This window comes from Nostoc sp., from assembly GCF_035638895.1.
Lineage (GTDB): Bacteria > Cyanobacteriota > Cyanobacteriia > Cyanobacteriales > Nostocaceae > Nostoc.
In genome coordinates this window covers 1-40,790 of sequence record NZ_DASQZC010000316.1, presented here as the reverse complement: position 1 = coordinate 40,790, position 40,790 = coordinate 1, and the positions used below count along the sequence as shown (strand labels likewise).

Below are 40,790 nucleotides of genomic sequence, written 5' to 3'. Positions count from 1 at the left end.
TTGCGCGTTGGTCTGCAACAACAAGGGATGCCCGAACCCCAGATTATAGTTATCTTTGGCGCTTCTGGTGATCTCACCTGGCGCAAACTAGTGCCAGCACTTTACAAATTGCGGCGAGAACGGCGGATACCGCCAGAAACTACTATTGTTGGCGTAGCGCGTCGAGAATGGAGCCATGAATACTTCCGTGAACAAATGCAGAAGGGCATGGAAGAGGCACATCCTGATGTCGATTTAGGGGAACTTTGGCAAGACTTCTCTCAAGGTCTGTTTTACAGTCCTGGGGATATAGACAACCCCGAAAGCTACAAGAAACTGAAAACCTTATTGAGTGAATTAGACGAAAAACGGGGCACGCGAGGTAATCGCATGTTCTACCTCTCCGTTGCCCCCTCATTCTTTCCCGAAGCGATTAAGCAGCTAGGAAGCGGCGGGATGCTAGAAGATCCTTACAAACATCGTCTAGTAGTTGAAAAACCCTTTGGTCGGGACTTGGCTTCTGCCCAAAGTCTTAACCAAGTGGTACAGAAATATTGCAAAGAAAACCAAGTATACCGCATTGACCACTATTTAGGTAAAGAAACAGTCCAGAATTTGCTGGTGTTTCGCTTTGCCAATGCGATTTTTGAACCCTTGTGGAATCGTCAATTTGTTGACCACGTACAAATTACCGTGGCAGAAACCGTGGGTGTGGAAGACCGGGCTGGTTACTATGAAAGCGCCGGCGCACTGCGGGATATGTTGCAAAATCACCTCATGCAACTTTACTGCTTAACGGCAATGGAAGCACCTAATGCAATGGATGCCGATAGCATCCGTACAGAAAAAGTGAAGGTACTCCAAGCTACTCGTTTAGCTGATGTTCACAATCTGTCGCGGTCAGCAGTCCGTGGTCAATACAGTGCTGGCTGGATGAAAGGTCAAGCAGTGCCAGGGTATCGGACAGAACCAGGCGTTGACCCCAACTCCACCACACCCACTTATGTAGCGATGAAGTTTTTGGTGGATAACTGGCGCTGGAAAGGTGTTCCTTTCTACTTGCGTACCGGAAAGCGGATGCCGAAAAAAGTGAGTGAGATTGCCATTCACTTCCGCGAAGTTCCATCTCGGATGTTCCAATCTGCCGCCCAACAGACAAACGCCAACATTTTGACGATGCGGATTCAGCCAAATGAAGGTATTTCCCTGCGTTTTGATGTCAAAATGCCGGGGGCAGAATTCCGCACCCGTTCCGTTGATATGGACTTTAGTTATGGTTCCTTTGGCATCCAAGCAACATCCGATGCCTACGATCGCCTATTCCTTGATTGTATGATGGGCGATCAAACATTGTTCACACGGGCGGATGAAGTAGAAGCAGCTTGGCAAGTAGTAACACCAGCCCTTTCCGTTTGGGATGCACCCGCCGATCCTAATAATATTCCCCAGTACGAAGCCGGTACTTGGGAACCAGAACAAGCAGAACTCTTAATTAACCAGGATGGCCGTCGCTGGCGCAGACTGTAAATATTAGTCATTAGTCATTAGTCATTAGTCACTAGTAAAAAAAATGACAAATGACAAATGACAAATGACAAAATCCAAATGACAAAATCCAAAATCCAAAATCTCCTATGGCTCTCCAAGCTTCTACAATTTTCTCACTCCAGGCACCGAAAGATATTTCGCTTAACGAAATAGATGCCGAACTCAATCAAATTTGGCAAAGTTACGGTATTACTGGCGAGGACGGTGGACTTCCCAGTGCTACTAGGGCAACTACATTTACTTTAGTGGTCTACGAACCAGAAGAAACTCAGTATTTGTTAGCTGCTTTGGGATTTTACAACGGCCCAATTGATGGGATTTTAGGGCCACAGATGGTGGCAGCATTGCGGGAATTCCAAAAAAAACATAGTTTGCCACAAACTGGAACAGGAACACAAGAAACTCTGACTATATTACGAGAAGAATTTGCTAAAGGTCAGCGAAGCGGGACTGGAGCTGAACATCCTGCTGCTGGGTTAAGTGGCGGTAGCCCCAGAATTGCCGATGAAATCGCTCTCCGCAACCCCTGCCGCATCATTGCGCTATTTCCCATTGCTGGCGAAGATGAAGGGGTTAAGGCTCAAGTTTCTGCCTATTGCCCCATTCAAAAGCAATCGTCAAGCACACTTATCTGCTGCGAATACATCACTCTCAGTGGAACTGCTGCTGCTTTAGAACGCATCGGTGGTATGATTCCGGCATTGTTGATTGGCGGCTTGCCAAAGTTTCTCTGGTGGAAGGCAACACCAGACCCTAACAACGGTCTATTCAAGCGCCTAGCAGCAGTCTGCAATAATGTGATTGTAGATTCTTGCAACTTTAATGAGCCAGAAAGCGATTTACTGCGCCTACAAGAGTTAGTAGAAACAGGTGTACCTTTAGCTGATTTAAACTGGCGTCGCCTCGCATCATGGCAGGAATTGACAGCTGAGGCTTACGACTCACCCAACCGTCGCGCCGCCCTCAAAGAAATTGACCGCGTTACGATTGATTACGAAAAAGGCAATCCCGCTCAAGCTTTGCTGTTTTTGAGTTGGCTGGCAAGTCGGTTGCAATGGCAGCCAGTTTCTTATGAAAAGGAAAGCGGTGATTATGACATCACTCGCATCCGTTTTATTGCTCAAGAGCAGCGACAAGTAGAAGCCGAGTTAGCAGGAGTTCCGGTTGCTGATGTGGGCGATATTGTTGGTGACTTGATTGCCCTGCGCCTCAGTTCGACAAATCCCCAGGCAGACTGTGGTACAGTTATCTGCTCAGAAACTGGTGGTTGTATGCGAATGGAAACCCACGGTGGCGCTCAATCTGCCGGTCTGTTTCAACAGGTAACTTCACTTTCGGAACAAAAAGCGGAAGCTTTGCTGAGTCAGCAGGTGCAACGCTGGGGCCGCGAGTCGCTTTTTGAAGAAAGTCTAGGAGTGACAGCAAATATTTTCAAATTGGCTCATTAATTCAGGTCTAACCCCCCTACCTCCCTTCCCGACCCAGGAAGGGAGGAATTTTTATTGAAAAGATACGTCGTATTGACCTCCACGCTCAAGTGCCTGTTTGTAAGCAGGTCGTGCATGAATACGCAGGGTAAATTCTTTGAGCTTTGGTCGGGTCTCCACCTCTTCGGGGAGCATAGCGACTACTTCCAAGGGAAAGCTCATTTGGATATCGGCGGCGGTAAATTCCTCGCCCGCAAACCACGTATTTTTACGCAGTTCACTTTCTACGTAATCAAAGTGAAGTTTGATCTGGGGCGCGACGAATCCGCTTACCACGCTGCTCTCGCCTGCACCAAAATTGTTCAATATCAGCCGCATTACTAAAGGTGGCATTGCAGAGCCTTCGGCGTAATGCAGCCAATACTTATAGCGCAGATGCTCCGGTGTATCGGATGGCGGAACTAGGCGACCATTGCCGTAGCGATCAATTAGATATTCGACGATCGCGCCCGACTCAGCAACCGTGACGTCTGCATCTGTGATCACTGGTGATTTGCCAAGCGGATGAACTTGGCGCAGTGACTCTGGTGCTAGCATCGTTTTTGCATCGCGTTCATAGAATTTGATCTCGTATTCGATACCTAATTCCTCAAGCAGCCACAGCACACGCTGCGATCGCGAGTTGTTAAGATGATGCACAACTATCATAAAACGTTCCTTTTCTGGTAGCTTATTGCTATCTGAGTCTTGGCTAATCTCAAACTATATTATTAGACAAATTTTTTCAGCTTAACTCCCCTAATTGGTTGGTTTTCTTATTTCTAATTGGTATAAGTTTGAGTTAGTTGGTTTTAGAAACTGGTGCATCTGCTTTTGCAAAAAGCGACGATAGACACACAGCCAATAGTCAATAATAGTTGCTGCATACTAATTTGTTTTATTTATGGCTTTAGTTATTGCTGGGGAACGTAGTGGGGTGGGTAAGACAACAGTCACGCTCACTCTTTTAGCATCTTTGTGCCGTCGCGATCGCCTGGTGCAATCTTTCAAGGTAGGCCCAGACTACATTGATCCGATGTTTCATCAACACGTAACTGGTCGTCCTTGTCGGAATTTAGACCCAGTGCTGACTTCTGAAGCCTACGTTCAGCAATGTTTTGCCCGTCATAGCCAACTGAGTGAATATGCCCTAGTCGAAGGGGTGATGGGGTTATTTGATGGAGTGAAGGGGAGTAGGGAATGGGGAGTGGGGAGTGGGGATGAGGGAGCAGGGGAAGCAGGGGGAGAAGAATTATTGATTAATGACCAATGTCCAACAGATTTTGCAAGTACGGCACACATTGCGCGGCTTTTAGATTTACCTGTGGTGTTGGTGATTGATTGTAGTCGTTTATCTGGTTCTGTAGCTGCGATCGCTCACGGTTATCGATCTTTTGATCCCCGAATTAAAATAGCTGGGGTAGTATTAAATCGCGTGGGGAGCGATCGCCATCTATCTCTACTGAAAGATTCTCTCGAACCCTTACAATTACCGGTTCTCGGCGTACTGCGGCGTCAAGATAACATCACAATTCCGGATCGCCATTTGGGTTTAGTACCCACAGCAGAACTTCCCGAACTCAACGCTTTAATTAATCGTCTTGCTGATTTAGGAGATACTTGCTTTGATTGGCAACACTTATTACCTTTATTAAAATCAGAACCTCTGCCTCATGCCTCTCATCTTCCTCATCTTCCCTCATCCCCAGTCAGAATTGCAGTAGCCCGCGATCGCGCTTTTAATTTCTACTATCAAGACAATCTTGATTTGCTGCAACAACTTGGCGCAGAACTGGTTTTCTGGAGTCCCTTAGAAGATGCTGCAATACCAAAAGATGTGCAGGGAATGTATTTTGGTGGAGGTTTCCCAGAAGTTTTTGCCCAGGAATTAGCAGAAAATACTAGCGTTCGTGATGCAGTGAAAACAGCAATTCTTCAAGGAATGCCTGCGATCGCTGAATGCGGAGGATTAATGTATTTATGTGAGCAAATTATCGATTTTGAGGGTAAATCTTGGTCAATGGCGGGAGTTTTACCAACATCTGCTGTAATGGGTGGGCGTTTAACTTTAGGCTATCGTCGGGCAGTAGCTTTGCAAGATAATTTGTTAGTCAAGGCAGGTACAACTGTTTACGGACATGAGTTTCATCGTTCCCATTTAACTTTAAATCCTACTCAGCCCTTATTTGAAACTTCTCGCTACGACTGTGAGGAAAATATGGGATGCGAGGGATGGGGTTTGCCTGCAAATGTTCATGCTTCTTATGTGCATTCGCACTGGGGAGAAAGTAGAGAAATTCCCCAGCAGTTTCTTCAAGAATGTCGAAAACTAGCATCTATAGAAACGTGGAAATAAGCATAAAACCCAGTAGGGTGAATTAAAAACTATCAGAGAATTAACTCCGTAAAGAGGTGACACTTAGATCGTCATTCAACTTGCGAATCAGACGGGATAACTCACGAATGATATTCACCGCAATTTCGGGAGTTTCTTCGATCGCATCATACAGCTGCTCTTGGGTCAGTTCTAAAAATTCACAAGGTTCTAAAGTCGTTGCGCTGGCGGAACGAGGTTGAGTATCAAATACTGCCATCTCACCAAAGTATTTTCCCTGTTCCACCTCTGCTAACTGTTTATTGCCGATGTGTACTTTAACTCGGCCTGACACAACAATATAGAGCGATCGCCCTTCTTCTCCCTGACGAAAAATCGTGTAATTAGCTGGAAATGACAATTCGTTCATTACTGAAGTGAGCCGCACAATAAAATCATCCCGCAATTCCTTAAAAATTGGGACTCGCCGGACAAATAATAAACGGTCAACACTGGTTAGCATAATTACAAGTTAAATATTAAACATTACTGTAAATTTTAAAACTGAAGCCACGCGATTAGTCATATTAACTGATGTTGAACGCTAGCCGTCAAGAATATTTTAAACTTTACCGACAGAAAACCACTTACCATCTCTTCAATAGGAGCGGTGCCTACGGCGGTAAACTATGCAGAGAAACTTCTCAAACTCAGTATTTAGGTATTCTCTCGTTCCCATGCTCTGTGGGTCATTAGGGCTGCTGCTTCGGGTAAGACATTGAATCAGAGCCTCAATAAATGCATTCCAGGAACGAGAACACAAGGTAAACATAATCGTTAAGTTATGAATCACTTTTATTTATCGTTTTAAAAAACAAGAGTATTTGCTCTTATTAGGGTGAAAGCCATAATATTGACTTCATGAACTCCCAAGGTACCTTGCTGAGAAAAAAATCACCAATCTGATTAGAGGCAATAGCTTCTAAAAACTGGAGAAATGGCGATCGGTGGTCGTTAGGTAGAACAGTCACAAAATCTCCTGAACTGCCTTGACATCCGGGAGCAGAGAAGGACTAAGACAAACAGCATTGAATTATCGTGAGCAACAATTATGAGTTGGCTAATTAGTACATTAATTATTGGAATCTCTGTCGCTTTTGCAACCACCTTTGACGACAATTTATATTTGACAGCTTTCTTCGGAAAAGTAAATCGCAGCTTTCGTCCTAAGCATATTGTGATCGGTGAATTTCTTGGATTCACTACCTTAGTATGTGCTAGTCTTCCTGGATTCTTTGGCGGTCTGATTGTTCCCAGCACCTGGATTGGGTTACTAGGTTTGCTTCCCATCGCCATTGGTATCAGTAATTTCATGAGTCGAGAAGAGGAAGGCGAGACAGTGCAAGCTGTGTCAGTTGACTTAACCTCTCCTGTAAAATCTGGACGGCAGAAGAAATCACTATTAGCAACCATCCGAGATCCGCAAACCTATCGCGTTTCCGCAGTGACTATTGCCAATGGAGGAAACAACATTGGGATCTATGTACCGTTGTTTGCCAGTAGCAATCTTCCAAGTTTGGGTGTAATTCTGTGTGTTTGCTACTTTACTGTTGGGGCGTGGTGCTTACTGTCTTACAACCTGACTCGTAATCCTCTCATGGCTCCCGTTTTAACTCGCTATGGTCGGAAAATCTTTCCCTTTGTCTTAATCTACTTGGGACTCTCTATCTTAATTAAAAGTGAAACATATCGGCTTTTACCCAGTCTGGCAATGCTTTCTCATTAAGCATGAGGCGATGTCTACGACGGGCGTAGCTGCGGCACCCGATCTGAAAACTCAAAATTATTGATGGGTGCTATTTCCCAGATGTAACCAAAAAAGTTAGCGATCGCTTTCCATCTAAAAAGATTTTTTAATCACTTGAATTTATCAATTGCAATCACAATAATATTTGATTTTATCAATCAAGTTATCTAAAGTAAGAATAAAGCACATTATTGATGGCTCTTATAAAAGCAAGCACACCACTACGAATCAAATCATCATAGGAAGGAACTAATGAATCAATCAAATTCTAAAAAATTAACTCGGTGGATCGTAACAGCAGCATTTCTGTTACTTATAGCAGGATTTTCGCTCTTTGACCAGCAAGCAGTTAAAGCTCAAACACTAACACCATCTATACCTACGCAATCTGAACTCGCTCCAGTAATATCTCCGGTTATATCCCCAATAGTGTCTGTAGCAGAAAACGTTAGACGTTTATTACAAACCAATGAATGTGCCGGATGTAATCTAACTGGAGCAATGCTAAAGGACGCAAATCTGCAAGCGGCAAACTTGGAAGGTGCTAACTTACAAGATGCAGACTTAGAAAGGGCTAACTTACAGCAAACAAACTTACAAGGGGCAAATTTTCAAGGAGCAGATTTAGGCAAGGTAAACCTTTTGGGAGCAAACCTTGTGGGAGCAAACCTATTTGATGCAGACCTAGAGAAAGCCAACCTGCTGGGAGCAAATCTGCAAACGGCTAACCTACAGGGCGCAGACTTGGAAAAGGCAAATCTCACAAATGCAAACATCCAAGGGGTTAACCTGATGGGGGTTGATTTGGAAGATGCAATCAGACCAGAAGGATTCGTTGTTCAGTAATTAAACTGAAGTTCTTCGTGCAAATGTATTAATAAACATCAAAAGCCTGATTCAGTAATGAATACAGGCTTATTTTTTAATCAGATCGTGTCCGCTTAATTACTTATTAAACCCGAATTTTCTAGGTTGTTTGATTTACTTCCAACCAGTTAAGTAAATCCTCAATGGCTGTAAAATCCAATAAAGCCTCGCCAAGTGCTTCTAATTGCTCTAGGGAAAGAGTTTCAATGCGCCCCCGAACCTGTTGTGGTAACTCTCCTAGCCGTTTTTGTAGTAGCCGTAGCACAAGTGTTTGTCCTTGTTCCTGTTTTCCCCGGCTCGTAACCAATGCGCTCGCCTGTGGTAATGTAGCTCATCAGTTGATTAGTATACCATCTAGTAATCCTAAATCATTTGTGAACAAAAAGATCCCCGACTTCTCCTAGAAGTCGGGGATCTGAGGCTGGCAATTCTCATCAAGAAAATACCAGTCGAACTCAGGTTTTTAAAAGTTTGTACCCATGTAATTGTCGGAACTTGCGATCGCCACAATAGTAGATAAAGGAACTTCAGCAAAATACTGTTGCTGAAATTGTTCTTCTCTGACAGCAGCTAAAAATCGTTCCACTGCTGTCTGTGCCAAGTTTTCTGCACTATCGCTTGAATGCCAGGTGATTTGCAGATAACGGTCTTGTCGTTTGAGTGTAAACCCTAAATATTTTAAAGCTTTGATGCCTACAAGTAAGGTTTGGTCAGTGATGCCGATTTTCTCTAAAAGTTGGACGCGGGTAACTAATTGATTTGTGCGACTAAGATATTTGGCAATTCCTACAAGAGTCAGCCAAATTTGATTGGGTGGTTGCAGGTTGGGTTTAGGCCAAGCGATCGCTAATTGTTGCGAACTATTTATCGTTAAACATCGCCGCAACCATGCACGTAAATCATCCCAGTTTGTAGGACAATCTTCAAGCAAGAGTGGGGGAGTCGGTAGAGACGCGATTAATCGCCTCTCTACTTGGGAGTGGGGAGTAGTTAAATTACGCCAGTCTAAGATGAGTGGTAAATTCCGAGTGTTGAGTGCTGAGTTTACACTGGGACGCACGGCAATTAATCTGATTTCATAACGTTTTTTGAAGGTGTTGTAGTCTAATTCTGCTATGCAATCACACCTTCCTATGGGCAATTCATCTTTGTAGTGTCCCCACCATATACCAGGAAAAGCACTTCTGCTGGAATCATCCCGAATATCAAACTCGGTTTTAATGTACTGTACCTTTTTCCCTTGCCAATCCTGCTGATTGCGATGCCAAGAATTTTCAAACCAGCAATTTTGAATTAGCAATTTCGGAACAGGATTACCCATTCCACAAGGTTCTAGCAGTTTCAGTTCCAAAAATAACTCTTTCCCCAAGTCTGCGACTGTTACCGTCAAGTCTGCTTGCACGCTTGGCGTTAGGGTTGTACTACCTAAAGATTGCCGCAACTGCTGATTAATCGCTGCTGTAAATAAAGGAATATTCTCCACCAACAAACTCAAACCTGCTGCAAAGGGATGTCCCCCAAAACGATGTAACAAATGTGCTTGGTCTTTTACCAGTTGGTATAAATCGACTGAATTTACCGAACGGGCGGAACCCCTTGCTAAGGAAGTAGGGGCGGAATCTTCTTCGCCACTCCCTACTCCCAATTCCCCACTCCCTTCCGTACTTAACAAAATAGTCGGGCGGCCTGTTTCTTGTGCTACTTGTCCTGCAACTAAGCCCAAGACACCCGCAGGCCATTGGGCATCTTCTAGGACGATGACGCTGGTGGTTGATAAGTCTAATTGAGTAAGTTTTTGTGCTACTTGCGCTTGCACATCTTTTTGCAGAGATTTGCGGCGGGTGTTTGCGAGTTCTGTAACTTCGGCTAGTTCGTTACAACGTTTAGCATCCCTACTAGTTAATAATTCAACGCAAAAACTGGCATCGCCTTGGATGCGGCTGACGGCGTTAATTCTTGGCCCCAAACCAAAGGAAATATCTGTGGGGCGATCGCCACTTTTTTGGCACAATTCTAATAATCGCCCCACCCCCGGACGCCGACGCGCTGCTGCTGGCTGTTGAAAATCTGTTTGCAGTCGTTGAATTCCCATCTGTGCTAAATAGCGACAATCTCCACTTAACTGCACTAAGTCGGCAATTAATCCTACTGCTACTAAATCTAATAAATCCTCTAACGGATTTTTTGCAATATTAGGCAGACTTTGATATAGCGCTTCCACTAACTTATAAGCTACCGCGACCCCAGAAAGATTGAACAGCTGATGTTCTTTGGGCAAATAACGAGGATTAATAATTGCTGCGACGGGTGGGCGTTCGGCAGGTAAGGTGTGATGGTCTGTAACTATTACATCTATGCCTAGTTGTTTGGCGTAAATAATTTCCTCAATGTTTGTGCTGCCTGTGTCGCAAGTAACAATTAATTTACAACCTTGTTTTGCTAGGTTATCAATCCCTTGATTATTGAGTCCGTGAGATTCTTTCAGGCGATTGGGAATATAGTAAATTAACTGAGTATTTTGTGTAAAAAGTTGCCCCAATCCATCCCAAAGTACAGATGTAGCGGTAATCCCATCAGCATCAAAGTCTCCCCAAATGGCAATTTTTTCTTTGATGTTATATGCTTGTTGCAACCGGGCGATCGCTAAGTGCATTTCTTGCCCAAACTCAAAGGGACTCGCTGGCTGATAAGCTTTGTGGTTAATAAAAGCTGTTAATTGTTGATGATCTTTAATTCCCCGTTGCCACAACAATTGTGCTGCATATATTCCACTTGATGCGGGTGTATACTGTTTCACCGCTTGGATAAACCACTCTGGGGGTTGTTCGGTTGCTGCTATAGTCCACTGCTGTTGTTCTGGCATAGTTAAATCGGAGATTGATCCTCGGTTGTTTGAGATTCACCTGCTAGGGGATTGAGAACTAGTTCATTGGCGACGCTATCGGCTTTACGGGCGCGAATTGCTGGACGCGAGCGCTTGTAACCGGCTCTTTCAGCTTTTTGGTGTTCGTAATTCGCGGACATAAATGGCTTCAGTTTCGTCAAAGGTTGACATAAATTTAGAAGTTGTAATTTCTTTACATACATGATTTTGGAATTTTAGCGATATTAACAAAACATTTATTTTGTCAGCTAACACCACTATGTTAAATTTTGGTGGCAAGGAATTTTAAAAAATGTCAATGGAGAATAAAGCATTTGTCTTTGATTACGATGCCTTTGTTCAAAAATTACCTGAATTTGAGAAAAAGCACTGATTTTTAACCAAAGTAACGAATTGATTAGTTTTATCGAATGCGAATCAAATCAAAGTGATACTTCTTGAATGCTGTCAAGATTTGGCAATGAATCTTTCACTGCTTCTTCAGTTGTTTGTGTGCGTAGTTTACCGCCGTAGGCATCGCACCGTTTGGCAAATTGACAATAATCACAGGTTTTGCTACCTTCTACCACTTGAGGAAACTGCTGGTTAATTTGGTAATTTTCCAGCCAAATAGTTAACTGGTTTAACAGTTGATTAAGTTTCTTTGCTATTTGTGTATGTTCAACAGTATTGTAATTAAATTTAATATTTTGTGGTTTTCCCTCAGATTGGACAAACCAGTAAGTCATAGAAATATTTTCTGGCAAATAGTCGCTAGTTTCTGCCAATACATACAGATAAAGCCGTGTTTGCCAGTTGGATTCTAACTTGCGTTTATTGGGTGGTTTAGGATAAGTTTTCCAGTCGAGAATTTGCGCTTGTTGGTTATCTGCAATCAATAAATCATAGACAACCGTCAGCAAATAATCCTGAACTTGCAGAGTTCGGTAGTGTTCACTCTCACGGAAAGTTTGATTATCAGATGCAGGCGTTAAAATTTCTGGGGCTGCATCAGCAAAAGCTAGCATCCAGCTTTGCAGTTTAGCATCTGCTTGCAGGAAACTATCAATTGGCAGACCCATTTCTTGCTGCTGCATTAGCAAGTGAAAGCGACTACCCAAAGTTTGCCGTTCTTCTTGTTCTGGATTTGAGGGCGAATTTAGTTGTTCTAGGTAAGTATGTTGGAATTTACGCGGACAAACTTCTAGTAAGTTTAGTTGTCCTTGAGACAGTCGCAGTAGTTGAGTGGGAGTTGACAGCATTCTTCTATTTTAGAAGCGATCGCTGGGGTTACAGGGTTAACGGCAAAGCACTTAGTGACGCTAAAAGCTTTTGGGGCGGTGGAAGATGGAGAGCAAAAATAAAAGGTAAAAGAATGAATTTTGCCTTTTTACTCAATCCTTTTACCTTTTTATGTACCTGATGCTTATTTTATATTAGCTCTTGCGTCCTTCACTGCGGCAAAGAAAAATAATCCTGTGAGTGGAACGCTCAATGCCAGGATAATCACAGTGGCTGTGAAACCAAAATCTGGTCGTCCGTAACTGAGTTCAAAAATCGAACCAACAGCCGCGATCGCACTTACACAAGAACCACCCAAGAATAAACCGCTTTTTGGAGTTAAATACACTACTAGCCCCCTATTTTATTGGTTTCACCGCTTGATACGAGAAGCCATTCTTAGATAGCTCCTGGGCTAAAGTCAAGGAGTTTTCCACACGGTCTACAAATACCACGCCGTTAAGGTGATCCATCTCGTGCTGAATGCAGCGTCCTAAAAGGTCATTAGCCTTTAATGTCCGGAGACGACCGTATTCGTCTTTGTAGGCAATTTCTACGACTTCAGGGCGCTTTACGTCTAGATATACGTTGGGAATACTCAAGCATCCTTCTTGGGCTACCGAGATGTCGCGGCTTACTTGTTTAATGGTGGGGTTAATCAGCACCAAGGGCTGATTAGCTGCGTCCTCTGGTTCCAGGTCGATGACAATTAGTTGTTTGTGAATTCCCACTTGGGGTGCAGCCAAACCAATGCCATCTTTGCTATACATAGTTTGCAACATTTCGCGCACTACTTGGCGGAGTTGGTCATCTATTTTCGCAACTCGCTTTGCAGCTTGACGTAGGACGCGATCGCCTAAATAATGAAGCTCCAAAGGTGGATTTTTTAACTTTTTTTTCTCTACAGCAATTTCAGAAGGCATGAGTCTTGATGGCTAGATGGTGAAAATTCCTACTATCTTTATTCTATAAGACTCATATTTAATTTTTGAAATACATGTAGAGGAGACAGTGCTTTACGGAGGTTCCCGACGCTCGATAGCGTAGCGTTAGGAACGAGCGTCTGACTTGCTCTAAGCGAACGCAAGTGCGTCTAGTAGCGAAGATGATTAAAATATAGCCAAAAATCTTTAGTCTACTTCAGTAGACTTTAGCTGAAAGCCAAATAACTTTAGTTCCAGGCGGGTGAGTCAGCCTCAACCCTTGGGGACGCTGTTCGCGTTCGGGGAAGTCAAAAGTTAACACTGAGCGGAGTCGAAGTGTCAAAAGTCAAAAGTCATCAAACTGTACTTTTCAAGCTTCTGAGCCTTACCTAATGTGAAATTGATTGTAAGTCGTTTGACAACCTATTTCTGATTCACCTCTGATTGCAACTAGGATTCCTATACAATATTTTTTTATTAAGAAGATTTATTCAATCTATTTTTTATTGAAATAAACCTATATTTAACAATATTTTCTTGCATCCTCACCACATTCATTAACTAAATATAATAAAGACTTAAAACGAAGACCAACTATTTCTTCATAGAGGGGATTAATTTTACATAAAGGTGGAATCTGGAACAGAGTCCGACCGAAAACTGTAACAGTTCTTTCAAAAGGGCAATTGGAGGGAATTACTTTGCACAATAGTTTGGCTAGATGATAATCATGTATTTCTACAGACTCAAGTTGATATCGGATTTGGCTTAATAAGTTATTATTCAAATTGGCTTTAGTTAAGAAGTTCATAATTTAAAATTCCTTCAATCAATAAACCTTGTTTCTTCCTTTAAAGTTACACCTCCTCTGAGATAGTAAACATCGTAGAATTACCAAACTATTTTCCCCCTTTTTTAAAGTCAGTTGTAAAAACAGTAAAATTGCTTAGGAAGCAGAACAGGTAGCCAATTGTTATTAATAACTGTGGGAGCGATAGTGAGTTTATCTATAGTGAATGGCACAAGGGCGAGGTAAATCGTCGAGACAGCAGGAGCAAAGCAGCAAGGAAGTAGAAATGTATAAAAGCTGATGTATTGGCAAACTTGGCACTATTGACTATAAATAGTGATGTTATTGACGCAAAGACGCAAAAGCTAAATTTAACGTCAACACGCTAAGTTCATTCAAATTTTGAGGTGATGTGTGTTTAAATCTTTTACGAAACTTGACTACCTGCTAAAAGAAACTTTCCTCGGTTTACTGCGGGGAGGTTGGATGAATTGGGCAGCTGTAAGTACTGTAACAGTGTTGCTGTTTTTATTCGGCTTGAGTTTGCAAACCTCTTGGCAAGTTGAAAAACTCCTCTATCAGTTTGGTAGTCAGCTAGAAGTTTCAGTTTATCTCGAACCGGATACGCAAGTCGAAACCATTGAGCCACTAATCGCAACAATGCCAGAGGTGGCGGCGATACAAAGCATTACTAAAGAGCAAGCTTGGACTAAGTTAGTTAAGGAAATGAGAATTTCTGATATAGAGGGGGCTACACAGCAGCTAGGTGAGAATCCTCTGGTTGATGAGATAAAGGTAAAAGCGCGTAATTCTCAAGTTGTACCAACTTTAGCAACGCAGTTGGCTAAATTGCCGGGAGTTGAGACGGTGCAGTATGTGGATGAAGCAGTTAAACGCATTGCCCAATTGCACCAAGGTCTGAACTGGATTACTTTAACAATTACAATTATTTTAACTTTAACAGCGATCGCAGTAACTACTACGACAATTCGGCTGATTGTCATGGCCCGACGCCAGGAAATTGAAATTATGCAACTAGTGGGAGCAACGTCTGCTTGGATTTACCTCCCATTTATTTTACAAGGGATTACCTTCGGTTTGGTTGGTGGTGCGATCGCTTGGAGTTTTATTTCAGTGATTCAACAGTTTCTCGGTAAGTTGCTAGCCAATCAACCTGAATTTATTCAAGCTATCACCAACGGGGTGCAACTCAGTCCAGCCCAAATTTTACTCTTACCTCTGATTCTCTTAAGTTTCGGTGCAGCTGTAGGATTAATGGGAAGCTTATTCGCTGTCCGACGTTTTGCCAAAGGTTAATCATTAATCATTGGCCATTGCAAAGGACAAATGACAAATGACTAATGACAAAACCTTATGAAATCGCAATGGGAATGTTTTCTGCAAAATCTCGGTGTATGGGAAGGTTCATTTACCAACTTTTCTCCTGAAGGCACACTTCTGAACGATACTCCTAGCCATCTTTCCCTAGAAGGTTTAAACAATAACCAGACAGTGCGCTTAACTTTGTGCCGTTCGGGACGAGATGATTTAGTCAAAGAATATAGTTCAGTGGGAGGAGGTCTACTTTTTTTTGAAAATGGTTCATTTTCTGAGGGTTTAATTCAGCTAGGGCCATTTTCAGAATTCGGTGCAGAACTCGCTTTTGTTCATGGAAATCGTCGCTTACGTCTGGTGCAACTGTTTGATAAGACTGGTAATCTAAGTAGACTAATTCTAATTCGAGAACATCTAGCCAGAACCCCAGCAACAGAACGTCCACCTTTGCAGATAAATGATTTGTTGGGAGAATGGCAAGGACAAGGAGTAACAATATATCGAGATTTGCGTTCGCCTGATATTTACTCTACAACTTTAAAAATACAACTTGATGATACTGTGCGATTAATTCAAAGTACCTCTTTTGGGGAACGTACAATTACCTCAACTGCTAGCATCAAAGGTTCCATCGTTCTCTTTGATCAAGATCCCCAAAAGCAAGTACAAGTATTATTGTTACCTGATGGCGCTTCTGCAACTTCTCCTCTAAAGGTGCAATTACGTCAACCATTATTTTTGGAAGCGGGTTGGTTAATCCAGCCAAACCTGCGCCAGAGGATGATTCGCAGCTATGACGATAAAGGCGAATGGGTTAGTCTGACATTAGTTACTGAAGAAAAAGTGTAAAGGATTTGAGAGTGCGATCGCTTAATTTAATGTGATGCTTCTCTACATTGTGAGCATCTAAAAAATGGAGCGATGTCTACGACGGGCTATTCGTCGTCGCACTTATGATGATGCAAGTGGTTAAAATTATGAATGGAAAAAGATGTTAGGTTTCCTAGTGTCAATCAAGCTTACAATATTAGCGATCGCACTAGAACCTATTTCCATCGTACCTGAAGAGAAAATTGAGCGATCGCTCTATCCATCTCAGAGAAATTATATTGCTTAGTCAACCTTCATTTACCATATCTAAAATCTGATTGTACAAGGCTGGAGATACTCTAAACTCTGATGTAGTAATCAAGGCATCCATCAACGGTTTGACAGCAACGATGAGATTTTGGTGTTTTGCCTCAATCAAAATACCCAGCAATCCAGTAATCCTCAACCCCAGGCGATTAGCTTCTGCTCGACCTCGACGCTCATCAATCAATAGCAAATCAGCACTCAGTTCTAAGGCAAGGGCGATTGCCTCAGACTCTCCAGCGTCTAATCTCACCTCATCTCGAAGGCGTTTAACAATTTCACGGTTTGTAACTTGCCGAACTTCCAACCAAGAAGCAGTTTGAACTTCAGAGGTTCCAGGAACGAGAGGATCGAAGTCGGTAAGCTCACAGAATACCGCTTCTGGAATAGTGATTTGAGTGTAGAGTTGAGGCAGAAGTTGCAAGTGTTGAATTGCTGCCAAATTTGTGATTGCCGACGTATCGCTAATAACAATCACAGCCTTCCAAGCTCTCGCAGATTTTTCAAATCCAATTCAAAGTCTTCAACATTGTAAGAGTAGAGAGGGATGTTTCGCTGCTTGAGGAGTTGGCGAAAACTATTGGGTTGCATATCCGCAAGCTGACTGGCGTAGCCTATCGTTAAGCGTCCTGTCTGGAATAGGAACAGCGCAATTTCTTGACAAAACTCGCTTGGGGTAAGCTGAGATGCTTGGAGAATTTCGTCTGAGATTACAACACTCATAGCAATGCTAGTTTAGCGATTATATCTTTAAGGTAAACCAAGAAACCTCCAACTACGTTACGGTGCAGTAGGTTTGTTAAACTGCGATCGCTTTGGTTAGCCTCCACCGTTAATCCCCTCTGATTTCGACTAATGCTTCACCAGATCGCAAAAGCTCTAATGCTTCTAGCAATGTTGAATTGAGAATCTCTTTCAATCGGGCATTTGACGTATTGCCACATGTTAACCAGATAACTTGTGGCGGTGTTCCAAGACGATCAACTAAGTCAGCAAAGTCACTGTCTTTGGTGATGAAAATGACTCTTCTAGCCCTAGCTGCCTCGAAAATCTCAGGATCTTCGGCATCTCTCAGCCCAACATCACGCAAAGCTAATGCGGTTATGCCGAATGTGATGGTGATCCAAGTTGCAATTGCGGGTGACAGATGTGCATCTACCCAGATTGTCATGCAACCAAAACGGGATGATTGAGCTTACGTGAAGCGTACACAAGTGCTGCTTTAAGATCATCCGCTTCCAAATCGGGCATTTCTTCTAAGATTTGTTCGGCACTGAGTCCAGCCGCAAACAAGTCGAGTACATCTGATACTCGAATTCTCATGCCCCGGATACAGGGACGGCCACCACATTGTTTGGGATTAACTGTAATTCTTCCAAGTAAGTCTGACATAGGGTTTCACTCGGAGATAATCTTTAACCTAGCATATGTGATGCTTCTCTGCATTATGGGCATAAAATGTGTTGGCTTTAGCTAGTAAATCCAACTTACAATATCTGTTATAAAATGGTGATCGCTCCCTCCCGAAAAGAATTAAGATATTAATTGCGCGGCTGTATGCTCATCTAGCTCGTCGTCTTCTGTAGTGTGCTTTGACAGGTGATCCATTTCGATAATGTGCTTTTACGGGTATATAGTCATCCTTGTTATAGATTTTATCATACTCTTCGGGAGTTATTTTTTCCCTAGTTTCCTTAATAGGCTGTTGTAGTGTTCTATTGGTAGGGCTAGAGGATTCTGAACGACTAATTTGAGAAAGATTTTTTATCTGCTCCTTCAATTTAGCTATCTCATTTTGTTGCTGTTGATAGTGTTGATATAATACTTGGTATTGGCGTTGTAACTCTGATTTCTGAGAACTTAGCTGAGACTTTTCAATTTGCAAGTTCTCAACTTCGGATTTTTTACTTTGGCCATAGTCATTAATATCTTGAATTCTTTTCTCTAAATCTGATTTCTGTTGATTCAGTTGGGACAATTTGTTTTCTAAATAATTAATTTTCCCTTGTTTTATTTGCTCAATATCTGTTGAATTTTGAATATCTTTTTGTAATTTAGATATTAATTTTTCTAAGCTATCTATTTGAGATTGCTTTTTTTTAGATAACTCTATTATATTTTGATTACTCTTCCGTACAGCAGATAGATCAGCATCTAAATTGTATATAGTTTTATATAAATCTGAAATTTTTGTAGTAAGGTTAGAAATTTCTTTAATATATTTATTTAATTCATTTTTATTATCTTGTCTACTTGTAAGTAAGCTCTTTAACTGCTCAGATAAAAGATTGATTCGAGAGCGTAATTCGTTAATTATATTTTGATAGGTACTATCAGTTATAGAACTATCACCTAAAATCAGCTTTGCTGATAAAACCCTTATTAAATCATCAATTTTGTAAGCAAGCCGAAGACGATATGGACTAATTTGATTAGCATTTTGTGTTATCTCCAAAGCTAATTTTTCAATTAGCTCAGAAAGTATAATCTCTGAGGGCTGTGTGCTTCTGACAAAAATAACTAGATTAGTTACAATCCTTTCAAGCCGTTCATAATCCTTTTCAGCTTGGCTAGCTAACAGAAAACGGGCAGAATCCTGTATGCCTGCTAAAATACTGTATTTACGTGGTCTTCGAGGCACTAATTCTTGTAAAATTTCGCTTCTTTTATGCTCTAATGCCTCAAGTGTTCTTGCAATTTTTTCATGATTTATAGAGGGATCTTCGGCAAGACGTTCTAAAATACCTTCATAAAGCCATGCTTGAGACTCTAAGTTATTCAGCTTCTGAACTTGCTGTTGATTATCTGGTTGAGAAACTATATCTGTTCTTTGTAATTGCTGCTGTAAACTGTTAATCCTTGCTGAAACAGTACCTTTGAAACAAGCAAGCAATAATTCTATGGCTTGAGCAAACGGGAAGGAATAGTCAGCTAACCAACCAAACAGAAACCAGAAAAATAGAGAGCATATCAAAAATATAATTACTTTAATGTAGTTTAGGAGCTTTTTAAGTAGGTTCCTGTTTTCTACTAAATCTGAGTTCTGAAGATCAAGATAAAGCTGGTTAACGAAAAAATTGCTGACCTATTTGTTGTCCTATAACTGTACCTGGATTGTTATTAACATTAAGATTGACACCTGATTCTGTGTTTTGAGAAATATTAAAGTTGTTTTGTGTTTGCTGATATCGAGTAACCAATTTTTCTAACTCTTCCTGGAACTTCTTGTCTAATTCTGCTTCACTTACAATTGCAGCTTCTAAAAGCTTGGGTTCTTCTTTGGCTTTCTCAACTTGAAGCCTATCTTGAAATCTTGCTTTTAAAAATTCTAGGACATCTGCTCCAGCCTTCTCCAAAGCGCCATCTGTAACCTTATCAATTGTATAAAGCACAATATTTACTGCTTGTAAAGCCAGTACAGATAAATCCATGTCGGTAGTGATCCTGATATAATCTTTGATATTTATAACACATATATACTACCATGCTTCAAGTGTTACCCTATACCCTACAGACAGCATAAAGGTAACTTGACTTATCTTTATACACCTACACTAAGTTACAAGTACGTTGCAACGCTTGCTTAAGTAAACCTTGATATTCTTCATCCTCAACCCGATAAGCCCCAAACCTCTCCAAATGTGGATTCATCATTTGGGCATCAAAAAACACAAATTTCCTCTGGCGCAATCTTTCCACCAACTTTACCATCGCTACCTTCGAGCCTTCAGGAATCCGGTAAAACATCGACTCGCCAATGAAAGCCCCACCAATAACAATCCCTAAAATTCCCCCAGCTAACTCATCACCCTGCCAAGTTTCAAAACTAAAAGCATAACCACTCTGGTAAAGTAGCCAGTAAATCTTTTGTAATTCCGGTGAAATCCAAGTTGTCTCTCTGTCAGCACATCCAGCCACCACAGCTTGAAAGTCCTGATTAATAGCCACACTAAAACGCTCTTGATTCAGGACACGCTGCAAAGACTTAGGGTAGCGAAACCGTTCATCCAAAGGAATAAAAGTTCGATCGCGACTTGCATACCAACTCAGGCGATCGCGCTCATCAGCCATGAGAAAATAGCCTTGTGCATAACCCTCAACAATAGCGTCGATATCATATTGCATAAATAAATATAAAAAAAACACTAGAGAAACGCCATTTGATGCTAGCAATCATCCTCCGCGTTCCTCTGCGTTTCCCTCCGCGTCCCTCTGGGTTTAAAATAAAAAAGATGACTCAACCAATTCCACCCATTACCTTACCACCGCCTGAAAACCCTCTGCTCGAAGGTGAATGGTTACGAGAACGCTTACAACGGTGGCTAGATACAGAATTTATCCCCGAAGCAATCAACCAAAACATTGCCCAACGAGCCGCACAGATTTTTGTGCGTCAACGGATGGAAGGAGAAAACGACCTTGGTTCTCTGGTAATTGCCATTGTCACAGAGATGCAGTCGTATGATTTTTCCAATAGCTTCTATGGAGAGTTTGCGATCGCTAACGCCGTCAGCGATCTACTCTTAGAAAGTCTAGGAATTGATAAATGTTGTGGTCAATAATATTTTGTCATTTGTCCTACCCTGCGGGTAGCCGCAGAAGCGTCTATGTCATTAGTCCTTTGTTATTTACCAATGACTAATGACTAATGACTCTTAACTACCAACTAGACTTAACAACTCCAGGCAATAGACCTTGATGCGCCCATTCTCTGAGCACGTTCCGAGACAGTCCAAAATCGCGGTAAACACCTCTAGAACGACCAGTCAACCAGCAACGATTGCGGTGGCGGGTGGGCGCACTATTCCGGGGTAGCTGTTGAATCTTCCGGTGGACTTCTAGCTTATCTAGGGGAGATGCTGCACTTCTGAACTCTTCCAAAAGAGCTTCCCGCTTGTCAGCATACTTTTCTATCAACTTAGTGCGCTTTTTCTCGCGCTCAATCATGCTCTTTTTTGCCATTATTCTCTAACTTATTTAAAGACACCGTTCTCTATTCTACAGTTTCTCCATCAATTCTGGGATTACTTGTGTTGCTTACCCTACAACCACTGGCTTATTAGCAGCAGGACATAAATCGGCAAGTTCACAAGCAATACAGACGGGAGAGCGTGCTTTACAAATAGCACGACCATGATAAATCAGCCGAATTGACCAATTTTCCCAATCAGGCTGAGGCAATAAACCCATTAAATCTTGCTCAATCCGAACGGGGTCTTTTGCTTCAGTTAAACCCAAACGTTCGCTAAGGCGCTTAACGTGAGTATCTACCGTCACTCCAACATTAATGCCATAAGCATGACCCAAGACTACATTTGCTGTCTTCCGCGCCACACCCGGAAGCTTTAATAATTGCTCCATTTGGTTAGGCACAACAGAGTCAAATTCGCTAACAATCATCCGACAGGCGGCTTGAATGTTCTTGGCTTTATTGCGATAAAACCCTGTTGAGCGCACCAAGTTTTCTAATTCTACCAAGTCAGCGATCGCTAAACTAGCAGCATCAGGAAACCGATCAAATAAAGCTGGTGTCACCTTATTCACCCGCTCATCAGTACACTGAGCAGAGAGAATCGTTGCCACCAACAATTGTACTGGCGTTGAGTAGTTCAAAGAGCAAGTAGCATCTGGATAAAGACGCTTCAGGCGAACTAAAATTTCTATCGCCCGTTGCTTCAAAGGTAAAAGTTTCTTTTCCCTATTCCCCACTCCCTACTCCCCACTCCCTATCTTCACTGAAATAATCTTTGTACCCACTCCAATTGGCTAGTTAATTGAGTAGTTTCTTTGACTATCAGAAAAATTCCTAACCCTAAGAGTAGCACCAAACCAGTTTGCATTACACCTTCTTGAATGCGGCTAGGCACTGGCTTACCGCGCAAACCTTCGAGCAGCAGAAATGCGAGTTGTCCCCCATCCAAAGCTGGTAAAGGCAAAATATTAATAATAGCCAAGTTAATGCTGATAGCTGCGGCAAAAGACAACAGATTTACGGTATTGTCTTCAGCTAACTTTGCACCGATTTTGACAATATTAATTGGCCCAGAAACTTGTCCAGCAGTTTGTTGAAAGTTGGTAATCAATTGGCCAAAACCGCTCAGTATATTAACAAATAATTGTTGAAATTTATTAGCAGCAAGACCAAAAATTTCAAAAGGACTATTAGGACGGCGATAAACTACTGTAGCATTTGGAACAAGTGCCACACCAATTACACCTTTGCCGTCGGCTCCTAGTTTTGGTGTTAATTTTAGGGCTTGTTGTTGGTCTTGACGTTGAATTTTCAGTTCAATTTGCTGATTAGGATGAGTTTGAATTTCTTTTGTCAGCAAAGGAGTTGACTTGTCAGAAGCCGGGAGTTCTTGACCGTTAACAGCCAGAATAATATCTCCTTCCCGAATTCCTGCTTGATAGGCAACAGATTCTTGATTAACAGGCTGTAAAACAACACCAGCTTGATAGTTTAATTCCTTGGGAATGCCGACAATACCGAATTGCAGAACCAACACCAAGTAGGCAAATATTAAATTTGCGATTACTCCAGCACTAATAACGATCGCCCTATCTAAAACTGGACGGTTACGCAGCAGATTCGGGTCATTGGGTGGAATATCGCTATCGGGGTCATCGTCGGGAAAGCCCACAAAGCCGCCCAAAGGAAAAGCACGGACAGCATATTCGGTTTGCTTTCCTTGATACTTAAGAAGAACTGGGCCAAAACCCAAAGAAAAACGGTTAACGAGAATGCCTTGAGAACGGGCTGCAACAAAATGTCCCAACTCGTGTACCAAAATCAAAACAGCCAAAACTGCGATCGCTGCTAAAACTGACATAGAGCAAATTAGTGAAAATATTAAGCTATAGTTATCTTCATTCTAATTGGGCATTCGGTATTGGGTATTAGTCATTGGTCATTGGTCATTGGTAAATAACAAAGGACAAAGGACAAATGACTAATGACAAATTACAATACTTCACGCCCCAAGTAAGTTTGCAGTGCTTCTGGTATCCTCACTGTCCCATCAGGTTGTTGATAATTCTCCAAAATTGCTGCCATAGTCCGTCCCACAGCCAAACCCGAACCATTGAGGGTGTGTACGAACTGAGTGCCTTTCTTCCCCGCCTCTTTGAAGCGAATATCAGCCCGCCGCGCCTGGAAATCTATAGTATTAGAACAGCTAGAAATTTCGCGGTATTTGCCAGAAGAGGGCAACCAAACCTCTAAATCATAAGTTTTGGTAGAGGCAAATCCCAAATCTCCAGTACTTAAATTTACTACTCGGTAAGGCAACTTCAACGCCTGTAAAATTGCTTCTGCATTCCCTACCAATTTCTCCAATTCATCAAAAGATGTACTGGGTTCGACAAATTTCACCATTTCCACTTTATTGAACTGATGCAGGCGAATTAATCCCCGCATATCGCGCCCATAGCTACCAGCTTCGCGGCGAAAACAGGGAGTAAAGGCACAGTGGTAGATAGGCAAGTTTTCAGCAGCGAGAATTTCACCCCGGTAGAGATTTGTAACTGGAACTTCCGCCGTAGGAATCAGCCACAAGTCATCATCAGCGCATTTAAAGCTTTCTTCCGCAAACTTGGGTAACTGACCGGTCGCCGTCAAAGACTCGGTATTAACTAACAAAGGTGGACTGACTTCCACATATCCCGCTTGAGCGTGGAGAGACAGCATAAATTGAATTAATGCCCTCTCCAATGCCGCACCAGCGCCTATCAATGTCACAAAGCGACTTTGGGCAACTTTTACAGCCCGTTCAACATTGAGAATACCCAGCTTTTCGCCGATTTCCCAGTGAGGGAGAATATTCGGATTTTGGGGAATGTACTCATCACCCCAACGCCGCACTTCTACATTATCTTCCTCATTTTTACCAAGGGGTGTAGAGTCGCTTGGTAAGTTGGGAAGTGCCAACACAAGTTGGGCAATTTCAGCTTTGAGGTTTTTTTCCTGGGGTTCCAGTTCGCTCAACGTAGCTTTGACAGAGTTACCTTCATCCCGCAAAGCCTGAATTTCTGGGTCTTGAGGATTTATCCCAGATTTAATCTTTTGCCCGACAATTTTACCAATTTCGTTGCTACGAGCTTGGAGTTGACTGCGTGTCCCCTCAAGTTCCCGTTGTTGCCGATCTAACAGTAATATCGGTTCAATGTCATATTTACCACTACGACTATTCAATCGTTCTTGAACTAATTGCGGATTTTCCCGTATTTGCTTAATATCCAGCACAGATTTTTCTCAGTTTTTAGTCTAAAATCTTCCTGTCAATCCAGTTAACATATAAGCATTTAGCATATAGTAATTTTGCTTTGCTGTAACTGGAAAAACAAAGTTTATTAGAAAAATCAGTTTCAATCTCTGCTCGAGATTTTCTACCATCACTGCCAGGGCTAAGAACCCATATAATGCATTAAAACAATCATGAACTCGTATTTTGAGTTACTGTCGTTTCAGAAACCTGAGCAAGACTCTGACCATTACTATTATTGTTATCAGTGGCTGCAAACGTCCTTTGAGTAATATTCGGTGGTTCCTTATCATCTCTATTTTGTCCAGGTGAAGGCAACCGGAAAAGTATGATTAATTTCGTTTGACTCCTGAAAACTCAGCACTGATATTAGGGTCGGTTAATCCGATTGAGTAGCCAAAGTGACGCAATAACCCCTGCAAAATGTGCTGATACAGTATTAGTGTTTGCCTGTACCACAAGCATATCTAGACCGCTAATAATCCGGGTGGGGTCAAAAAATTGGGTAGTTATAGCTTGGGGAGAAATGGATCTTGCTACCAGTGTACCAACGATCGCTTGCGCTCCCAAAAGAGTTACCAGCGTTCCCCCTAAATTCACCCACAGCCCTAAGCGTAATACTTGCACAGTCTCGCTTTTCCGAGGGCGGTTGCTGGGATTGGAAGATTCCAATTGCTTGCCAATTCTAGTGTAACGATAAGCTAAATAAATACCTCCGCCCAAAATAACCAATCCACTAATTGCTAAAAATACACCAAAGCCAGTCCCAGGATTATTACTAGGACTGCCAGTTCTTTGATTAAAGATGGCGAACAGCAGCACAATTATGCTAGAAACAACGCCTAGTACTAGCTGAATCCAGAAACTAATCCAACCTGTAAGGCGAAAAGTTTGGGCAATTGCCCGCATTGAGGAAGATGATGGAGCATCGGGAGTTTGTGACATAAAGTGAACCAATATGCTGGGCGCTTGATTAAGGGACGCGAGGAGAAGGGGACGCGGAGAGTTCTTTATCCCCGTCCCCGCGTTTCCCCGTTTTCTTTCTAACTTTTTGCAGTATCTATCTGGAAAACCTCACTTCAAAGTCTCTCTTCTAGAAGCAGAGAGACTTTGAATTTTCCCCCTTTCCGACACGGAAAGAGGGTCTAGGGGGTTAGTGTTAATCGTTAGCTTTTCCATATAACGTGAAAAGTCAGGTCTTCTTTCCCCCACCTTTGGGTCTTCTTTGATAAATTTACTATCACACTTGCCATAAAAGACAAAAGATTCTCTTATTCAGAAAATCAGTGATGGTTACTGCTTAAGTGTTTCCACTGCTGTAGCAGCTTTAACCCAGACATATCCCTCAGCGTAAGCTTTTGGAATTCCATTGGAAAATCACTGGAAAACAAAGTGTTTATGAACTTTTACAGACAAAATAGCATTTTACCTGTAAAATTTCTTCGATGGCATTTTATTGCTTCAGCAGTTCTAACTAGCTCGGCATCACTTAACACCAAGACAGTAACTTTGGCACTGTCTATTCGCTCCTCACCACACGTATCGAGCTTGAGTAGGGATACACTATTTTGTGCCCCTAAAACTCGCAAACTCGTCCCACAACTTCACAGGCGTGGGTAATTATTTCGTATTTACGCAATGGATATCTAGTCTAAGTAGCTTTATATATATTACTCACTTAGCAGTAGCACTATATACTGGCTACAAGGATTGTAGACCCTACCCTAAGGCATTTTTTTAGCCATTCACTAACCATGAAACTTGAGGATATATATCAATTCTTTGAGAATCCTCCGCCAACTTACCTTTGTCAGGAAGTAGCAGTTTGTTACATACTGTCTGTTTTATTACAAGGTGAATCTTACGGAACCGAGTTGATTGAGCAATTAGAAACTGAATATCCAACCTATAGACTTTCGGATACCGTACTTTATAGTGCAATCAAATTTCTGGAAGATGAAAGGGCAATCACTGGATATTGGAAGAAACTCGAAGGACGAGGACGCCCCAGGCGAATGTACCAAGTTTCTCCAGAATGGCAACTTCAAGCGCAGGATTTAGCTTTTCAATGGCTTGACTACATCAATAGGAGGACAAAGTAACGAATAATTGATAATGAATAAGTCTCCTCCAGTCAAACAATAACAATTAGTTATGGATAGTGCTATTTTGCCATCTACGTTCCTGCTAACCTTGTTGTTATCAGTTGGGCTGTTTTTCTTTATTCGTGCCTCGACTAAAGACCGCATAGAAACAGCACAACTAGTATCTGAGCAAGACGAAGCTGCTTTAATGTCTCAATTAAAAGAGTATTTTAGCTCGCGGTCTTACCGAGTAGCAGAGGTAGACCGAGAACAAAACAAAGTGACTTTTGAAGGTAATGTTCGCCCCAGTTGGTTCTTAGCTATATTTTTAACTCTGCTGGCAGCGACTGGTATTGTTTGTCTATCACTAGTCGTGTTCCTGCTTTTTCCTAACCTCAGTACCTTTGTTCTGCCTCTGGTACTGCTGTCGCCTTTGACTGGTCTATTTTATTGGAAAAAATCTGGAAGACTTGAGAAGGTGTCGCTCAAAGTAGAAACAACTCAAAGCGAACAAACGTCCTCAAGTAAAATCACTGTAATTGCCCATCGAGATGAACTGGGCGAGTTGCAACGGACTCTACAGCTTAAGACTGCTGAATAATTGTTGGTTTTTATAACCATCTCTTAACTATGATATGCAGACTTCTTACCTGACTTAACTCTTTAAGCAATGGAAAGTAGGAAGGAGGAAATCAAGACTCCTGCTTTGTCAATTTTCCCCACGACTTGTGCAGTGGGGAAAAATTTAAATTCATTAACTTAAATTTGTTGACAGAGCTTCGTTAACCATTTACGGCATAAGAGCGCAACTTCACTAGCGCTTTTGGTGGCGCTTGCCTCTATACCTACTCCCTTCTGTACCATGACACTAATACAGGTCGGCGGAAATAAACTTACCGTTTCATTACAGCTAGAAAGCCCAAAGTTAAAGCATGAGTGACTTTTGACTTTTGGTACTAGTATCAATCCATGCAATCTAGCGTGGTTTAACACAAGTTGATATTCCAACTACCTGGACTAGCCTTAAAAAGCAAATCAGCTCCAAACTAAAAAAAAATTAAATTTTGCATAAACTTAGCAATTTTGCCAGTTAATGTATAGTCAGGAGCGACATTCAATGCGTAAGATGACTGTTTATGGTTCACCGACTAGCTAAAGCAAGAGATTCTTGACCTGGCGAAGGTTCTAACACCCTCAAGCTAGGAAACAAGAAATGGTTTTCCTCTACGTATTGAGCACCAAAGAGTCCCTTTTCTGCCCAGAAATAACGGTCTGTGGTGTGTTCATTTCGCTTTACGAGTAGCAACGCAGGTGGCAAAATACCTTCAGCTTGAATAAATCTTCTCGCTGCTGTCACAGGTTTTTCTTCGCCACTTTCGATGCTATATTGAGGCACATGTTCCAAAATTCGCCGTCCTTCCTGACGACGACGACTCTTCCTTTTGCGTCTCCTTGCCAATCTATTGTCCTCCTCTTTCAAGCTTATAGATTGTAGTGATAGCTACAAAATCAGTCGTCATTATATAGGTTCTAGTTCAAAATATCAATAGTTTTTAACCTTTTAATTTAAGAAAATTAATATCTTTGGAGATAGAGAAAACAAAATAACCTAAGGATATAATCCCTTGGTACAAACCTTTCATGTAGAAGATTTTAGTTAAGCTTTATTAAACGGATGAGGTAAAAACTAAGTATCTTCTTTTAATCATGCCTCAAAATCTGTAATATTGAGCAAAAGCTAAAAAATGTTAATGTCTGCCAGTTCCGATTTTCTTGCTCTATGTCGAGAGCAAATAGCGCTGCTAACCCAAGGGCTGGGAGCAACTTTAAGTATTGTGTACCTGACGCAAGAATTGGTAGAGACTCCTTCGGGTGAGGCCAAACTGATTCCTGTGGTAATTTACCCGGAAACAGCATTATTACCGCCAGGAGAAGAGACTGCTGAAGCGACAGTACACAAGCAACTTCAAGTAGGAAATGTGTTTATATTACCCAATCAACAGAGAAGGTTATTGACAGCAGGATCAGAATCTCCCACCTCGTCACCGGAGTCTGAAATACCAAATGCGTCTCAACCCCATCTAAAAGAAGAATATTTATTTAGTAGTAACCAAATTGTTTTACCTCTGGTTTATGAGGGTGTAATGATGGGGTTATTAGTGACGAGTAGGAAAGATCGGGCATGGAATGAACACGAAGAAAGTCAGATTCAACGCATAGCCCAAACACTGGCGATCGCTTGTATTTTAGATCAACGGCGAGCATGGTTTGAGCAGCAGTTGCATGAGCAACAAATTCTCCAAGAAAAACAGCGAGATTTGCTAGATAACCTATTGCATCAGTTTCGTAACCCTTTAACGGCGTTGCGGACTTTTGGTAAACTGCTATTGAAAAGGTTGCGACCAGCAGATACCAACCGAAATGTAGCAAATAGTATTGTGCGGGAAAGCGATCGCCTCCAAGAATTGTTGCAACAATTTGATCAAGTAATTGACTTGACAGAGGCAGATTTAGCACCACTACATCTCCCCGAAGAAGTATTTGTAGAAGCAACTATCCAAAAAGACGCTAAACCGCCGTTATTATTGCCGGGAACGGGAGATAAAGCAGTTAATTGCTCATTAGCAGATATATTAGAACCATTATTAATATCAGCCAAAGCGATCGCGCAAGAGCGAAAGCTAAAACTAATAACTGAAATTCAACAGAATTCACCCCTAGTCCGTGCCAACGTCAAAGCATTACGAGAGGTATTAACTAACATTATTGATAATGCTTTGAAATACACTCCCACTGGTGGCAAAATTTTAATTAAGGCGGGGCAAGAAAAGGCTAATTTTCAGGGAATTGTCATTAGTGACAACGGGCCTGGCATTCCGCCCCAGGATTTAAAACATCTTGGAGAACGGCATTATCGGGGTGTACAAGCGCAAACAGAAATCCCCGGTACTGGTTTGGGGTTAGCGATCGCAAAACAATTAATAGAGCAAATGCAGGGCGAAATCGAGGTTTTCAGCCCTGCAATCAACTCTAAGCTAACTTCACCCGATGCGCCGGGAACTACGTTTATTATTTGGTTACCAGAAGTTGACAATTAGTTCTTTGTCCTTTGTCATTTGTAAAGACTAATGGCTAATAACTGAAGTTGAGAGTTGGTAATTTGTCCTTTGTAAATACTAATGACTAATGACCGATGACCAATGACCAATGACTATTTGATCGAGACTAGTAAATTTTGATTGATTGTCATTTGTAAATCGGTATCTGGGTCAATGGCGATTAAGTCAACACTATTCTTACCGAAGAACAGACCAATCAATGCACCGATACCAGCGCCACCCAAGACTTCTTCTGTGGCAATAGCGCGATCGCCTGTGACAGCAGAAACCGCAGCGGCTGCACCTGCGCCCAATACAGTATCCTTGATAATTGCATTAGTACTAACACCCTTCTTGACGGTTTCAGTTTTGGTAATCACTTCAGAACTAGCGTTGAGCTGATACTCTTGACCATTGGCTAAAACTAGTTTCTCGGCAATGAATTGAGAACCGCCTGTAGCAGGTTTTAGTTGACCAATAACCTGACTACCAGCAGGAATCACTACAGATCCATCTTGCGTAACCACGTTTTGGGATACTGTCAATGTCAAGGGCGCTGTTTCATCCTTTGTAACCAGAATTTTTTCTGCCTTGTCATACTTCACAGGGATAGCAGTCCCTTGGGGAATTGTGACTGATACAGCTGTTGGGGTAGTAGATCCGGCAGCCACAACATAGGGCGAGTTAATTGCTGAGGCTTGGTTAGAACTAACCAATGCTTGGTAGATAAAAGCTGCTACCTGGGCGCGAGTTGCAGTTGCAGTTGGATTCAGGAACTTCACATTAGGATAGTTGACCACAATTTGCTTTTGGGTTGCTGCTGCGATCGGGCTACGGGCATAGCTAGCGATATTAGAGGCATCGTTGAAATATTGGAGAGTGCTTTCGGTATTGCCGCTAGGAGTATATGCCAAACCGTTAGCGAGGGAAACCAAAACCTGTTGGCGGGGAATAGCTTGATTAGGCTCAAAGCGATTTCCAGGATAACCAGATAAGAAACCTATAGTGTAGGCTTGCCCAATGGCACTGGATGCCCAATAGTTGCTGGGCACATCAACAAAATTGATTGCCTGCCGTTGCTGTGCTTTTTGGAAAGCTTTGTTGACCATAGCGGCAAATTGAGCGCGTGTCACCGCGTCTTCAGGGCGGAAAGTACCATCAGGAAATCCGGCAATTACTCCTCGCTGTGACAATTCTTGAATAAATTGTGCTGCCCAATAGTTAGATGAAACATCAGAAAAAGTAGTTTGAGCAAAAGATGGCGAAGCTGTAATGAAAGGCGCTACAGTAGCGACTGTGACGCTTAAAGCCATGAGTGCAGCTGTTCCAGATTGCAAACGATTTAAAGTAAACATTAATTTTTAACTCCAGTACAATCAATTATTTTTTTACTGTTAATTAATTAGACATTTAGTAAAATATTAGGTTCCCAATTCTTTCGATTTTGTGTAAAAACTATTACTTTCGGCATACAGTGAAATTATATAGTTTAAATTAGACAAACCTGTTAGCAAAGCTAGCAATAGGTAATAGTCTAATCAGCGTCTTACCGATTAACGCTATTAAATAAATACTTTAAAAACTAGGAATATCTACTGAGACGATACAGAGATAGGATAGTTGCTGGGAAATAGATTTTTTAGGGGTGAACTACCCCAACTTACCGACTACTGTTGAAGTTGGGGCTTCTGTAATCAAGGGGGAGTGCCTAAACTTAGACTTTCGCCCAAGAATAGGACTTACCTCCCCTCCTACAGCAGAGACGGCTGAACCTTCCGCCTTTATCATTCTGATGCCTTCGGCTCTAATATTTGCTGCTGCGTTTCCATCGCGGTCATGATGAGTTTTGCAATGAGGACAAGTCCATTCACGGACATCCAACGGCATCTCACTGATTTGATAGAAACAATTAGAGCAGAGTTTTGAACTGGGGAACCATCTATCAATTTCAACTAACTTCGCACCCTTGCGTTCTAGCTTGTAGGTTAAAAAGTTAGTAAATGTTCCCCATCCACAATCAGATATTGATTTCGCCAATTTGTGATTACGAACCATGCCTTTGACATGAAGATTTTCTACTATGACAGCTTGGCTATCGCTGACCAACTTATAACTAAGTTTATGCAAGAAATCCTGCCTTGAATTGCTAACTCGTTCGTACACTTTGGCAACAACTTTTCTATACTTATTCCTTGATTTACTTCCTTTTTTTTTATGGGCTAATTTCTTTTGCTTCCGCTTAAGGTTTTTTTCGTACTTGGCAAGGTGTTTAGGATTATCATATTTTGAAACCTTTTCGCCATCAGTTACAACTGCAAAGTGTTTCAACCCTAAGTCAATGCCGTAAATTTTATCTTCTGAAATAACCGGATTTTCGCCTTTAATTTCAGTCAGGATAGATGCAAAATATTTGCCAGAAGGCGTTTTACTAACAGTAACAGTCTTTATTTTCCCCTCAATAGGTCTATGTATTTTGGCTTTGACTATTCCAATGTTGCCAGGGAGTTTGACATCACTATCTACAACCTTGACGTTTTGAGGATACTGAACAGACTGTTTAGCATGCTTGGATTTGAACTTAGGAAATCCAGCGCGATTCTCAAAAAAGTTTTTGTAGGCTGTAGTTAGATTTAGTGTCGTAGCCTGTAAAACTTGGCTATAACAATCAGCTAACCACACCGTATCTTCAGCTTTTTTGAGTGCAGGAAGAAATGCGTTGAGTGCAGCACGTCCAAGTCCCTTACCCGTCTCCTTATAAGTCTCAATCGATTTATTTAGAGCATAATTCCACCACCATCTAGCACACCCAAAAGTTTGCGCTAGTTGTATTTCTTGCTCAACTGACGGATATAAACGGACTTGTACAACCTTGTGTAACACTCAACATCACCTCCTTTATATTCTTGTTTTATCATAAATATGTATTGTGGTAAAGCAAATAAATGAAATAAAATAATTGGTGACTTCTCTCTTCCCCCCACTCCTTAATTAACCTGCGGTTAATATTAGTCGGAGGTGTTTTCGTCGTCACCCGGCTATCCATCCCCTGAGCTATAGACGGATGGGGAATTCCACCGAATTAGTTAAAAATGAAGGCGATCGCACAGTATAGTTAAAGTGGCGATCGCCTATCAGAGGTGATTAAAGTCACGACTTGAATTGAGTTACAACATAAGGCAGTTAATTTCTGGGGTTTGACACGACATAAGGCGAGTTAATTGCTGGGGCTTGATTAGAACTAACCAGTGCTTGGTAGATAAAAGCTGCTACTTGGGCGCGAGTAGCAGTTGCGGTTGGATTCAGGGACTTTACATTAGGATAGTTCACCACAATTTGTTTTTGAGTTGCTGCTGCGATCGGGCTGCGGGCGTAGCTAGCGATCTTAGAGGCATCGTTGAAATACCTCAGAGTGCTTTGGTTATTGCCACCAGAAGTATATCCCAGACCGTTGGCGAGGGACACCAATACCTGCTGGCGGGGAATAGCCTGGTTAGGCTGAAAACGATTACCAGGATATCCTGCTAAGAAACCAATGCTATAGGCTTTCCCAATGGCACTGGATGCCCAGTAGTTGCTAGGCACATCAGAAAATTTGATCGCCTGCCGTTGCTGTGATTTTTGGAAAGCTTTATCGACCATAGCGGCAAATTGAGCGCGTGTCACAGGTTCTTCAGGGCGGAAAGTACCATTAGGAAATCCAGCAATTACACCTCGCTGTGACAATTGTTGAATAAATTGTGCCGCCCAATAATTAGATGAAACATCAGAAAAAGCAGTAGTTTGAGCCGAAGGTGAAGCAGGAGTTTGAGCCACAGATGTCGAGGAGCATCCCGCTTGGATGGGTTTGCTTTGCAAAGTATAAGTCATTGGCTGACAAACTAAACTTGCCGACTTAAACTGTACATTATTCCGCGTTGGCGGATTTTGTTTATCTAGCTTTGATTTCCAATTGCTAGATATTTTTTTAATAGTGGGATGCTTACTTAAAAACTCTGAGTCTGCAACAACATCGTGAGGCCCCTTAACACTTATTTTAGAACTATTGAGGTAGATATTATAGTCATAAGTAACATTTTGAGTATTGTAATTACTGTTAATAAGCTTGCCAGGATATGCATAGAGAATGTTTCTTAAAATTTTGACATCAGATGACTTATTAGCAAATATTTGCCCATCTTTAATTTCTGGACTCTGATTGTTTAAAATAGCAGTGTTATTTACAATATCAACATGATCGCTTAAAAATGAATGAATACCGGAACCACCATTATTAAATGAAAGATTGTTTTTAACTAAAGTACGTCCTATATATGGACTCATTTTTATTTTCTTCTCATTATTTCTTGAACTATCGATAATGATGCCATTACCGTCTGTGATCTTTCCAACTGCGATCCAAGGGATGTACATACGATTGTTGTAGGTCTTGTTGTTGGTAACGTACATCTTGTATCCCCGGTTATTGTCAGAATTCCAATGGTTCAACAATGAAATGCCACTGTTACCATAAACGCTATACCAGGCATTATTGAACACCACGTTATTATCTATTGTCACATAGTCAGATTGAATCGCTGAAATACCTGCTCCTCCACAGTGATGCGCTTTGTTATTCACAATACGGATGTGATGAATACGACCATTGTTTCGTCCGTCAACGCTGATGCAGTTTCCATTAGTCAGTGGGTTTAGTTTCTTTGTCTTCTGACTCATCGCATAATCAAGGGTGATATTAGCATTGTTCCCTATTACCTCCAGCCCGTTAATTTCAATATATGAAGCTCCATGTGAAATTAAGATACCATTCCATGTATTGTGCTGAATTTTTGGGGAATGCCCAGGATATGCTTTATATCTAATCCATGCATTTGATTTTCCAGAACGTTTAATATTTACTACACTCCCAGCTTTGGCTATATTTTTGTATACGCCGTTCATAATCAATACTGTATCACCAGGGTTGGTAAGGTCTGCTGCCTTTTGAATTGTCCTAAAGGCGGATGAAGTAGAGAGTCCGTTATTTTTGTCGTTTCCACTACCACTAACATAGTATGTTTTCGGTTTTGAATTCGCGCTAATTACCTGGCGGCTAAATAGGCTCATTTCCTTGTTAGTGGATACTTGATGGACGTCTTCAACTAAAAATTCTTTTATCCTTTCTCCCTGACTTAAAAGACCTAATACTACGGGAATTGCAAGATATGTGCCTATACCGAAACTTTGAATTTCCACAAGCAAAAGCTCCTTTATTGCCACTATTTAACAAAAATATCAGGATATTACGTAATTTTGAATACTCTTTTGGATAGAGAATAAAATAGAGCCGATTTTCCTAACTCTCTACACAGTACAATTAAATAAGTATTTTAATAAATATTGATAATGATTAAGACGATATAAAGGTAGAATAGTTGCTGTTAAATATAATTTTTTACTGTTAAAATTTAAGGCGATCGCACAATACATTTAAAGTTGCGATCGCCTATTAGGATTAAAGTCACGACTTGAATTGAGTTAAATCTAGTAGCGGCGGGATTGTGGTACTAAATTCAAGTTAGAATTCAGTGTAAGCTTCAAATCCTGTGCGGGTCTAAGAACAAAGGCACTTCCTTGTTTTTTCCTCAACAGCACACTTGCTCCCGCACCCGCAGCCCCACCGAGAACAGGTTTTAAATCGTCAATTCTGCGGTTACCAGTCACTAGTGAACCTAAAAGACCAGCACCCGCACCGATAGCTGCATCAGTTAAAACCTGACTTGTGCTAGGCCCCTGTGAAACTTTTTGAGTTGTGGTATATGTCCGAGAACTTGCATTAATTGGCTGACGCTGACCATTAGAAAATTCTAATTCTTGAGCTACAAACCGCACACCTTTGGCTTGATTATCGTCTGTAGTTGTTGAATAATAACCATCTAAATCAACAGATTCTAATCGTCCATTTACTTTAGTACCGGCGGGAATCAAGACATTTCTATTTCTGTCAATAATGTCATTCGCTATTCTCAAGGTTAGAGATTTAGTTTCCCCAGGAGCAATAGTGATTGTTTCTTGCTCGTAGGTAACAGGTAAAGCAACCCCAGAAGGAATGGTAACGTTTCCATATTGCCCAACTCTGTCTTGCCCAATTCTGTATTGTGCATTAGCAGGAGCTAAAGTTAACAGTGGGGCAGTGACGCTTGCAGTAACAGCTATTGCCATAAGCGCAGCAGTTCCAGATTTCCATTGATGTATGCTAGTCATAAGTCGCTAAACCTTTGTGTATGTGATGTATTTAATGACGTTGATTCACTTAGTTTGTTTCTAAAATTTATGAAACCTGTTTATAGGCGCATTCTGAATATGAAAGTGCTTATATAACCTGGAGTTTGTGTTGCAACCAGTCCTATCTGAGATATTGCTCCTCAGAATTTGTATCTTGCTAATGTACGTCACTAAATATATGGTGAGATACTCTCAACATGACGCAAAATTAATCTAATTGTTGCCAAAGTTGTTTTATTCTTTACGTCTAGGACAAGACGGGACTACCTTCACCACACGATTGGCTCCTCTTGGTATATTTTCAAAAATCAAATATGAGTCCTATATCTACACCACTAAATAGAGGCGAATGGGCTGAATGCGAACTCTTAAGCTAATCTGCATTTAAGTTGCATAAAATCAGGGCTAGAGCTGCTTACTACAAGCGAATCATTCTGAAACAATGAATGACGATTAAGTAGCTGGGCGCTAAAAAATAACACTAGATTAATTAATGTAAATTGCTTATAACCTAATACTCAAAGCACTTATAGCGCTTTAAATAAATTTACACAGTTTGGTTTAATTGTGCCTACTTACTTAGCTTTAGCTTACTTCTATTGTAGATTTATTTTTTAAAACTTGGGAAAGCTTTGGGGTTTCTTGGTTCAGTCAGGAGCAAAGCCAAGGACACCCTACCTCATCGTCAGAAGACCACAGCAGGAGTTTCATATAGCCTTCCTTCTCTTCTCCTTCTTTTATGGTCGCTGCTGCGCGTAGCTTGCTTTTACAAAGTGTTACAAAGACTCGCGTTCGCTTAGAGCGAGTCCGCGTCCCTTACGCGTCTTGTAGAGAGCATCTTTGGCTTTGCTCCTGAATTCTTCTTCAATGGGAATAAATTTTGATGCGATCGCAGCAATTCTTGTGCTGGGTTAAAATTTATCAATTATGGAATATGAATATGTAGCGGTTCTCAATTGCATAAAATACAGGAGCGCTAAAGCTCTGACTATTTCTTCTCCAGAAATTTTTTACTAGATATCAGGTACATCCCTACCAGGAATAGACCCGCTACTGTTGCAGGTTCAGGTATAGTTTTGATTTTGGCATAAATAGCTGTTTTAGTTGTGCCTCCTTCAAGAGCTTTAATACTTATCTGTCCAACGTCTGGATTAAAACCAGTTAGTTCAAGGGTGTATTTATTGCCTTCAAAGGCAAAAGTCGGATTACTCAAGTTTTCGTCTATAAATACAAAGTCTGCATTCTCTTCTTCAGAATTTGTTAGGCTATTAGGTGTATTTACTAGATGCAGTTTCAATTCAAAAACTTGGCTGATTCCAACGGCGGGGCTGAAGGATACATTGAGATTTAAAGGCACATCTTCAACGCTTGTACCTTTAACTACAGTTCCATTAAAGTAAGCTAAATCAGCTATTTTGAATACAGAATTAATGTCAGTTGAAAACGAATTTCCTGTAAAGGTAAGTTTATTTGAGCCTGTTATTGTACACCCATTAGGATTTGGACTTGGTAGACACACATTAGCATCACCCCAAGTAAATATGTTGTTTCCCACACCTGTGTATATGGGATTGGGATTGATATCGGTGCTTCCTGGAGTAGGTTCTCCCCATGTACCAGTAGAGATACCAGAAAAAGTTAGAGCATCTGCTTGGTTAGAGAAACCAAGTGCTATAGCCGCACCCACAAAAAAACTAGATATAGCAGTCGCAAAAACCAAACTTAGTTTCATAACTTAAGTATCCAAATCTCATTTTGGAGCTTTTTTAAACTATGTTTCGAGTCTAAATTAGTAATTTTCCTTAAGACGCACCAGTATTTTACTGAATTTATGTATTATAAAATTTTATCTAAAAAATTATTTTATTATTTTAACCTTATGCATATCAAAAAAACATTTTAACAAATTGGTAAAACAGTAATTGCGTAGGGGTAGCTTGTCGTAGACATCGTTACCTTACTTGCTTCTCCGATCAATGTCAAGTCAATACAAAGTTACTTTTTTTACACTCTCTGCACTATTGAGACGAATGTGATTCGTTGGTCAAATTCAAGGAGAAATCAAGAGAAAATTTTAGTATTTTTTTACTCTGAAATAACCCCAAATACACTTGCTTTTTTCTCTACCCTTGCCTCCTTTGCCTCTTTTTGAAGGGTTTTCGGTATATGCTTTATAGCTTTGACAAAATTTCTGGCAACAACTGACTAGGAACTTTAGATAAAGCCAGATTTTGTCCTTGTATGCCTAATTCATTATGAAAAGCACGAATAGTTTTCACTATATAATTAAACGTTGTTTGATAAGCCTCTGGCTGTTTACTTAATCCGTTTAAGGCTTGTAAATGATTGTCTAATGCTACTTCTAAATGTTGAGAACGTGTTGCTTTGTCATCATTAAACGACTTATCTATTACTAGCTGATAATGTGCTAGTCCCAAGTTATTATAAGAGGCAAGCAAATCAAAACTTAAAGGAATACCGCTAAGTGAGTGAGCCAAGGCTACGGCCTCTTCGTAAGCGCTAATACATAGTTGCAGATACTTGTGCCGTGCCTCTTTAGTTGTTTGAGATAGGTTTGCTAAATGCCAGTAGGCAGTACCGAGATTATTTTGTGTAGCGGCGCAGGCGCTGGGAACATTAGCTGGAGTGCGATACTTAAGAGCTTCGGTGTAGACATCTATAGCTCGCTGGAGATTTTGGGCAGGTTGTTCGTATTGTGCTAGATTCCAACAGGCGGTGCCGATGTTGTTTTGAATCATGCCATACTTGAGCGGTTCCTGTTCGGGGTTGTAGTGTACAAGTGCTTCGTTGTAAGCTGCGATCGCTTTCTTTAAATGCACAATCGGTTGGTTATACTGCCCTAAATGCCAGTAAGCAGTACCCAAATTGTTCTGGCAAGCGGCATACTTTAATGAATCCATCTCGGCTGTACGGTAGCTCAGTGCTTCATTGTAAGCTAAAATTGCTTGCTGCCAATTTTCAGATGGGTGAGAAAAACGAGCTAAATCACCATAAGCCGTCCCCAAATTATTTTGCACACGAGCGTAAGTTTCTGAATGTGTCTGCGGCGAGATCATGTTCAACGCCAACTGATAAAATTCTATTGCCTGCTCTATATAAGTTTGTCCTTCCTCAGAATTGGGCGGTGTACGGTATAGCATCCAGTAGAGTGTACCCAAATCATTTAAGATATCTGGGAGTTGTGGTGAGGCTTCGTCATAGCTAATTGCCTCCTGATAGGCAATAATTGCCACCATCAGATTTTCTAGGGTTGACTCTCCCTGCTCAATGCGAAGGCGGTATAAAGTGCCCAAGCGATGATAAGCTTCTGCCAGTACTTCCCCTGCAACTTGCTTTTGGTGTAATTCTTCAATCTCCAACAAAATCTGCTGCGGTTGCAAGTAATCCTCAGTATGTTGAGCAATATTTGTATTTATTGTTGCTATTACTAGTTCCGTTAACTCGCTACTAATATGAGATAAAGAGGACAGCGATTGATTATTACTTGCGCTACCAGACCTATTAGTAGATTCCTGCTGTTGTGGCGTAGCTTTCAATAAATCTGCTGTCGATGGCGATTCCTGGGTTTTATGTACGCTATTCCCTTGTGTTTCTGCCGGAAAATCGGAATTAGTCTTCAACTTTAACTCAGTACCTGCGGTTCTAAGTTCTGTTTGGGTAACTGATTCATCTACAATCGACTGCTCAATATAGCCTAAATCCAAGCTTCTGGGATTAGAAAAACGTTCTGGATAACCTGAATTCTGACTCGCTGGTGTAGGTTCTCCGGCAAATACAAATACGCCAGTCCGACAACGCCAAAACTGTGGCGCTGATTGCTTGATAGCAGATAACCAAGGACGCGGTATCCACAACAGCAAGTTAGATTCAAGGAATCGACTAGATTCTTGTACAGAGAAATATTGTTCGCTTAAGCGGAGATGGTGTAAAAATAACCGTTGTGTAGCGACTGGTTGCTTGGTGAGATGCTCCACGCCGACAATCTGAAATGCTGGTACTGGAAACGGTCTTCCAGGGGAATCCTTTGATGCCCCAACAGTTGGCGGTGGATAGTTTGCCAACCATTGATTTATTTGAAGTATGGGATTGGGATCATTTAAATTCAAACGCAACGTAACTAATCGCGGATAAGCTAGAGTGCTATTTTCTTGGACATTTGATGGCTGAGATAGCACTTGTCCAATAGGATAAGCCAATGTAGAATGCAAACGAGTCGCTACTTGATTTCTCAGGTGTAAATCATCACATACTGCTAAAAAAAGTTGCCGTCGTAAGCCAAGACTTAGGGCAAGTTTCAATCGTTGGTATACTTGCCGATTCCAACTGGAATTATCATTTTGTGCAGTATCATTCACGCTCATGGCGGCTAAAGAGCCAAAACACAGTACATATCACCTTTCTCGGCATATCCAAGTCGGCTAATCTCATAATAGAAATGATTTTTAAGCTAATGCTGTGCTGCTTAGGATAAATTAAGTTTTTCGAGTATAGCAAAATAAATTAGTATATAATGATACTTTAATTTCTGATTCAATTTTAACAAAAAATAAAAAAGCAGGCTCCTTTTAAAATCAGAACCTGAAAACTATCAATAAAATGAAGTTTTATTAAAATATTTTACGATCAGCTGCTCTTAGAAACAAAGAAGGCAACTAGAATCAAGCCGCCAACCAAAACTGTAGCGACTATTCCTATTAAAAGATAAGTTCGCTTTTGCCCTTCTGTGGGGGGTTCTGCTTGATAAATCTTTGGTTC

General features: G+C 41.4%; 40 protein-coding genes and 3 pseudogenes. 12 read left to right on the top strand and 31 right to left on the bottom strand.

The genetic code is table 11. The annotated features are described in order from the left end of the window. Window positions 1-1,506 (top strand): glucose-6-phosphate dehydrogenase (gene zwf / locus VE944_RS15655; RefSeq protein WP_324978526.1); only part of this gene is annotated, 1,506 nt, incomplete at its 5' end. A 107-nt stretch (window positions 1,507-1,613) separates the two neighbouring features. Further along, on the top strand, window positions 1,614-2,975 hold the full coding sequence (gene opcA, locus VE944_RS15650) for a glucose-6-phosphate dehydrogenase assembly protein OpcA (RefSeq protein ID WP_324978524.1): 1,362 nt from the start codon (window positions 1,614-1,616) through the stop codon (window positions 2,973-2,975). Between the two features lie 51 nt (window positions 2,976-3,026). Here the strand turns inward: opcA and VE944_RS15645 are convergent, their stop codons facing one another. After that, window positions 3,027-3,662 (bottom strand): glutathione S-transferase family protein, encoded by a 636-nt coding sequence (locus VE944_RS15645; protein ID WP_324978522.1) that lies wholly within the window; start codon window positions 3,660-3,662, stop codon window positions 3,027-3,029. 235 nt (window positions 3,663-3,897) lie between these two features. Between VE944_RS15645 and VE944_RS15640 the strand changes: the two genes are divergently transcribed. Next, entirely contained in the window at window positions 3,898-5,349 is a 1,452-nt protein-coding gene (locus VE944_RS15640) for a cobyrinic acid a,c-diamide synthase CobB (RefSeq protein ID WP_324978520.1), read from the top strand. Window positions 5,350-5,389: 40 nt separating this feature from the next. Here VE944_RS15640 and VE944_RS15635 read toward each other — a convergent pair whose 3' ends face one another. Next, window positions 5,390-5,830, bottom strand: a complete 441-nt coding sequence (locus tag VE944_RS15635) for a Crp/Fnr family transcriptional regulator (RefSeq protein ID WP_229553802.1) — start codon at window positions 5,828-5,830, stop codon at window positions 5,390-5,392. Window positions 5,831-6,200: 370 nt separating this feature from the next. Then, window positions 6,201-6,338, bottom strand: a complete 138-nt coding sequence (locus tag VE944_RS15630; RefSeq protein WP_324978516.1) for a hypothetical protein — start codon at window positions 6,336-6,338, stop codon at window positions 6,201-6,203. Window positions 6,339-6,418: 80 nt separating this feature from the next. Between VE944_RS15630 and VE944_RS15625 the strand changes: the two genes are divergently transcribed. Together VE944_RS15625 and VE944_RS15620 are read left to right on the top strand one after the other, a co-directional pair. Further along, complete coding sequence (locus tag VE944_RS15625; RefSeq protein ID WP_324978514.1) at window positions 6,419-7,093, top strand: cadmium resistance transporter; 675 nt, start codon at window positions 6,419-6,421, stop codon at window positions 7,091-7,093. Between the two features lie 273 nt (window positions 7,094-7,366). Beyond that, entirely contained in the window at window positions 7,367-7,960 is a 594-nt protein-coding gene (locus tag VE944_RS15620; protein WP_324978512.1) for a pentapeptide repeat-containing protein, read from the top strand. Between the two features lie 121 nt (window positions 7,961-8,081). Here VE944_RS15620 and VE944_RS15615 read toward each other — a convergent pair. From VE944_RS15615 to VE944_RS15580, 8 genes and pseudogenes are all read right to left on the bottom strand, one after another. Then, window positions 8,082-8,316: pseudogene (locus tag VE944_RS15615) on the bottom strand (DUF4351 domain-containing protein); the annotation flags it as partial. A 128-nt stretch (window positions 8,317-8,444) separates the two neighbouring features. Continuing rightward, a complete protein-coding gene (recJ, locus tag VE944_RS15610; RefSeq protein ID WP_324978510.1) occupies window positions 8,445-10,844 on the bottom strand; it encodes a single-stranded-DNA-specific exonuclease RecJ in 2,400 nt (799 codons plus the stop codon). Window positions 10,845-10,846: 2 nt separating this feature from the next. Beyond that, window positions 10,847-10,996: pseudogene (locus VE944_RS15605) on the bottom strand (GNAT family N-acetyltransferase); the annotation flags it as partial. 291 nt (window positions 10,997-11,287) lie between these two features. Then, complete coding sequence (locus VE944_RS15600) at window positions 11,288-12,106, bottom strand: PD-(D/E)XK nuclease family protein (protein WP_324978508.1); 819 nt, start codon at window positions 12,104-12,106, stop codon at window positions 11,288-11,290. 164 nt (window positions 12,107-12,270) lie between these two features. Then, entirely contained in the window at window positions 12,271-12,474 is a 204-nt protein-coding gene (locus VE944_RS15595; protein ID WP_324978506.1) for a hypothetical protein, read from the bottom strand. Window positions 12,475-12,484: 10 nt separating this feature from the next. Beyond that, window positions 12,485-13,048, bottom strand: a complete 564-nt coding sequence (gene def / locus VE944_RS15590; RefSeq protein WP_324978504.1) for a peptide deformylase — start codon at window positions 13,046-13,048, stop codon at window positions 12,485-12,487. A 217-nt stretch (window positions 13,049-13,265) separates the two neighbouring features. After that, on the bottom strand, window positions 13,266-13,391 hold the full coding sequence (locus VE944_RS15585) for a hypothetical protein (RefSeq protein ID WP_324978502.1): 126 nt from the start codon (window positions 13,389-13,391) through the stop codon (window positions 13,266-13,268). Window positions 13,392-13,571: 180 nt separating this feature from the next. After that, window positions 13,572-13,859, bottom strand: a complete 288-nt coding sequence (locus VE944_RS15580; RefSeq protein WP_324978500.1) for a Mo-dependent nitrogenase C-terminal domain-containing protein — start codon at window positions 13,857-13,859, stop codon at window positions 13,572-13,574. Between the two features lie 393 nt (window positions 13,860-14,252). Here VE944_RS15580 and VE944_RS15575 point away from each other — a divergent pair, with 393 nt between their 5' ends. The 3 genes from VE944_RS15575 to VE944_RS15565 all read left to right on the top strand — a co-directional run bounded on the left by VE944_RS15575 (window position 14,253) and on the right by VE944_RS15565 (window position 16,290). Next, window positions 14,253-15,155 carry a cell division protein FtsX gene (locus VE944_RS15575; RefSeq protein WP_324978498.1) on the top strand — a complete coding sequence of 301 codons (903 nt, stop codon included), beginning with the start codon at window positions 14,253-14,255 and terminating at the stop codon, window positions 15,153-15,155. A gap of 57 nt (window positions 15,156-15,212) precedes the next feature. Further along, window positions 15,213-16,022, top strand: a complete 810-nt coding sequence (locus VE944_RS15570) for a DUF3598 family protein (RefSeq protein ID WP_324978496.1) — start codon at window positions 15,213-15,215, stop codon at window positions 16,020-16,022. Window positions 16,023-16,164: 142 nt separating this feature from the next. Continuing rightward, complete coding sequence (locus VE944_RS15565) at window positions 16,165-16,290, top strand: hypothetical protein (RefSeq protein WP_324978494.1); 126 nt, start codon at window positions 16,165-16,167, stop codon at window positions 16,288-16,290. Here the strand turns inward: VE944_RS15565 and VE944_RS15560 are convergent, their stop codons facing one another. From VE944_RS15560 to aat, 7 genes are all read right to left on the bottom strand, one after another. After that, window positions 16,291-16,785 (bottom strand): PIN domain-containing protein, encoded by a 495-nt coding sequence (locus tag VE944_RS15560; protein WP_324978492.1) that lies wholly within the window; start codon window positions 16,783-16,785, stop codon window positions 16,291-16,293. Beyond that, window positions 16,782-17,030: a UPF0175 family protein gene (locus VE944_RS15555; protein ID WP_324978490.1), complete on the bottom strand. Its 249-nt coding sequence runs from the start codon at window positions 17,028-17,030 to the stop codon at window positions 16,782-16,784. The genes VE944_RS15560 and VE944_RS15555 overlap by 4 nt, the downstream gene beginning before the upstream one ends. 109 nt (window positions 17,031-17,139) lie before the next feature. Then, window positions 17,140-17,478 carry a DUF5615 family PIN-like protein gene (locus VE944_RS15550; protein ID WP_324978488.1) on the bottom strand — a complete coding sequence of 113 codons (339 nt, stop codon included), beginning with the start codon at window positions 17,476-17,478 and terminating at the stop codon, window positions 17,140-17,142. Further along, on the bottom strand, window positions 17,475-17,699 hold the full coding sequence (locus VE944_RS15545; protein ID WP_174712394.1) for a DUF433 domain-containing protein: 225 nt from the start codon (window positions 17,697-17,699) through the stop codon (window positions 17,475-17,477). Before VE944_RS15545 ends, VE944_RS15550 begins: the two co-directional genes overlap by 4 nt. A 169-nt stretch (window positions 17,700-17,868) precedes the next feature. Beyond that, window positions 17,869-19,281, bottom strand: a complete 1,413-nt coding sequence (locus VE944_RS15540) for a coiled-coil domain-containing protein (protein ID WP_324978484.1) — start codon at window positions 19,279-19,281, stop codon at window positions 17,869-17,871. 91 nt (window positions 19,282-19,372) lie between these two features. Continuing rightward, complete coding sequence (locus VE944_RS15535; RefSeq protein ID WP_324978482.1) at window positions 19,373-19,738, bottom strand: hypothetical protein; 366 nt, start codon at window positions 19,736-19,738, stop codon at window positions 19,373-19,375. Window positions 19,739-19,856: 118 nt separating this feature from the next. Further along, entirely contained in the window at window positions 19,857-20,432 is a 576-nt protein-coding gene (gene aat, locus VE944_RS15530; RefSeq protein ID WP_324978481.1) for a leucyl/phenylalanyl-tRNA--protein transferase, read from the bottom strand. 107 nt (window positions 20,433-20,539) lie between these two features. Here aat and VE944_RS15525 point away from each other — a divergent pair, with 107 nt between their 5' ends. Then, window positions 20,540-20,869 carry a hypothetical protein gene (locus VE944_RS15525; protein ID WP_324978480.1) on the top strand — a complete coding sequence of 110 codons (330 nt, stop codon included), beginning with the start codon at window positions 20,540-20,542 and terminating at the stop codon, window positions 20,867-20,869. Window positions 20,870-20,966: 97 nt separating this feature from the next. Here the strand turns inward: VE944_RS15525 and rpsN are convergent, their stop codons facing one another. From rpsN to VE944_RS15500, 5 genes are all read right to left on the bottom strand, one after another. Then, entirely contained in the window at window positions 20,967-21,269 is a 303-nt protein-coding gene (rpsN, locus tag VE944_RS15520) for a 30S ribosomal protein S14 (RefSeq protein WP_324978479.1), read from the bottom strand. A 75-nt stretch (window positions 21,270-21,344) separates the two neighbouring features. Further along, complete coding sequence (nth, locus tag VE944_RS15515; protein WP_324978478.1) at window positions 21,345-22,016, bottom strand: endonuclease III; 672 nt, start codon at window positions 22,014-22,016, stop codon at window positions 21,345-21,347. A gap of 23 nt (window positions 22,017-22,039) precedes the next feature. Continuing rightward, window positions 22,040-23,140, bottom strand: coding sequence for an RIP metalloprotease RseP (gene rseP / locus VE944_RS15510; RefSeq protein ID WP_324978476.1), 1,101 nt, complete (start codon window positions 23,138-23,140; stop codon window positions 22,040-22,042). 131 nt (window positions 23,141-23,271) lie between these two features. Beyond that, window positions 23,272-24,552 carry a serine--tRNA ligase gene (serS, locus tag VE944_RS15505; RefSeq protein WP_324978475.1) on the bottom strand — a complete coding sequence of 427 codons (1,281 nt, stop codon included), beginning with the start codon at window positions 24,550-24,552 and terminating at the stop codon, window positions 23,272-23,274. Window positions 24,553-24,940: 388 nt separating this feature from the next. Beyond that, a complete protein-coding gene (locus VE944_RS15500) occupies window positions 24,941-25,516 on the bottom strand; it encodes a DUF3611 family protein (protein WP_324978473.1) in 576 nt (191 codons plus the stop codon). Window positions 25,517-26,325: 809 nt separating this feature from the next. Between VE944_RS15500 and VE944_RS15495 the strand changes: the two genes are divergently transcribed. Together VE944_RS15495 and VE944_RS15490 are read left to right on the top strand one after the other, a co-directional pair. Beyond that, window positions 26,326-26,673, top strand: coding sequence for a PadR family transcriptional regulator (locus VE944_RS15495; RefSeq protein WP_324978471.1), 348 nt, complete (start codon window positions 26,326-26,328; stop codon window positions 26,671-26,673). Between the two features lie 52 nt (window positions 26,674-26,725). Next, window positions 26,726-27,256 (top strand): cofactor assembly of complex C subunit B, encoded by a 531-nt coding sequence (locus VE944_RS15490; RefSeq protein ID WP_324978469.1) that lies wholly within the window; start codon window positions 26,726-26,728, stop codon window positions 27,254-27,256. A 540-nt stretch (window positions 27,257-27,796) separates the two neighbouring features. Here the strand turns inward: VE944_RS15490 and VE944_RS15485 are convergent. Further along, complete coding sequence (locus VE944_RS15485) at window positions 27,797-28,114, bottom strand: DUF3155 domain-containing protein (protein ID WP_190939368.1); 318 nt, start codon at window positions 28,112-28,114, stop codon at window positions 27,797-27,799. A gap of 286 nt (window positions 28,115-28,400) precedes the next feature. Here VE944_RS15485 and VE944_RS15480 point away from each other — a divergent pair, with 286 nt between their 5' ends. Beyond that, window positions 28,401-29,753 carry a sensor histidine kinase gene (locus VE944_RS15480; protein WP_324978464.1) on the top strand — a complete coding sequence of 451 codons (1,353 nt, stop codon included), beginning with the start codon at window positions 28,401-28,403 and terminating at the stop codon, window positions 29,751-29,753. Between the two features lie 113 nt (window positions 29,754-29,866). Here the strand turns inward: VE944_RS15480 and VE944_RS15475 are convergent, their stop codons facing one another. From VE944_RS15475 to psb34, 7 genes and pseudogenes are all read right to left on the bottom strand, one after another. Beyond that, window positions 29,867-31,108 carry an S-layer homology domain-containing protein gene (locus tag VE944_RS15475; protein ID WP_324978462.1) on the bottom strand — a complete coding sequence of 414 codons (1,242 nt, stop codon included), beginning with the start codon at window positions 31,106-31,108 and terminating at the stop codon, window positions 29,867-29,869. A 295-nt stretch (window positions 31,109-31,403) separates the two neighbouring features. Beyond that, window positions 31,404-32,633 carry an RNA-guided endonuclease InsQ/TnpB family protein gene (locus VE944_RS15470; RefSeq protein WP_324978460.1) on the bottom strand — a complete coding sequence of 410 codons (1,230 nt, stop codon included), beginning with the start codon at window positions 32,631-32,633 and terminating at the stop codon, window positions 31,404-31,406. Between the two features lie 315 nt (window positions 32,634-32,948). Next, a pseudogene (locus tag VE944_RS15465) lies at window positions 32,949-33,620 on the bottom strand (S-layer homology domain-containing protein); the annotation flags it as partial. A gap of 1,653 nt (window positions 33,621-35,273) precedes the next feature. Beyond that, window positions 35,274-35,993 carry a conjugal transfer protein TrbI gene (locus VE944_RS15460; protein ID WP_324978458.1) on the bottom strand — a complete coding sequence of 240 codons (720 nt, stop codon included), beginning with the start codon at window positions 35,991-35,993 and terminating at the stop codon, window positions 35,274-35,276. Window positions 35,994-37,002: 1,009 nt separating this feature from the next. Continuing rightward, window positions 37,003-37,746, bottom strand: a complete 744-nt coding sequence (locus VE944_RS15455; protein ID WP_324978457.1) for a choice-of-anchor K domain-containing protein — start codon at window positions 37,744-37,746, stop codon at window positions 37,003-37,005. Window positions 37,747-38,185: 439 nt separating this feature from the next. Next, window positions 38,186-40,396, bottom strand: coding sequence for a tetratricopeptide repeat protein (locus tag VE944_RS15450; protein WP_324978455.1), 2,211 nt, complete (start codon window positions 40,394-40,396; stop codon window positions 38,186-38,188). Window positions 40,397-40,658: 262 nt separating this feature from the next. Then, window positions 40,659-40,790, bottom strand: a 132-nt coding sequence (gene psb34 / locus VE944_RS15445) for a photosystem II assembly protein Psb34 (RefSeq protein WP_324978528.1), incomplete at its 5' end; no start/stop codon positions are given.

What these genes read in the sequence shown, in the direction of transcription:
- VE944_RS15460 (WP_324978458.1), bottom strand. Translation starts at nt 35,993, where the DNA reads ATGACTAGCATACATCAATGGAAATCTGGAACTGCTGCGCTTATGGCA.
- recJ (WP_324978510.1), bottom strand. Translation starts at nt 10,844, where the DNA reads ATGCCAGAACAACAGCAGTGGACTATAGCAGCAACCGAACAACCCCCA.
- VE944_RS15555 (WP_324978490.1), bottom strand. Translation starts at nt 17,030, where the DNA reads ATGAGTGTTGTAATCTCAGACGAAATTCTCCAAGCATCTCAGCTTACC.
- VE944_RS15480 (WP_324978464.1), top strand. Translation starts at nt 28,401, where the DNA reads ATGTTAATGTCTGCCAGTTCCGATTTTCTTGCTCTATGTCGAGAGCAA.
- VE944_RS15475 (WP_324978462.1), bottom strand. Translation starts at nt 31,108, where the DNA reads ATGTTTACTTTAAATCGTTTGCAATCTGGAACAGCTGCACTCATGGCT.
- VE944_RS15640 (WP_324978520.1), top strand. Translation starts at nt 3,898, where the DNA reads ATGGCTTTAGTTATTGCTGGGGAACGTAGTGGGGTGGGTAAGACAACA.
- VE944_RS15570 (WP_324978496.1), top strand. Translation starts at nt 15,213, where the DNA reads ATGAAATCGCAATGGGAATGTTTTCTGCAAAATCTCGGTGTATGGGAA.
- opcA (WP_324978524.1), top strand. Translation starts at nt 1,614, where the DNA reads ATGGCTCTCCAAGCTTCTACAATTTTCTCACTCCAGGCACCGAAAGAT.
- VE944_RS15580 (WP_324978500.1), bottom strand. Translation starts at nt 13,859, where the DNA reads ATGAACTTCTTAACTAAAGCCAATTTGAATAATAACTTATTAAGCCAA.
- rseP (WP_324978476.1), bottom strand. Translation starts at nt 23,140, where the DNA reads ATGTCAGTTTTAGCAGCGATCGCAGTTTTGGCTGTTTTGATTTTGGTA.
- def (WP_324978504.1), bottom strand. Translation starts at nt 13,048, where the DNA reads ATGCCTTCTGAAATTGCTGTAGAGAAAAAAAAGTTAAAAAATCCACCT.
- VE944_RS15490 (WP_324978469.1), top strand. Translation starts at nt 26,726, where the DNA reads ATGGATAGTGCTATTTTGCCATCTACGTTCCTGCTAACCTTGTTGTTA.
- VE944_RS15620 (WP_324978512.1), top strand. Translation starts at nt 7,367, where the DNA reads ATGAATCAATCAAATTCTAAAAAATTAACTCGGTGGATCGTAACAGCA.
- VE944_RS15645 (WP_324978522.1), bottom strand. Translation starts at nt 3,662, where the DNA reads ATGATAGTTGTGCATCATCTTAACAACTCGCGATCGCAGCGTGTGCTG.
- VE944_RS15525 (WP_324978480.1), top strand. Translation starts at nt 20,540, where the DNA reads ATGACTCAACCAATTCCACCCATTACCTTACCACCGCCTGAAAACCCT.
- VE944_RS15625 (WP_324978514.1), top strand. Translation starts at nt 6,419, where the DNA reads ATGAGTTGGCTAATTAGTACATTAATTATTGGAATCTCTGTCGCTTTT.
- VE944_RS15455 (WP_324978457.1), bottom strand. Translation starts at nt 37,746, where the DNA reads ATGAAACTAAGTTTGGTTTTTGCGACTGCTATATCTAGTTTTTTTGTG.
- aat (WP_324978481.1), bottom strand. Translation starts at nt 20,432, where the DNA reads ATGCAATATGATATCGACGCTATTGTTGAGGGTTATGCACAAGGCTAT.
- VE944_RS15535 (WP_324978482.1), bottom strand. Translation starts at nt 19,738, where the DNA reads ATGGATTTATCTGTACTGGCTTTACAAGCAGTAAATATTGTGCTTTAT.
- VE944_RS15500 (WP_324978473.1), bottom strand. Translation starts at nt 25,516, where the DNA reads ATGTCACAAACTCCCGATGCTCCATCATCTTCCTCAATGCGGGCAATT.
- VE944_RS15565 (WP_324978494.1), top strand. Translation starts at nt 16,165, where the DNA reads ATGTTAGGTTTCCTAGTGTCAATCAAGCTTACAATATTAGCGATCGCA.
- VE944_RS15545 (WP_174712394.1), bottom strand. Translation starts at nt 17,699, where the DNA reads ATGTCAGACTTACTTGGAAGAATTACAGTTAATCCCAAACAATGTGGT.
- VE944_RS15635 (WP_229553802.1), bottom strand. Translation starts at nt 5,830, where the DNA reads ATGCTAACCAGTGTTGACCGTTTATTATTTGTCCGGCGAGTCCCAATT.
- VE944_RS15495 (WP_324978471.1), top strand. Translation starts at nt 26,326, where the DNA reads ATGAAACTTGAGGATATATATCAATTCTTTGAGAATCCTCCGCCAACT.
- VE944_RS15450 (WP_324978455.1), bottom strand. Translation starts at nt 40,396, where the DNA reads ATGAGCGTGAATGATACTGCACAAAATGATAATTCCAGTTGGAATCGG.
- VE944_RS15550 (WP_324978488.1), bottom strand. Translation starts at nt 17,478, where the DNA reads ATGACAATCTGGGTAGATGCACATCTGTCACCCGCAATTGCAACTTGG.
- VE944_RS15600 (WP_324978508.1), bottom strand. Translation starts at nt 12,106, where the DNA reads ATGCTGTCAACTCCCACTCAACTACTGCGACTGTCTCAAGGACAACTA.
- rpsN (WP_324978479.1), bottom strand. Translation starts at nt 21,269, where the DNA reads ATGGCAAAAAAGAGCATGATTGAGCGCGAGAAAAAGCGCACTAAGTTG.